The sequence below is a fragment of the Scytonema hofmannii PCC 7110 genome (assembly GCF_000346485.2).
In the GTDB taxonomy this organism is placed as follows: Bacteria; Cyanobacteriota; Cyanobacteriia; order Cyanobacteriales; family Nostocaceae; genus Scytonema; species Scytonema hofmannii.
Map to the genome: position 1 here is coordinate 8,298,039 of NZ_KQ976354.1, position 57,671 is coordinate 8,355,709.

A 57,671-nucleotide genomic window follows, 5' to 3' on the forward strand; every position below is an offset into this window, starting at 1 on the left:
GGAGGGGGGGAGGGGGGGGGGGGGGGGGGGGAGGGAGGGAGGGAGTGAGGGAGTGAGGGAATGAAGGAAGTAATAACTAATGCCCAATGCCCAATGCCCATTCAACCAAAATATGCGTACAGGAGTTTTGTCATGTCTTCTAATTGGCTTAAAGATCGCTTCCTTCAAACACCAGAGCCAGAGCAAGCGCTAGATCGAGCTTATCAAGCTGCATTAAAAATTGAATTTATTGAAGATAGATACTTCAATAGTAACAAAGTTCGTAATAATGGTCACATTGAGTTTCCGCGAGCAGAATTCGAGGAAAATCTGGATATTCTTAAACAAAAAATGAGAGAATTTAATTCCAGCAGATCTGGTCTCGGCAAACTCGGACAAGATCACTTGATGAGGTTGATATTTGTAGAGGGAATCTTGGCCAAATATACGACTCAAACTCCGGAAAACTCTGCATTGGCTTCGGTTTCACCTAGCACGACTTCCAGTCCGATGGTCAATCAAAAGTTATATCCATCGGCTATCAATGTTATTGACGTTAAATCTGTCCCCTCTAGCAAGAAAAAGAAACAAACTTCACAAGATTTAGAATTGCCAGCATACGATAATGAAGAGAAAAGTAAGCCAGGAGGACTCCCAAAGTCAATTAAGAAGACGATTAATAAAGTCAAACATGACCTGAATCCTAAATCTGAAGAAGAAGTTGTGAATGCATTTCGCCGGTCTAGAGCAAAAACAGTTATTTCTCTGAGGCTCATGGTGTTGTTAATTGTCATTCCCATACTGACGCAACAGATATCTAAAAATTTCTTAATTTTTCCGATGGTAGAGAAGTTTAGAGCAGGAGAAGAGACGCAAATCTTCATAAATTCTGAAATGAAGGAGGAAGCTCTCAAAGAACTGCAAACCTTTGAAGAAGAACTAAAATTGGAAAGTCTGATCAATTCTGCTCCTGCGCTCAGTAAAGAAGTTGTGGAGGAGAAAGTTAAACATAAAGCCCTAGAACTGAGAGAAGAATTTCGTCATAAGAGTAATAGCGCTATTAGTAACGTTTTTGCTGATATAATGGCACTTGTAGCTTTCGCTCTAGTCCTGTTGTTTAGGCGACAAGATATTGCTGTGCTCAAATCTTTCATAGACAACATTGTGTATGGTCTCAGCGACAGTGCCAAAGCGTTTGCTATCATTCTGACAACTGACATATTTGTAGGCTTCCACTCTCCTCACGGATGGGAGGTTCTGCTTGAAGGCTTAGCAGGTCATTTGGGAGTTGCAGCCAATCGCAGTGCAATATCTCTGTTCATAGCAACAGTCCCAGTGATCGTTGATACAATGGTTAAGTACTGGCTGTTCCGATCGCTCAGTCGGATGTCTCCTTCAACACTCGCTACCGTGAAGGAGATGAATGAATGAGGAAGGAATCGGGGGCTAGGGTTTAAATATCAACACGTTAAAGCGCTCGATGTACTCAAATTTTCCCTACATAAACGCAAGCAGTCATGGTCGAAGCAAACCTGGTTCAGCAGGAAAATGCACCTAGTTCGGTACAACCTAAGGTAGGGCATTGGGTATTATTATCAACAATTCTTGCCTCAAGCATGGCTTTTATTGATGCCTCCGCGCTCAATGTTGCTCTCCCTGCTTTGCAGAATGACTTTGGAGCAAGCGGACCACAACTCCTGTGGATTATCAACGCATACCTACTCATGCTCGCCGCGCTGATTTTAGTAGGTGGTTCTCTTGGTGATAAGTTAGGGCGCAAAAAAGTATTTGCGATCGGTATCTACCTATTTATGTTGGCTTCGTTGGCGTGTGGTTTTGCCTCAAATATTAAATTTCTGATTGCAGCACGAGTTTTGCAAGGTATTGGGGGTGCAATGATGATTCCTGGAAGCCTTGCAATCATCACCACCTATTTTGAACCAGAACGTCGTGGAGAAGCGATAGGAACGTGGTCGGCAGCAACTACAATGGTAACAGTTGCGGGACCTGTGCTGGGTGGCCTGCTGTCAGATGCTGGATTTTGGCGAGGAGTTTTTCTGATCAACTTACCCATAGGAATGACTACGTTAGCAATTCTTTACTTTAAAGTTCCAGAAAGCCGCAACGAAAAAGCTTCTGTACAAATAGACTATCTTGGTGCAATTCTTGTGACTCTTGGATTGGCGGGTTTGACATATGGTTTCATCTCTCTACACGACCTTGGATTGAGTAACCCGCGTGTTTATCTGACATTAAGCGGCGGTGCGATCGCTTTAATAGCTTATGTCGTAGTTGAAGCTCGTTCTGCTCACCCAATGATGCCGTTGCATCTTTTCAAATCGCGTACTTTCAGTGGTACTAACTTGTTAACTCTGTTCTTATATGGTGCATTAAGTGTTGGTACTTTCTTTTTGTGTCTCAACTTAGTACAAGCGCAGGGTTACAGTCAGTCAATTGCTGGCTTGGCAGATATGCCATTTGCTCTGCTACTCAGTGGATTGTCTCCTTGGGCTAGTCAGTTTGCAGATCGTTATGGTCTGCGTTTGCCATTGATTATTGGCCCTTTTTTAGCTGGGCTTGGATTTCTGTTAATGTCATTTGTTGGGCTTACACGGGGTCCTTCAGAATACTGGACGACATTCTTTCCAGGTATCATGGTTTTTGGGCTAGGCATGGCAATAACAGTTGCACCACTCACAACTGCTGTTATGGGTTCTGTAGCAAAAAACTATGCGGGAACTGCATCGGGAATCAATAATGCAGTCGCACGCACAGCCGGAGTCTTGACGATCGCGATCGTTGGTTCACTAGCTCTGTCTAATTTTTCGCTTTCAGTACAAGCGCACACAACCTGTATTCACCTCTCCCACGCTGCACAAATGCTGTTACAATCCCAGGCAAGACAACTTGGTCAAGTAGCGCCGATTGTTGGGATTGTACCAGAAAATATGAATGCTGTAGAAATAGCATTCAAACTCGCTTTTGTGGATACTTTCCGGTTAGTTATGATAATTTGTGCTGGACTAGCCTGGTTAGGCGCAGTAATGGCAGTGTTGTTCATTAGTGACCGGTGACCAGTAACCAGTGACCAGTGACCAGTGACCAGTGACCAGTGACCAGTACCCTCGTTCCCATGCTGGGAATGCCTTTATTTTGTCGAGCACTTATCCCAATACTCCTCGCTGCTCGGTTAACAATAATTGAGGTGTCAGAACCCCGGTTTCTTAAAGAAACCGGGGTTCTGATTTCCGCTTATTTAATTTAATTTATAAAAAAAAATTGTTTCATGTTTATAACTTTTTTAACTCTAGTTTCTTACCTTTAAACTTATAAACTCATGCATAGATGTTTGGAAGAGATATTTAATGATCTTCTAACCCTAATTAGAAGCGATCGCTTGTCACTCAAAAAAACACATTCTTCCAAATCAAACAGCCCGATCAAAAAAAAGGAGACCGAGATGTACAATATCCATTCCAATATCCTCGCAACCTTTAACCAGAATGAAGTCGTACCAGAAATTGACGTTACAGCTTACATACATCCTCTAGCAGCTGTTATTGGAAATGTTCATTTGGGCAAGGAAGTAATGGTTGCCCCAGCGGCTTCTGTGCGTGGTGATGAAGGGCAGCCTATTTGGATTGCTGATGGTGTGAATGTTCAAGATGGCGTAGTCATTCATGCTTTAGAAACTCATATAAACGGTGAGTTAGTACCTGAAGCTGTTGTCGAAGTGAATGGTAATTTCTACGGTGTTTATATTAGCGAACGTGTTTCTCTTGCCCACCAAAGCCAAGTACATGGCCCAGCAAAAATTGGTACTGACACCTTTGTTGGCATGCAAGCTCTAGTTTTCCGTGCTGAAGTTGGTTGTAACTGTGTTATAGAACCGAAAGCCTTAGTTATGGGGGTTAATATTCCCGATGGAAGATATGTTCCTGCAGGTTCTATAATCAGAAGCCAAGAAGACGCTGATAGTTTGCCTTTGATTACTCCTGGTTACTCACTTAAAGGGCTTAACCATGCAGTTGTGCATGTCAATGTCCAATTAGCTAACGGTTATCGTCATAAAGCCTTGGAAGCTAATCGTGAAAGCAATGCATGGTCAATAGCAGCAGAATCAGTACCAACCCCTACAGTGTAATCTCGTTTACTACCTTGACCTAAATTCAGTGACCTTCGGGTCACTGGTCACTTTTAACTATTTAGGAGCCACTGAACATTATGTTAGGTACAAATCAAATCAAATTTATCCAAAATTGGCTAGATACCAGAGAGATTCACAACCCTACAGTAGCTCGCTTCTTGTGCAAACTTATTCCTGCTCAATGTCCTTTTGAACGAAAGCTCAAACTTTTTAATCGCGTTGTACTCTACATTCCTCCCCTGTGCAATTTCAACCCTTTTTACTACCAATTAATAAATCTTCGCTTTCGTTGTCTTTCTTGTTTGGTAGATGAATATGGTGAAGATGTGACAATTTATCTTTAAAAGTCACAAAAAACCGATTTATCTAAGATTACAAAGCTTGATATCTCGTTAGCGTAGAGACGCGCTGAATGAAAGCGTCTCTACAAAGAACCCGGATTTTTGAGATTACTGTATCGATGCTTTAGTAAAGCTTACTCAATCCAAAATCTCTCAATTCAAAATCGTTCAAGTGCTTAAACATCTGAAGGAGTAGCCAATGTTGTTTAGTAAACTGGCTCAAACAAAAGAACTGAATCAGAAAATTACTGCGTTGAGGTCATTTAAAGGTAAGTTTCACATCTACAGAGGAGAACAATTACACTGGCTTCAAGTAATTTTTAAACTTAAGATCTCAGTTGTACGAGCAATTTTACCTTGGGTGCTCCTGTGTGGTGGATATGGTTTTTTTGTATCACTGCTATCCTATTTTGGATTCCTGACTTCAATTGATGGAAGCAAAGTTTTTCCCCAGGTGATTTTGACTTTCAATATAGTTCTAAGTTTGTTGTTAGCTTTTAGGACTAATTCAGCACATGACCGATTTTGGGAAGGTCGTAAATTGTGGGGAGCTTTAGTCAATACTGTCCGTAACTTAGCTCGTGGAATCTGGATTATAGTTAACGAGCACGAACCGAACGATAAAGCTAACAAAGAGGCAATAATGCGATTGCTGGTTGCTTTTACGGTTGCAATGAAGTTGCATTTGCGAAGAGAAGCTGTAAATTATGAACTAGCAGCGCTAACATCACCAAAGCAATACTCCAAACTGAAAGAAGTCAATCATCCTCCATTAGAAATTGCTTTTTGGATTGGAGATTTTCTACAGAGTCAGTACGAGCAGAACAACATAAATGTTTTCCAGATGAATTCTTTACAAGAATTGCTGGACGACTTGGTAGATATTTTAGGCGGTTGTGAGCGTATACTCAAAACACCGACCCCCTTGATATATACCATTGTTCTCAAGATATTGCTGACAATTTATTTCTTGTTGTTGCCAATGCAAATAGTTGGTGTTTTGCATTGGTGGACCAGTCCAACAATAGCTTTTATAAGCTTGATTTTGCTTGGTATTGATGAGATTGGGGCTGAAATCGAAGAGCCTTTCGGTCACGATCCAAATGACTTACCTCTTGATTTGATCTGTAATACAATACTTTGCAATGTTGAGGACATTATCAGTTGTGAAAGACAAAATACGTCTTGCATAAAAAGTCCTTTATTACGGAATTATAATCCGTACTATAGGAATCCTATTTAAACGTAGGGTGGGTAATGCCAGCCCTGTCAAGGTGACTCATAAAATTTTGATTCAGGCGGCTATTCCTCATCTTCTCTCTCTGCGCTCTCTGTGCCTCTGCGGTTTAAAAGTAATTTATTTAACCGCAGAGACGCAGAGTACACAGAGGTAAGAGGAGAGAGAGAGAGCTATTGATTTCCTGAAGTTTTTATCCACCTTGACATTTATGTAATTCTAGATAAACTCAAGATAATTGATGATATAGTTATAATAATTTATCCCGCTCAATTATATTGAGCGGGGCTTTATTTTATATTTTCCTTAATTCATACTATTTTGTACTAGATAATAACCTAAGTTTTTTCTAATACAATAATAGAATGAAACTCAATCTCTGTTCAGTTGAAAACACTTTTCTCAGTCTTCTTAGAACTATGAGTATGAACCTGCTTACCAGGTTTTCGCCCGTCGTAAACTTGCTGTTCTTGTGAGTACTCTTTAAGATAGTAGCCCATGCCATAAGCTGTGGCGACAAAATCATCAGGCGTTCCAGCTAACTTTAGCTTCTGTCTCAAACGTTTGATAAGAGCCTTAACAGCATCTTCGTCTGGCGGATCGTCAAAAGACCAAAGGTTCTCTAAAATTTCACCCCGATTCAGAACACAACCCCTACGCCTCAGGAGAAGTTCTAATAAACGGTACTCCTTTGGAGTCAAATGCAGAGGCTGATTATTATAACTTGCCTTACAAATACTGGGGTCAAATTGCAAGTTTTGCCACTCTAGTACAGGTGATAAAGCCACATTTCCACGGCGTAACAAAGCACGGATACGAGCCGACAACTCCTGCATTTTATAAGGTTTGACCATATAGTCATCTGCGCCTGCATCTAGTCCCGCAATGATATCAGTCGTGGTATCTCGAGCAGTCAACAGGAGAATTGGCATTTGATAACCGTGAGAGCGCAATTGCTGACAAAGACTTATACCATCAAGCTTTGGTAACATTACGTCCAGCAATAGTAAATCATAAGTAAAAGACCTCACAAATTCCCAGCCCTTTTCACCATTGGTAGCTACATCAATAATATAGTGTTGCTCACCAAGAAAGTTTGCTACTAACCCAGCAATTTGAGTATCATCTTCGGCTAGCAAAATCCTCATAATCTACATTCTCCTTGAGTAACACTACTGCTGAGACGTTGTTGACAAGGTAGATTCTGTTTTTTTCGTTTCAAGGGTATACGTAGCAGATGCAGATTGCACAAACCATCAAGATGCACTTTGTAAGTATATACTGCAACTTTTATACTTACTTAGAACGGAAGAAATGATTAAAAACTTTGAAGACTCTTTATAAAGAATAAATCACAGATTGTGTTCTAAGTATTTTAGTAAAGAGACACTTTACAATGTGGCACATATGATTTCCTGAGCAGAAGATTCTTTTAATTTGTCCCAGAATTGTCACGCTTTATCACTTAGGATATCTATATTGAAAGAACAGCAAAGGTGAAATATAAACTCTGAAGGATGAAATGTATGTCTGGGCGTTGATATCCTCTACTAAATAAATTCAAGATGAAGTCCAAATGTTTTCTTCTTCTTCATCCTTCAGTTGACTGTAACTAACCCAGAAAAAACTCCTCTAATATTGGATAAAGTTTTTTTCCTATAAACTCAAATTCTTTTTCAAAAGTCGAAGGAGGTGTGATATCTCTCCGGTTATTTATACTCCAGAACAAGTAACCGATAGAGTGATAAAACAAACAGTACTTCTTGTCGTGAAATCGTGTTTCTAAGCTTAAACATCTGGAATGAGGATAAAAATCTAAATCAAAAGAGATAGTGCTTTGCTGGTGAAAATCACTGGAATCAGTAACTAAAGTGTTAGTTGGATAATTTCTATGACCTTGAAGCTTTAGAGAAACTTTTTTCTGATTTTGTGGTTGGTAAGCAGTCAAGCTAAATCGAAATTCAGGAAAGGCTTGTGCTGCAATTTCAGTAGATAATATCTCAAATTCTAAAGATAAGGTGTTGTTCATAACTGACTCCAAATTGTAGTTATCTTGGGAACGCTGTCAATTGATGAGAAAGCAAGTTTCAAATGCTTACCTGACAAGGGATACTTAGGTATTGCACTTTATAATTGCCTTTTATTTTCCTATTACCTGGGTAGGTGTAAGCATTGGTGTTATATCCAAATTACTAGTAGAGGTATGGTCTTGTGTGCTGGAAGGTGGGAAGAAAGTGCAAGCAATTACGCTCGCACCACACATCAGAATAAAACTGCCTAGCAAGGTAATAATGGCAGTGTAATTTTCCCTAGAAGCTTTCGTCTCCTCATCATGATCCAATTTCAAGTAGAGAGGCACTTGACTCATAAATCGATGATATTGGTTAGCATTTTTGCTAGTCATAATGTTAACCGCTCTGTTGATGACTTCATTATAACTATAAATCAGAAATTTCAAGAATAACTATTATACATACTATATATAGATAATAATAATTTTCAAACATAAGAAAATTTTATGAAACTCTATAGTAATCTTGTTTGAATTGTGAGAAGATGCTAAATGTCAGAAATCCAGTATCTTGTGAGATACCGAATTTATTTACCTTGTTTAATTACCTGACAATTGATTTAGAAATGCTAGATAATTTTCTTCTTCAGTAAGAAATTTGTGAATCCGGTTTTTCTGCACTTTAGCTATAAGAAATTTGAATGAAAAATGAGTCGGCGATGGCACGATTCATTATTTTATCTGATACTTGAGATATCCCTGATATTTGTCTTTTCCTAAAGTAAAAACCATGCTGTTTGAAGTTATAACCAATTTCCGACTAAGACAAATGGTGCCCAATAAAAAGGATGAGAAAAATCTGCATCGTGCAAAAATGTTAACTGGGCTTGACGCAAAGCTTCCGCTTTATCAATTCCTGGCTGTCTGAGATGTTTATAAAACTCTGACATAAATTTGGCTGTAGATTCATCTTTAACAGCCCAGAGGGTTGCTAAGGTACTACGTGCTCGTGAATGAACTGCTATTCCAGCCAATCCCAAGATAGCGCGATCGTCTCCTTGAGCTGTTTGACAGGCGCTCAGAACTAATAACTCTATTGGTTGAGTTTCGTCTTCATTTCTAGACTTAATTAATTCGCCCAATTCTTTGACTTTAATCTTGCTATCCCAGGTTAGTATAAAAGTGTCATCAGATCTACTACTAAACTGACCGTGAGTCGCTAAATGCAAAATTGAAAAAGGCTTTGATTGAACAGCTTTTTGCAGGTTGGCGCTAGTAAATTTTTCATTCAAAAGAAATTGGCCGGGAACTTCTGAGACAATCTGTTTGACTTCCATATTGACTCCTGGCAAAGCTTTAAACCCTTGACGTGCTGCACTTAATCCTGCTGTCATCATTTTTAAATTGTTTCCTGCGAACGATCGCGCCTGCAATAACTGCATCCCTGGAGAGAGAGCAAGATTATATTTTTCCACTAGAAACTGTTTGCCATCATGTAAAGCAGCCATTGGCAAAGTTCGCAAACGACCATCTAACACAAATGCTAAAGTTTTTACTCCACTCTTGGCTAAGTCAGACTCTACAGGACGAATCAGCCAATCATATAAATATTGATATAGACGCAAGCGTTCTTCATTGGAGTAAGCAAGATTGAGGGACTGTCGCATCTGTTTCAGATTGTTTTCAAGATCGGTTTTAGATAAAGAAGTTTTGTAACTTAAAAGAGGTTTTCCAGGAATCGATAAAATAACTTCCAAGCGATCGCGTAAAATAATTGGATAAATAACTGCTGCTGTGTTGTCGATTTGGTCAATTTGCTGTGGTTTGGCTTCTATACAAGCTTCGCGAAAGAAATTGTCTAGTTCAGCTAGCTGTAGAGCTTCGATTGTTTCTCGCGCCTGGACTAAATTCTCTGGACTGGGCTTGGATGATTGTAACAAAAGATCCACTAACTCCCGATAAATGGGTTCTACACTCTCTTGAAAAGAAAACTGCACGTCTCGATTAATCGACACCAAGTCACTACGCAAAGATTTAAGCATATTGACGGCTAAATCATATGCGACTATTGCAGCTTTAACATCCCCCTGAATTTTGCGAATGCGCCCGATTTGCCAATAAGCTTGATAGGCGATATCAGAAGCATAAATCGCCTCAGCAATCTGTTGAGCTTGTTCCGTAAGTTGTAACGCCAGATCTAACTGTTGTGTCTGGAAATACAATCCTCCTAACTTAACTAAAGCATACGCTTTGGCTCGCGTATCTCCCAAAGTTTCTGCTTGTTGTACCCCACGGGCTAAAACCTGTGCTGCTTCCTGATATTGTGCAGGATAACCTCCACGTTGCTGCGCCAATTGAGAAAGACTGCGAGCAAAGTTAACAGCCGCATAAATCGATGTGCGAGAAGGAGGAAGATTGTTGAGTTGAGTTTTTATTGGTACTAATAAAGATTGAGCTTGTTTCCATTGTGAGGTTTCTGTATAAAGACTGAGTTGGTTCAACTGAGCTTCTACTTGCAAGCGAGGGTTGGTTGTTTTTGCTGCTGCTTGTTGGTAATAATTTAAAGCTACTTGCTTTTGCTCTTGATCTCTTGCCGTATTTCCCAAGCTAAAAAGAATTTGACTGGTATCCTCAGGAGAGTTAATGCGATCGCTAATTGCCAAACTTTGCTTTAAAATATCTTGGGATTTTTGTACATCTCCTACCATTTGTAAAGCCACTCCCAGACTTTGTAGTGTTTGCATTTTTAAGAGAGAATCAGGTTGGCTTTGCAGTTGCTCGGTGATGCTTGCTAAAAGACTTTGCGACCTCCGATAATATCCCAAAGATTGTAACGCTTGAGCTTGGTTAATTTGACTACCTGTTTTTCCTACGAGATCGCCAGCAGCTGCATAGGCGCGTTCAGCTTTTTGCCAGCTTTCCAGAGCAGCTTCCCCTTTTCCTTGTGCAAGTTGGAGAGTGCCCAAAGTGTTTAAAGATACTGCTAGAATCTGTGAATGTTCCTTCTGACGTTTTAAGAGATTGAGGCTGTTGACAATGGCTTTCTCCGCCTTGTTCCACTCTCCCAAATTCTGATAGGCTAAAGAAAGATAAGACAAACTCCAAGCTTGATTAAGAATATCACCTTGCTGCTGAAAACTAACAGCTGCTAATTCCCAGAATTTAGCAGCATCAGCAAACTGTCCTGCTTCAAACAAGTCTCTGCCTTTATCAAGTTGGGATTTAGCATCTTTGACTTGAAGTTTTCCATTTTGACTAGCATCAAAAACTACCAAAGACTGAGCTTTTTCAGTTTTTAACCTCAATTTCAGATTGGCTTTGGCTACATCTGGAAAATTGCTAACCATCAACAAGAATATCAGTATGTTGAGGTAGAAAATATATTTTACTAATGAAATCAACTTGCGATTTTTATACATATTATTGAAAAATAGGAAGTAGGGAGTAGGTGTAAAAAATTTTCATTCCCTCGTTGCGAGCAATTACCCGTGAATGTCTAGAGCGCCAGTACAGTAATCCCAAAAACCCGGTTTCTTCAAATTGAGCATCTAAGATATCAAGCTTGACCACAGAGAGAAATCGGGTTTTTGCCCTCTTTTTGAATACTGTATCGGCGTGCTAGATTTATTCCTTGTCATTTATAGGAAGTTCAATTACAAATTCTGTTCCTTGTCCCAATTTTGAAAAACAGGAAAGTTTACCTTCATGCCTTTGTTCTATAATTTCTTGAGAAATAGATAATCCCAAACCAGTTCCTTTACCTACAGCTTTTGTAGTAAAAAATTGTTCAAATATTCGTTCTTTGATTTCCTGTGGTATTCCCGGTCCATTATCTTTGATGGAGATAATCACAGAAGTGCCTGTGCTATTTACTGATGTAAAAATATCAATAATATATTTAATTTCTTTTTCTGATTTTAAAGCTTTTTTAGCAGCTTCATCAATAGCATCTATAGCATTAGAGATAATATTCATAAAGACTTGGTTGAGTTGTCCGGGGTAGCATCTAATTTTTGGTAAATTTTCATATTTTTTAATAACTTCAATACCAAAACGATTTTTACTATTTTGCAGGCGGTACTTTAATAGTACCAGGGTACTATCAATACCTTCATGAATATCAAAAGAGGTTTTATGGAAAATATCAGAACGAGAAAAAATGCGTAAACTATTACTAATTTTACTAATACGTTCTACACCTTCATTAACAGATGATAGCAAGTTGGGGATATCTAGAATCATTTTGTCTAATTCTATATCGATCGCATCTTCCACAATTTGCTCTACTGGATTAGGATAGTATTTTTGATAAAGTTTTAAATGATAAATGAAATCGGATAGAAAATTTTCAAGATAGTTCAAGCTTCCTTCTATAAAAGTCAGGGGATTATTAATTTCATGGGCAACACCAGCTACTAACTTACCGAGAGAAGAAATCTTTTCATATTGCACTAGCTGAAGTTGAGATTGATGTAGTTCTTGTAGCACTTGAGAAAGTTTTGCTGTCCGTTCTTGCACCCTCTTCTCTAACTCCATATTCTGGATTGCAAGTTCTTGCGTCAACAAACGTAGCTTTAAATGAATGTTAATTCTGGTTATGACTTCTTCTGGTTGAAAAGGTTTGGTAATGTAATCTACGGCTCCTAAAGAAAGACCTCTGACTTTATCAACGGTTTCTGAAAGAGCCGTCATAAAAATTATGGGTATTTCTTGAGTGATAGAATTTCCTTTAAGTATTTGGCAGGTTTCAAATCCATCGATTCCTGGCATCATAATGTCTAATAAAATCAAGTCAGGCTGGGCATATTTTGCTTGCTCAATAGCGCTTTCCCCGTCAGTTGCAACTAAAATCTCCCATCCCATATTCGCAATAGCACTACATAAGACTTTGAGATTTTTGGGATTATCATCAACAGCTAGGATAATGGCATTTTGACAACTAATAGAATTCATAAGATTTCACCCTGAAAAGATTTAATAAATTCCCGAATATTCTTGATTTGGAAGTTGTCAGCTAATTGACGAACTTTGTGAGTAAACGGGAAGAATCGATCATCTAATCGATCTAACTCATCTAATAAAATCTCTATACCTTGAATGTTCCCTCTCATAGCAAAATCCAACAGTTTGTTCAGTTCTGCTGCTGGTGGGGCTATGAATTCAGTTTTGGAAGCAGCAGGGGTTGAATAAGCAGAATAATAATTTTTCCATTGCTCATCTAAATTTTTAGCTTCAATACCCATCTTATTTTTATCTTGGACTACTGGGTCTCTATTGATGGAGCGCTCGACCATTAATAAGTCTATATCTAACCAAAATTTACTGCCAACGCCCAAAATACTTTCAACTTGAATTTTACTTTCCATTAACTCAGCCAATTTACGGCTAATTGCTAACCCCAAACCCGTTCCTTCAGTTTTTTTCTTGTTTTCGCCAACCTGCTCAAAAGGCAAAAAAATCTTTTCTATGTGTTCTGATGTTATCCCCACTCCAGTATCTTCGACTTGGAATCGCACGCGAGCGATAGGGGAACCACTGCATTGTAAAGGTTCTGGTGACTGGGGTAATTGGGAAGAATCTTCAAGAGTCTCCAATCCCCAGTTCTTAATCTCTAGGATTTCTACTTTGAAAGTAACTCCTCCTTTTTCAGTAAACTTAATTGCATTGCCTAGTAAATTAATTAAAATTTGCCGCAACCGTTTTTCGTCAGCGCAAACAACCTCTGGAAGTTGCGGCTCTATTTGGTAAGTAAAAGATATACCTTTTTGGACAGCACTAATACGACACATTTCCGCTACTGCTATTAAAAAAGACAAGAAATGAAAATCACTCTTGTACAGTTCTAGTTTGCGAGATTCGATTTTTGAGAGATCTAAAATATCGTTGATTAGATTTAACAAGTGAGAACCGCACTGATAAATAATGTTGAGACCATCCGTCTGAGGTTTTGTCAGGTTTGGAGAACGTTGCAAAATTTGTGCGTACCCTAGAATACCATTGAGGGGTGTCCGCAGTTCATGACTCATATTTGAGAGAAATTCGCTTTTGGCGTGGTTGGCAATATCAGCAGCGATTTTGGCTGCTTCTAATTCTTTGGTGCGCTCTTTCACTCTTTGCTCAAGAGTGCGAGAATACTCCTGTAATTGCTTGTTGGCTTCTGCTAATTGGAATTTTTTATAAAAGTTGGTTGTAACAATTGCACTACCAATCAGAGCCAGTAAGGGTGAAACTGAAGGAATCCACCAACCTATAAGAAACATCAAATAGGCAGTACTTAAGATAATGGCTATTGCAAATGTCATTCCTATAATCAACAACCCAAAAAATTTTTGTAGACGGTTAGATTTGAGATACAGCAACTGCCAAGTTACACTACTACTCACAAAAGACCAGCAACAAACCCACAACCATTCACTATGGTAAGACCACGTTTTCATCAGAGGTCGTCCATTAAGAGCAGCATTTATCATTTGACTGGTCAAATTAGCGTGAAGCACCACTCCTGGCATTGGAACACCACCATGGAGCAATGCATTTTTCCTGTAACCCACATAAAGCTCGTCACGGATACTCTTAGCTGTCACGCCTATTAAAACAATGCGATCGCGTATTCTTTCGGGAGCGACAGAACCATTCAGGACTTCTCTCAAAGATACTGTATCAAAACGCTCAAGAGCACCTCGGTAATTCAGTAATATTTGGTATCCTCCAATATCTGCTCCTCGGTAATTGAACTCTGTACCTTGAAGAGGTGTAAATACTGCTTTACCTAACTGCAAAGAATCCCCATTCTTGTCTAGAGGTTTCAAGGAGATACCTTTTTTGCGTTCCAAATACATTAGGCTTAAGCGAGCCGCTAACCCCAAAACAATTTCGTCTTTGTCATTGCCAGCAGATAGCAAACCTCGTCTGACTTTACCATCTGTATCTTCAACCCAATCAACAAGAGCAACTTGGTCTTGTTGCGATAAGATGGGAGGTGGCGGTACTTTACGGACTCCAGCCATTTTCATAACACCAATTAGGTTTGGTGTAGATTTCATAACTGCTACCAATTTCTCATGACCTGGTTTGACAGCCAGATTCCGATAAATATCTAAGCCAATAACAGCTGGTTGGTGTGCTTTGATCTCGATCAGCAAATCAGCTAAAACAGTGTCAGGAATCGGCCATGCACGGACTTGGGATATATCTTGTTCTTCAATAGCGACAATGAGAATGCGCTCTTCCCTTGGTTCCAAAGGCCGCAAAGTATAAAATCCCTCTAGGATCTGCCACTCCAGTAGTTGGAACAATCCAGCTATTCCTCCAGCAATGACGCCAACAGCCACACTGGAAGACGCGATCGCTATATAACGACAGCCTCCCCTAAACTCTCCACAGATGGGTTGAGACTTCCAGAATATTGAGACACGTTGAGTAATGGTTTTCCAATTGAACAGCATTGTGTTGACCAGTTACCAGTGACCAGTTACCAGTGACCAGTTACCAGTTATGTATACTGTAGAAGCTCTTGATTTATCTATGAAAAAAATTAATTCATGATTCAAATGCTCTACTTTTAGGTAGGCGATTCATTGGTCACTGGTCACTGGTCACTATTAAGTTATTAATCCCAATAGGTCACATAAGTCGATCGTTTTGCCAAAGGTGCATTGGCGATCGCATTCAAACCTACAGCATTTAACAGTTGTTGCCAAGAAGCCTTTATAATCGGGTTAAGAGGCTCAGCTTGCCTTAATTTAGCAAGTTCAAAAATAGTATCATACCAAACACCATGTTTGGCTAAGTGAGAAGCCAATTCTAGAGAAGGAGACGACCTGCTTTGATTTTTTAAGCCGACAGGGTATTCAATTCGTTGAATCCATCCACTGACCAGTGGGCTATCTGGCTCTAATTCAGATGAGCAAATCATTGCCAAGGACCATTGATAATTTTTACCTGTCTTGATTCCGGGTACGGAGTCAGGGAGTTTGATTGCCATCACTCCCGGTTTTTCAGGTAAATTGATGGTTGTTTGGTAGTGGTTTATGGCTTGCTCATCTTGTACGCCGAACAATGCTTTTTTGGCGGTAGTCGGCGGGATGTAGACCAATATTGCCGGACGCTCTTTTACAGTCAAACCAATTCCGCTTGACGGTAGTAAGGCGGTGACCGAGGCTGTAGACCCTACTTTTTCAGCCATGAGGCAGTTGTTACCAGATCGAGAAGCTCCTCCTGTTGAGTGCCTTGGTGCAGGTAGCCGTGGAGGTCTGAAAGTGACTACTTGAGCAGCCTCTAGCCTATCCCACATAGGAGTAAAAAACAACAACATCAACAGGGCGCTTCCCAAGAGGCAGAATTTGAGCACAGAGTTACGCTGATTTGGCATATACTGTGATGTCCTTTTGGAGTTTTTGAGAGGGTTAGGTATTAATATTTAAGGCTTATGTACCCTGCGATTAATAAGATACACTGAATTTTAACATTTTACTATCATTTAGGTATTAATCTTAACACCATTAGCAGGTATTTTTGCAAAAATTTTCAATCATTTTTTTAAAGGTAAATTTATTTTTTTAAAGAAAAACAGTCATCTTACTTTTTTTAAAGAAAAACAGTCATCTTAAATTATTGCATAAGATAAAAAATCCCTATCTTCCAGATAGCGATTTTCTGAGGTTTAGTCTTTCCTCAAAGCTCGATCCAATAGGATTGCTATAGCAATTTCCTTACCAAGATTTGCTTTGATGCTTGAGTTATATTTAGACGAATTCGGTTATCAAAATCAGTGGGTTCGTCGTCTTTGCTGAGTATTTGTCGTTTGCTATAGTACTTTAGTTCTACATTGGAGTTTTGTATCGGTAACTAGTCTAAAGTGCAGTCAGTATATTTACCAGTAAAATAAAATCCGGTTACATTAATGTTCTAAAGTAAGTGTAACTGTATTTACATTGCATTAATGTAGCAGGATAGTCAGTTAAAAGATTTTCATGACCCGAAAAACAAAACATTTCTGGATTGGTTGCAAACTTAACTATGAAAAGCATTAGGAATCACAAGTCTCTTATCTACGGTCGTAGAAATAGAATAAAGCCAGATACTCATTTTAGAAAGTGGTTTTTGCTACTCCCATTACTTTTCTGCATTGCGGTTATTGGTAACTTAACACTAGCACAGGCAAAAACTACATACACTACTAGATCGACAACAAACACAAACATCCAGGTATATTACGGAGCTGAGATTACTTCAACACAAATGATTGCAACGGAAGTAGCAGCCAAGCTATGGTCAGAATTTTTAGCTGATGATGTTACCATCAAGTTGTTTGTGACAACGACCAGTCAGATGCCTAAAGGTGTTTTGGGAAGCGCAACAGGAGAGATGTTGTTACCCCAAACTTCATACCAAGACTTTCTCTCTAAATTTTCTGTAGATAAAAAATCGCAGAATGATAGAACTGCCTACACCAACTTTCAAAAAGAAGAAAATCAAGATGTTTCTGAGTTAAATGTAATGGTTAACGATCGCTTAGTATCAGGTATTGATGACATCAACCTGGCTAGTGCTAATGCCAAAGCCTTAGGAATACTTTCCAGCAATAATCCCGATTATGACGGTCATATTGTCTTAAATAAGCTCATTGACGCCTCATCAGGTATCCCATTGACATGGAGCTATAACTTTACCAACAACCAGATTCCGTCTAACACATTAGACTTTTTGAGTACGGTTGTACACGAAATGGGTCACACTCTAGGTTTTATCAGTGGAGTGGATAATCCCAACTTAAAATTGGCAATCAAAAACGAGAAAATGCTAGGTATACCCATAACAGAGTCTGATGTAGAAGACAGTATCACTCCACTAGATCTATACCGCTTCTCCAGCCAAAGCAGAAACAATATTGTACCCGGCGATCGTGGCAGCCCCAGTATCAAGGGAATACCAGACTTATCAATAGGGAAAAATTCTTTCTTCACTTTTAATCGAGGCTTTTCAAAGGTTGAGGATATGTCAACAGGAGAAGATACTACACTAGGTGGAGATGGAAACCAAGCCTCTCATTGGAAACAAAACAAAAATGCTATCATGGAGCCTTATCTAGAGGCAGGTAAGAGAGAGGCGATCGCAAGGGCGGATCTCATCGCATTGGATTTAATTGGTTGGGACTTGCGATCGGAAGCTATGTCACTAGACCAATTGGCAGCAATTTTACCAACTCTATACAATCAAGCCAAAGCTACAGCAGAAGACAAAATTGCAAATTCTTCTACTTGGATTCTGACCGAGCCTCCGCGACTTATAAATCCTATAACAATAGATGTCAACAACAGTAATGACAGTATTAACAATAATGACGATGATGACGATGATGATACTCTTCTTTCAGTGTATTCACAAGATTCTGCCATAGCAGAGTTTTGCAATAATTCGCAGAACAATAACACATCTCAATGTATAAGATGGAGGACTTTTGGTTTCGCAAAATGGAGAGAGTATTATAGAGAAATAGGTTTAAAATAAACGTGCCAGCCAAATTGTCACGAGTTTGTTACCAGAGAAGACGTAATCTAGTCAGTAAGTTCAAACGAGATAGGTCTATTTTGGCTTGAACAAGTCTTACTTAAAGCATTGGTCCGTAATCCCAGGAATCCGGTTTCTTTTAATTTAGCCAACGAGATATTAGTCTTTACGGTTCTAGAGAAATCGGATTTTTCCTCTGTATTCAATGCTACACTGGTTCCCTAGACTTAATCTCATTCCGTGCTGTACTAGTCAGGAGCGTCATTAGTCATTGGTAAGGATTTTAGGTGTATTTACATCTTGTAATGTAGTACTTTAGGGTGGGCAATACCCACTACATAAGGCTTTTGGTGAACAATACTTACCCCACGTATATCTTAAAAATCAAGTAAGATTTTTATGTATTAAATGTATTAAGCACAGTACAATGATATGTTTTTTAAGTTAACAACAATTTTACAGAAAGCCTTGTATTTATTTTTTCAAAAAAAATACCTATATCATCTTATTACTATTTCTCTGCTCTGGAATACCCCATTGCCAGCTAGAGCACAAACCGAAATAACTCCAGATGGTAGCCTACCTACCAGCATCAACAATATTGGTGAGGGAGTCTATGAAATTACTGGGGGTGGGCAACCCAACAACGGTACCAATCTTTTCCACAGCTTAAAAGATTTCTCCATAAAAGCGGGAGACACAGCCCGATTCGTTCATCCTCAAGGTATTGAGAACATTATCACCCGGATCACTGGCGGGTTGCCTTCTCAAATTAACGGCACTATTCAAACACTCATAGAAGGTACTACAGATATTGGTCGTGCCAACCTCTTCCTGATCAATCCCAGTGGTATTATCTTTGGAGAAAATGCTCGTTTAGATATAGGTGGTTCTTTTTTTGCTACCACTGCAGATAAAATAAAATTTGCTGACGGTACGGAATTTGTTGCCACCAACTCTACAGCCAATCCACTGCTCACAATTAGTGTTCCCATTGGGTTGCAATATGGGTCAACTCCTAACGGTAGTATTCGTGTCAACGGTAACGGTCACAATTTGGGATTCTCCGTTGATTCTGATTATGTAGATCGGAGTAACCGTCCATTAGGATTGCACTACGGAACCCAAACAGGTAAAAGCATCGCTTTGGTGGGAGCGAATGTGGTCTTGGATGGTGGAAATGTTACCCTTCCACAAGGGAGAGTGGAAGTTTGGTCAGTCAATAATGGTGAAGTTTCTTTAACCAACAAAAACCAACAAATACAACTTGAACCAGGGCAAGGAATTAATTACGGTAATATAGAATTGTTGAATGCCGCATCTATTGATACCAGTGGCAACAGTGCAGGTAGCATACAACTGCGAGGGAAAAACATTAACCTGACCAATGGTTCAGTCATTTTCACAGACACGATCGGGAATGGGACTCCAGGAACGCTTAATGTCTTGGCTTCTGAATCCGTAAAGGTACAAGGGATAGTTAACAATCCCAACAGTCAATATTACAGTGGTATATTTGCTGATGTTGCACCAGACGCAACAGGAAATGGCAGCAACATCACGATCGACACTCAATCCTTGCTCTTGATTGATGGGGGTCAAATACAAAGTGCCACTTATGGGATTGGTTCTGCGGGTGATTTATATGTGAAAGCGAAAGATATTCAACTGATTGGCGATTCTCTACTCGGAGCAAGTGGTCTATTTTCCCCAGTTACACCAGGAGCCACTGGCAATGGAGGTAACGTAAGTATTGAAACTGAAAGTTTAAGAGTTTTAGCAGGTGCTGAGATTACTACAACTACTTTTGGCGCTGGTAATGGTGGAGAATTAACTATCAAAGCGAATGATATAGAAGTCAAAGGTGTCGCAGAACGTACATATATTTTTACAGGTGAAAGTTTAGAAAACCCCAGTGCAATTGCAGCCGCAGTCCAAAAAATCCCAGAATTTGCCAATTCTGGCACTGGTCGGGGTGGAAATGTAAAGATTCAAACCCAAAATTTGCGTCTTGTGGAAGGTGGTCAAATAGCTTCTGCAACTCTTAGCTTGGGGAATGCTGGGAATTTGCAAGTTAATGCTAACAATGTTGAATTGATAGGCGTTAGCAAAACTGTTCGTAGTGGATTATTGGCAAGTGCTATCCAAGAGAGTGGCAATGGGGGTAATATCACGGTTAATGCCAATCAGTTAACTATTCGTGATGGGGCGACTATCAGTGTGAGCAACTTCCAGAGCCAAAACAAAGTGCCTCCTGGTACAGGGGCAGCTGGTAGCATTCAAATTAATGCCCCTTCTCTGCTCATGAAACAAGGCACAATAACTGCTGATACAAACGCTGGCGATTTTGGGAACATTACAATCCAATCGCAAAACACGCTCATGAGTCGAGGAAGTGGGATTAGTACCAACGCCCTCAACAGTTCCCGTGGTGGAAATCTTACCATTTCTACCAATACTTTAGTCGCTATAGAAAATAGTGACATAACTGCAAATGCTCAAAAAGGTTTTGGCGGAAGGGTGGTACTCAATGCCCAAGGTGTTTTTGGGAGTCAGGTTCGCCAACAACAGACTTTAGAGAGTGATATTACCGCTTCTTCCGAACTAGGACTGGAGTTTAATGGTACGGTGCAAGTCAACACACTAGATGCAGACCTTTCTCGCGGGTTAGTGGAACTACCAACAAGTTTAACCGACTCCTCCCAACGAATTGCTACAGGTTGCGCTGCAACAGCAAGAGACAATAGTTTAGTCTTTAGTGGACGAGGTGGGTTACCAGAAAATCCCGATAATACCCTACGGGGTCAGACTTTATGGTATGATGTGCGGAATTTGTCAGACTCCCAACAAGCAGAAAGCAAACCTCAAAAAATTGACAAGCTGTCTGACATAAGGCAAATGCCAGATGAAAGCATTGTGGAAGCGAAAGGATGGGTTAAGAATTCTAAAGGCGAGTTGGAGTTGGTGGCAGTAGTCCCATTAGCTACTGCAGGTTTGCCAACTCTTAGTTGTGATGTAAGGTAGATATTCGGCTAGTTTGCAAGGGTTACAAGATCCCCGACTTCTTTAAAAAGTCGGGGATCTAAACTTACTTTTAGCAAGATAAGAACATTTTCCGCAAGAATATGAAAGACAGCAGCGTAGGTCATTCGGTAATCTTTCTATATTAGGAAGAAGAATACCATTTGTACACAGCTGGGGCATACCGAAAACAATGTTAAATAGAATTTTGAGGCTGTTGTTAAGAAAATAGGACGCTAGCTCATTATGGTTAAGTCTTATACATTACAGCCAGAAAAGACAGAAGAGAGCGATCGCCTTCCTCACGATTTGCTCTTTTATCTGGTCACTTCCATCCTCCTACACGCCATCCTATTATTTGGCGTCGATTATTGGTGGCAAGTTTTTCAGCCCAATCGAGAGAAAGAACTTTCTCAACCCATTCCAATAGAATATCTTGAAGTTGCTCCTGAACCAGCAAAGACACCTCCAGAAACCTCAAAACGAGCTGCCAGAGATTCTGTTAACGGTGGCAAAATTAAACAGAAAAGTTCCATTTCTGTTACAAAATCGGCATCACCAGCAAAATCTACACCAAGCGCACTTCGCCCTCAAACCTTATCCGAACCAGAAGCAGCAACAGGATCGCCACCGCAACAATCGGCGCAACAACCAGCCAGATCGCCAAATTCATCATCTCAACAACTGCAATCTCAACCATCAAAAACAGTAACGTCTCCTGTCACGCAACCAACAGAACCTAACATTGCTCAATCTGAAGTTCCCTTCAATACTTCTCCAGAACCGCAACTTCCACAAACAAAGGAAACTCCGTCTGTTGTACCATTACCAACACCCAAACCACAGCCAATCGAAACTCCAAGCGACACAACCGCATTAACCAACAAACTCAGACAATCAACTATTGCGCGTCGCGTTCGGGCATTACCAACACCCAAACCACAGCCAATCGAAACTCCCCGTGACACAACCGCATTAACCAACAAACTCAGACAATCAACTATTGCGCGTCGCGTTCGGGCATTACCAACACCCAAACCACAGCCAATCGAAACTCCCCGTGACACAACCGCATTAACCAACAAACTCAGGCAATCAACTGTTGCACGTCGCGTTAGGATATTACCAACACCCAAACCACAGCCAAGAGCAACTCCAAGCGACACAACAGCACTGACTCGTCGCATCACAACACCCAAACCACAGCCATCAGCTTACGAAAACCTCACCCCTAAACCTTCCTTGCAAGCGCTTCGGCGTGGTGCAATCAGGGAGAAGTTCCAAGAAAATAGTCAGATCCCAGCACCAACTCCATCTGCGATACCGCTACAATCCAAACCCCAGCAAACAACTATTGCTCGCAGTACTGCTTTTTCAAACTCTAAACCCAATCAAACAAATGTTGCTCCTGCAGCTAAACCAACAAATCGATCGCAAAAACTAGCAGCAAGCCCTTCGTCTGAGCAATTGCAACCTCGGTCAATTCAAAGCACACCATCTAAAGTGAAGCCATCCCAAAAATCAGGAGCAGCAAGTCGTTTGGGCGGTCCAGTCAGTTTATCAAGTCGTAATATTGAGGAGAATTTAGCAGCCCTCACCGATTCCAATCCGAACAACCGAACTTTTGATGGTATTGATGCTCGTAAAGATGACTTGGGTCTTTATCTCGAACAATTGCAGCGACAGGTGAAGCAGCAGTGGATACCCGGACTTACCCAATATTCCCGCCGAACAGTCCTTCACTTTACTATTAGTCGTTCGGGTCGAGTCACCGGTCTCCAAGTTGCACGACAATCTGGATTCAACGCTATTGATGAAGCTGCACTGAGCGCTGTCCAGCGAGCAGCACCTTTTGCTCCTTTACCGACTACATATTCTGAAAACTATCTATCCATTGAATTTACATTTAGTATTAACGTTTATGGGCAACTTGATTTATTTATGGGGCAATAGGGACAGTGAAATAGGAAAATAAACAATGAGATTTAAGCACATGGGGTCACAATGAAAGTTGGTACAGCATACACAAGATTGCTTGTCAAAGACTGGAAAGCTTGCTTTTTGTTCTACAAAGAGGTTATTGAATTTGATGTTGCAGTGGTCGATGAAGAAGCCGGATATGCTGAGTTTAAAGCCGGAGAGATGCGGTTAACTCTATTTCGACGACAGGAAATGGCACAAATGATTCACAATGCCGATCAGCCTGCTCACGCCGAATGCCAAGACACTGTAGCTTTAATTTTTGTCGTACAAGATTTAGAAGAAGAATATCAAAGATTAAGGCATAAAGGCGTGCATTTTACTGCCGCACCTATGAATAATCCTTATTACAACCTCAAAACAGCTTATCTTCGAGATCCAGACGGCACTCTCATTGGTCTGTACCAATATTTAGTGTAAACTACACCAGGAATTTAATAAGGGAGGTTGTCAAAGCGCTATGGCTCCGAAACCTGTAATTATGACGGTGGACGACGATCCAGAAGTTTTACAAGCTGTGGCGCGGGATCTACGCCAAGAATATGGCGATCGCTTCAGAATCATCCGCGCCGAATCTGGTGCTAGTGCGATCGAAGCGTTAGAACAACTCAAACTCCGCAATCAGCCAGTGGCATTATTTTTAGTCGATCAACGGATGCCACAAATGTCTGGAGTGGAATTTTTGGAACAAGCAATGTCAATGTTTCCTGATGCAAAACGGGCATTATTGACTGCTTATGCAGATACTGATGCTGCCATTCGCGCTATCAACACCACCAAAATCGATTACTACTTGATGAAACCGTGGGACCCACCAGAAGAACGTTTGTACCCAGTGCTTGACGATTTGTTGGATTACTGGGTAGCAGATTTCCGTCCACCATTTGAAGGCATTCGTGTCATTGGCAACCGTTGGTCTCCCCATTCCCATCAACTAAAGGACTTTTTAGCACGAAATCAACTGCCTTATCAGTGGTTGGATATTGAGCTATCGGAAGAAGCACAAAAATTAGTTGAATATGCTGAGTGCGATCAATTACAATTACCTCTCGTTCTTTTTGCTGACGGTTCCAATCTCATACAGCCAACCAACCTCCAGGTTGCTGAGAAAATGGGGCTGCGGACTCAAGCAGAAAAGCCATTTTACGATTTAATTATCATTGGTGGCGGACCTGCGGGTTTAGCAGCTGCGGTATATGGAGCATCAGAAGGGTTACGCACCGTGATGATTGAACGAGAAGCTCCTGGAGGTCAAGCAGGCACAAGTTCGCGTATTGAAAATTACCTTGGTTTTCCTGTGGGGTTGAGTGGGGGAGACTTAGCGCGACGTGCTGTCACGCAGGCAAAACGCTTTGGTGTTGAGATTCTAACACCACAAGAAGTTACGGGTATTCGATTACAAGACCAGTATCGAATTGTACAATTAGGAGATGGGAATGAAATCAGTTGCCATGCCATGATTTTGGCATTAGGTGTATCGTGGCGGCGGTTAGATATTCCTGGGCTAGAACGTTTGACAGGCGCAGGGGTTTACTACGGTGCGGCGCAGAGTGAAGCTTTGAGTTGCCAAGGAGAAGAAGTATACATCATTGGAGGCGCAAACTCTGCAGGACAAGCAGCAATGTACTTTTCTCGGTACGCCAAGCACATCACCATGTTAGTACGTGCTGATTCTTTGACAAAGAGTATGTCGCAATACTTAATCGACCAAATTGCAGAAACACCAAATATTACAGTAAAAACACAGACTAGTGTGATAGAAGTAAAAGGCGAGACAAGTTTAGAAGCAATGACTCTTCAAAACTCCTTAACTGGTGAAACACAAACTGTTCGTGCAACTTCTTTGTTTATTTTTATTGGCGCAGTTCCTCGTACCGACTGGTTAGATGGAGCGATCGCAAGAGACGAACGAGGTTACATTTTAACAGGTTCAGACTTGCAAAAAGATGGGAGTCCCATTAAAGGATGGACATTAGAACGCGATCCCTTTTTACTAGAGACAAACATCCCCGGTATTTTTGCAGTAGGAGATGTGCGCCATGGTTCGATAAAGCGAGTTGCTTCCGGAGTCGGAGAGGGGTCAATTTGCGTTCAGTTTGTTCATCGCTACCTCAGCAACGTGTTGTAAGCATACATTACGTAGGTTGGGTTGAGGAACGAAACCCAACATTGAACCCTTATTGTGAGATTTCGTTGCTCAATCAAACCCACGATGTCTTAATGTTTACTTTATAAATCATCTCTTAGAGGTTAGTAGGGGCGCAAGGCATTGCGCCCGTACAGTCGTTAATTGTTAAAATAAAAAAATATAGCAATTCTCATATTGTGAGGTACAGGAAGAAAAAATTAACCGCACCCTGTAGCGGATGGACGCAGATGAATTTGTACTTCCGTAGAGTCAGAAACGTTATTTAGATGGGAGACTTTTATTATGGTCACAACCATAACACCCGCAGAAACCAGAACCATACTTGAAAACATTAGCTGGCAAACGTTCAAAAGTATGCTGGCTGACATGGGATCGGGGCGTAACACCAGACTCGCTTATGACAATGGAATAGTAGAAATTATGTCTCCACATAAGGCACATGAAAACCCCAACCGCTTAATCGAAGCTTTTATTGGGGTGTTATGTGAAGAACTGGGCTTGGAAATTAGCCGCACTGGCTCGCTGACTTTAACAAGAGATGACTTGGAGAAGGGAGGGGAGCCAGACAGTAGCTACTACATTCAAAATGAGTTCTTAGTTAGAGATAAGGAAAAAATAGATTTAAGCGAAGATCCACCACCAGATCTTGTACTTGAAGTGGAGTACTCACGTTCTGCCGTAAATAAATTGAATCTTTACGCAGCAATTGGCATCCCTGAATTCTGGCGGTACAACGGTAGTATCCTGCGGATTTACAGACTCAGTGGCAAGCAATATTCAGAAGTTCAAAGTAGTCCTACCTTTGCCCCTGTACCAGTGAAAGAAATTCCTCAATTTATTGAAGCGGCTAGAAAAAATGGGGAAATGGCAACGACTCGTGCTTTCCGTACTTGGGTTAAGAGCTTAATATGAGCGACTACTTTTTAAGGACTATAGCAGTCCTATTTGATAGGTAAAACTGATTAACCGCCTTCGGATAGCGTATCCGTAAGGACATAGACGAAAAGAGCAAGGGAGAAAAGAGAGAACAGAGAATTTTACAAATGATTTAGGATTGCTATATATGTAATGAGGCTGTACTCTTCGTTTTCACCATCGTGACCTCAATGTTAGAGCCATGTTAAAGAAATTTATACATTTAGATGGCTAGTGAATTTATTTTTTCTCTTTAATTTAAAATATTTTTGGTCAACAAAGTCTTCATAAGGTCAAGAAAAATTTCATGTTTACGAAAAGCTGGCTCAGTTGGTTTTGGCAGTCGGGACTTGTGGGTTTGTTGACTTTAATGGGAGTGGGAGAAGGTGCGTTTGGGGGCGTCGAGTCGAAAACACTGGCTCAGTCTAACCAAACTTCCTCAGTAGGAACTGTAGTTACAGTTAACGGTAACGTCTTTGAAATTACAGGAGGTACGACCGTTGGTGTACAAACTGGAGCAGTTGGCAATGGTGGTCACATTACTCTTCAAACTGGTTCAGTGTCTTTATTTGGAGGTGGGCAGCTCAATGCAAATATGTTTGGACAGGGCAAGGCAGGTAATATTTCTATTCAGGCTACGGATGCTGTCTCCCTAAGAAATGCCTTTGTCTTTAGCAACCTGGGACCAGGCGGTGAAGGTCAGGGGGGAGATATTCGCTTAAGTGCTAGGTCGCTTTCTTTGACTGATGGTACTCAATTAGTTGCTAGTTCTGGCGGACGTGGAAACGCTGGCAATATCTTTTGCCTAATGGAAAACTTGTTTTGAGTCGAGAGTGCTCTCAATAGTATTCCCGATCTTTCGTTTTGGTCGTTGGACAGATAAGATAAGACGTCTGGTTCACAAAAACTTTTTAGAAATGGAGTTGTTTGGCATTTCTGAAAAACTAATGTCAAAATTGATTGATGAGTAAGAGGTAACAGCCATGCAGGAAATAACTCTCGCTGAAGCGTCTAAAAACTTGCCGGAATTAATTGAAGCTGTGAAGAGTGGAGAAGAAATTGTCATCACAGAAGACAATAAGCCCGTTGTCCAACTCACTCTTGTATTGCCTGTTAAGCGTCGTCCTCTATTTGGAAGCGCTAAAGACTTGATTACAGTATCAGATGATTTTGACGAACCATTAGAGGACTTTAAGGAATAGTTTTGAGTGCTGATTCAGCCTTTGATACCTATTCAATTCAGCGACTTTGGTAATTAAAAATATTCTTATAAAGGAATTGCCATGCTGCACGATCCAAATCAAATGATGCTGTTTCCTAAGTTGCCAGATGAAGCTTTGGAGGAAATGAAGCAGCATGGTACGGAAATAGAACTCCATGTAGATGATGTCCTTTTTAATGAAGGTGATTCCGACTATTGCTTTCATGTCGTCCTTGAAGGTGAAATCGAAATTGCAAAGCAAGTTGGTAAAGAGACGAGAGTGCTAACTGTTCACCGATCAGGTGAATTCATGGGTGAAATTTCCATGCTGACTGGTGCAAGTTCTATTGCTACCGCCCGTGCGATCGCACCCAGTCGAGTTTTGCGAATTGAAATAGATATGTTCAGACATATCCTTGCCGAATGTTCGCCTCTAGCTGACACAATTCTAACAGCTATGGCAGGACGCACTCAAGATGTAGAAGCACAACTCAGGCAACAAGAGAAAATGGCAGCATTGGGTAAAATGTCAGCAGGTCTTGCTCATGAATTGAATAATCCAGGGGCTGCGGCGCGACGGGCGGCTTGCCAATTGCGCGAGAACTTTCAAGATTTACAAACTATATCTCTCAAACTTAATTTACTTTCTAGAGAGCAAATTAAAATTATTACCGATATTCAATATCAAGCCACAGATAACGCTACTCGTGCAGCTAAACTCGATCCCCTGACTCAAAGCGACAAAGAAGACGAAATCACAGACTGGTTGGAAGACCATAATATCAACAATGCCTGGAAACTTGCCCCCACATTAGTTAATGGCTTTTTAGATGTTGAAAAGCTGGATTTTCTTGCTGATAATATTCCTAGTGAGTGTCTTGGCAGTGTTCTGAAATGGCTGGAAGCGTCATTGGCATCTTATGGGCTGATCGATGAAATTGAACAAAGCACAACTCGTATTTCCGATTTGGTTAAAGCCATTAAGGGCTATTCCTACATGGATCGAGCACCTTTACAGGAAATAGATTTACACGAGGGAATTGAAAATACTTTACTTATCCTGCACCATCGGCTAAAACATGGAGTCATTGTAAACCGCGATTACGATCGCACTCTACCAAAAATTTGTGTTTATGCAGGTGAACTGAACCAAGTGTGGACAAATTTGATTGACAATGCCATAGATGCAATGAATGGCAAAGGAGATTTGACAATTCGTACTTATAAAGACAGTGATTGTCTGGTGGTAGAAATCATTGATACAGGAGCAGGTATTCCACTAGCAATTCAATCCCGAATTTTTGAACCATTTTTTACAACTAAAGGAGTCGGTAAAGGAACTGGATTGGGTTTAGAAATTGCCTATCGTATTGTTGTTAATAGACATCACGGTAACATTAACTTTAAATCTCAACAGGGTCATACCTGCTTTCAAATTCGTTTACCTTTAACAGTGACCAGTGACCAGTGACCAGTGACCAGTAATCAGTGACCAGTAATCAGTGACCAGTGACCAGTCGCAAATGACAAATGACAAATGACAAATGATAAATCATGTTAGATATCAACACTTTACGCGAAGTTCCACTCTTTGCCAAACTATCAAATAAACAGTTACAATGGTTGCTTGATGAAGGGGTAGAAGTATGGCGGCAACCTGGTGAAGTTCATCGTTCTGAGGGCGAACCTGCTAACCATGTTTTTATATTGCTTGAAGGTCAAATAAAAATTACACAGAAAATTGGCAATCAAGAAATTTTGTTAGCGATTTATGATGCAAAAACTCTGTTTGGAGAATTGCCTGTTTTGATGGGTCAGGAATACTTTTGGGCAAGCGGTCGCGCTGTAACTCGCTGTCATATTTTTCAATTGACCAACAAAACATTTTGGGAAATGCTTTCTAGCTGCACTTGCGTCATGACTTCGATTTTACGGACAATGGCAGAACGTTTGCAAGAAGTACAAACAATATCGCAGCATCGTGACAGGTTAGTATCACTGGGTACTTTAGCGGCTGGTTTAGCACACGAGTTGAACAATCCTGCTTCTGCATGTCGCAGGGCTGCGGGTCAACTGCGTCAAACAAGACAGGTGTTGCAACCACTGACAATTAAGCTCAACCAGCAACAAATGACCTGTACCCAAAAAGTTTTTGTGGCAGATTTGCAAAAAGATGCTATAGCTCGTGCAAGAACAGCAACAAAACTAGATCCGATCGCACAAAGCGATTTAGAGGAAGAATTCGTGCAATGGTTAGAAACATATGCTGTAAACAATCCTTGGAAACTTGCCGCAACTTTTGTGACATCAGGGCTAGATATTGAATGGTTAGAAAATGTTAGGAAAAATATTGATGAGGGGTTGCTTTATAATATTTTGGCTTGGATAGAGGTTACGCTGCAAGAGACTGGTTTGTTAGATGAAATAGACCACTGTACTGCACGAATTTCTACCCTCATTGAAGCAGTCAAAGACTATTCTTACATGGATAAAGCGGCACTTCAAGAAATAGATGTACACGAGGGGATCGAAAGTACTTTAACAATCTTAAATCATAAGCTCAAGCAGACTAATGTGGAAGTCATTCGGGAGTTTGACTGTGAAATACCGCGCATCTATGCTTACGGGAATGAACTCAATCAAGTTTGGACGAATTTGATAGATAATGCGATTGATGCGTTAGTACTGGGGACTAGGGACAAATCATCTCAATCTCCACTTCCAAGTCCCTTATCCCCAATCCCTAAAATTTGGATTCGTACAAGTTGTGAAAATGACTTTTTGTTCGTAGAAATTGCAGACAATGGACTTGGTATTGCTCAAGAGATTCAGTCTCACATTTTTGAGCCATTTTTTACTACTAAAGGTGTAGGTCAGGGAACAGGTTTGGGTTTACATATTGTCTATCGCATTGTTGTAGGACAACATCAAGGCGATATTCGGTTGTTTTCTCAGCCAGGAGATACTCGGTTTCAAATCAGGTTACCAATGTAATGGTAGAACAGTAGCTAAAGAAAGTTAATTTACAGGAGCATAATTGATGCTACGTCCAACACTAGGAGATTTTAGCAGCATTGTTTGTTTTAAGGCAGCAATTGAGGGCATGGAAGAAACTTTGGGCGAAAAGACGACTGCGATCGCATTAATGGCGGCGGGTCGCAATCGCGGTAAAAAGTTAGCACAAGAATTTGGCTTAGCAGGGACACGCATATCCTTAGATGATATTGCTGACAAGCTTAGACTAGCTTTAGGTCAAGATGGTACGCGCCTTTGTGTCATCGATAAAATCCTGTCTGAAGGCAATACTATCAAAGTTTACACTTCAGAAACGTTGTGTTCTGCGAACGAACCCCAAGGTTCAACTCGTCAATGTACCTACACTTTAGGCGCTGTTTGGGGCGCACTAGAGCTGCTTGTTGGTAAACGCTTGCAGGGAAAACACACCGAATCTGTACTGCGCGGCGGGACGCATGATGTATTTGAGTTTACTGAATTTTAAATTTTTACTTGTTTTCTATATGCCTTGGGTGTCGTACCTATTAATTTGCGAAAGACATTTGTAAAGTGGCTTTGGCTTTGAAAACCCACTTGTTGACATATCTGATCTATCGCTTCTTCTGTCTTCACTAATAATCTTTTGGATTTTTCTATTCTGGAATTCAAAACATATTGGTGAGGTGAAAAACCTGTTGATTGTTTAAATAACCTTGAGAAATGATATATGCTCATGCCTGCAACTGCTGCAATTTCAGTCAAAGTTAAATCTTTTTCTAAATTTTGATTTATATATTCAATAGCTTGTCGTAACTTTATATTCGAGAGACCTTCCGATTGTGTAGCAATCTTCGTAGAAGAGACAGCATACTGTTTAAGAATGTGAATGCAAAGAGTCGTTGCTAAGGATTCTATATAAATACGGCTACCTTTGTCTTGTGATTCTAGTTCTGACTTAAGTGCCAATCCTATATGATGAACTAACGGGTCTGGGGTAGCAAAATGAGGTAATATTTCTAGCTTATGCAAATCCACTGAGTCATAGAGAGCACGGGTAAACATGACCTCTTCTAAGCTGAGAACCAAAAATTCAACTTCTGAGTCCCAAGTGAATTTGTGATAGGTGTTTGCTGGAATAACTGCAACATCGCCATAGTTAATGCTTTCATATCGCGTATCACCGTTCAACACCCTTTTGGCGCTGAATGTCTGTTTTTCCAAGCTAATACCGATCGCATACTGTTGGGGACTGTGTTCTGGAGTCTCATGAGCAGGCTGCAAATGATGATCTAAACGAACACATTGCCAATTAGCACGGTAGCTTGAAGCAAGAGGAGATCGCGGTAGTATTTGTGCATATGCGTCTTCTTGAGCAAAATTCACACATATGATTTTCTCCTGTGGCATCGTTTTTTCCCCAGAAACGATTGCTTGAGTGAGCTTTACGCTGCGTTTGCCCTTTTAAACAGCCAAGATTGCTGTGTGGCTCAGCAAATAACTTAATGTTAAAAATATTAACATACTAAGCGTTAAAACACCCATAGACTCCTATGAGTTATTTTGTGATTTACGACGGAAACTGCAATCTCTGTGTCACCCTCGTGCAGATGCTGGAATCCCTTGACAGGGGACAATTGTTCCGCTACATTCCCATGCAGGATGAGCAAATGCGATCGCAATGGGGGATTACCGCGAGTGATTGTGAATTAGGCATGATTCTTCTAGATGCAAATGCCCCAGAAAGACGTTGGCAAGGCAGCGATGCTGCTGAAGAAATTGGAAAACTTCTACCTAATGGTAGTATTTTTGTAGATGCTTATCGTGCATTACCAGGAGTCAAATGGGCAGGCGATCGCATTTACGAACAGGTTCGCGACAACCGTTACACCATTTTTGGCAAGCGTTCTAGCACTTACGTATCATCGTACTGTGCTCATAAAAAATGTAACACCACTAACCACTAACCACTGTACGGGCGCGGCGGTCTTGCGCCCCTACCAATCACTCATGATGATAGGCGAGACGCCTGTCCCACACCACTAACCACTAACAACTAACAACCAACCACTAACCATTAAATATTTCTAAGACTTGGCGACAAAAAAGTTTTAGCTTGTCGCCGATTTCTGGGATAGGTTCAGATGCACCAACAAAATTCCAGTTTTCTACTGTAGAAAGTCGCCACTGTTCGCCAAGATGGTTGAAACCTGAGACTTCTAGCCCAATTGCACGACGTAAATTGCTAATAGGGTCATGATAAAATCGTATTTGAATTAAGATACTGCGGCTTTGCCAGGATTTACTAATACCTGGAAAATGAAAGCCAATGTCTATGGAATCTGGATCTATTAGTTCTCTGGTTTGCGGATCGTTTTTCCAGGGTTTGAGGTCAGATCTGGCGTCTGGAAACTCAAATTTGAATAAGTTAACGACCGTAGCAATCTTGCTGGCGAATTCAAGGTTTGTTGCCATCTCAGATGCATTCACGACATAACTCCTGTGTTGCTTTGACTCCTATGCGAGTGTGAAGACAGATAACCGCCCGTAAAGCTTGTTGTATTGGTGTTACAGATTATCAAGAAGCATTTCGTTTGGGCAACTCTACATGAGATTTTCCTGACAATCGCCGTCGCTGTTGTTCCAAAAACCTTGATTTGATATTTTAGAATTAGACAGCCTATCATATGCAATTTTACTGAAATTTTTCAAAGAAAAAGCAAAAATTGCCCTTTTGGTAGAGATGGTAAAGGAGTGTTGACGGATTTTCAGCAAAATCCCTTGTTGACAAGCACCTCGAAGATACCTTAGCGATATAAAATGACACTGATAGTTGGCAAAAACAGGCAAAATACAACTTTAGGTTATGGCGCGTTATCGCTCAATTCTGTCACTAGTTTTGGTATTGTTGGCAACATTCCTGGTTAGTTGTGGCGGTCCTTCAGTCGCAACAGCACCTCCAACTTACACCCCATCTCAGTTAGAGAAAATTCAAGAATATGTCCCTGAAGTTCTGGCTGTTCGCGATCGCGCGGCTGAACTGCAAAAGCTGATCCAAACACAACAGTGGGTAAAAGTCAGGAATTTTATCCACGGTCCAATGGCGGAAGCACGGTTGTCGATGAATTATATCGCATCCAATCTGCTACCCCAAGACCAAAAATCGGCTCGCGAGAAAGTGAAAAATTTGTTAGACCACCTGGTTAAAGTTGACCAAGCCGCTGAGGTCGCAAATTATCAACAAGCTGTGATTAACTCTCAAACGGCATTTACTGATATTGAGAACTTCCTCAAACTTGTTCCTCAACCCAGTACTCAGGCTGAGGAGAGTTAGCACCTGATAAGGTGAAGGAGTAGACAAGGGGATGAGGAGATGGGGAGATGGGGAAAATTTTACTCCCTCGCTCCCTCGCTCCCTCACTCCCTCACTCCTCAAAAGAGATGAAAGTATTGATTGTCGGTTGTGGTGTGGTTGGAGCAGCAATTGCTTATGAACTCAGCCAAGTTAAAGGGCTAAACATTACTGTTGTTGACCGCCAACCACCTGCTCAAGCCTCTACAGGGGCAGCTTTAGGCGTTTTAATGGGTATTATTAGCCAAAAAGTCAAAGGCAATGCTTGGCGAATGCGTCAAACAAGCCTTGAGCGTTATGAAACCCTCGTTCCTGAATTAGAAGCCCTTACGGGTCGTCAAATTCTTTTTAATCGCCAAGGCATTCTCCGTCTTTGCTTGTTGGGGGATAACACAGCCGAGTGGGAAAAGTTACAAGAAATTCGGCACTCTCAGGGTTTTCCCTTAGAAATTTGGGATGCGGTAAAACTCAAGCAGTTGTGTCCTCAAGTTAACAATGACAAAGCTATTGGTGCTGTTTACTCTCCTCGCGATCGCCAAATCGATCCTACAGCACTGACTTTGGCTTTGGTGGATGCTGCACGCCATCATGGTGTGATGTTTAAATTCGGTGTTGATGTTTTGGGTATAGAATCCTTTGAAAGGCGAGGTGATGAGCGTGACTATCACCTAGAGACAACAGAAGGAACAATTCCTTGCGATTGGTTAGTTATAGCAGCAGGGCTGGGTTCGTCTCCTCTACTGGTACAATTAAAGCAAGCGGTTGATATCCGCCCAGTTTTAGGACAAGCTTTACAAGTTCGCTTGACATCAACTCTTGGAAATCCCAACTTTCAACCAGTTATCACCGGAGATGATGTCCACATCGTTCCCGTTGGTGGTGGCGATTACTGGATAGGCGCAACTGTAGAATTTCCGACCGATAGTCAGGAGATAGCACCTGACAAAGAACTGTTGGAATCAGTCAGACAACAAGCGATCGCATTTTGTCCCGAATTAGCACTAGCCACAGTTACCCGCACGTGGTCGGGATTGCGTCCGCGCCCAGAAGGACGCCCTGCACCAGCGATTGGTCAGTTACCGGGATGCGAACGCGTCCTATACGCAACAGGTCACTACCGTAACGGCGTTTTACTGGCACCAGCAACTGCTTGCGCGATTCGTGAGATGATTGAAAAAACGAAATAACGCCTATCTTGCGATCGCAAGAGCGAATAGAATTCGCATCTACACAAACACAAACTGTCTGTGCGTGCTAACTTTTCATACCTTTTAAACTTTGCGCCTTTGCGCCTTTGCGTGAGGCATTTAAAATCACAATGACAATAACAGAAAACAAAATTCAAGCAGGGTCTTTAGAGTGGTTTTATCGTGAATCTTTACCAGTTGGTAGAACAGATTTGCTTCCCGTGTTGTTATTACATGGCCTAGTATCACAAAGTTATAGTTGGCGCAATATAATGCCAGCTTTAGCAGAACAAGGAACCAAATCCATTGCACCAGATTGGATTGGTTTTGGTTTTTCAGCCAAACCTGAGAAAAGAGATTTTGCTTACACACCTGATACTTTTATTAAGGCGTTAGAAGCATTTATCAAAGCCATAGAACTTGAACGATTTTCCCTGATTGTGCAAGGGTTTTTAGGTTCTGTTGGACTGCAGTATGCTTTGCGGCATCCAGAACAAATTGCCAATATAGTTATACTGAATACACCAGTTTCCAGTCAGGCAAAATTGCCTTGGAAAATTCAACAAATAGGTTTGCCTTTAGCAGGTGAGATGATCGCTCAAGACCCCTTACTTGTCGATCGCACTCTAGAAGGTGGGAGTCGGTATGTCATAAACGATAGCGATTTAGACGTTTACCGCAAACCTTATTTGAAAAGTTCTGCTTCTGGAAGAAGTCTTTTAGCAACGATTCGCAATTTGCAGTTAAACACAGCAATGGCGGAAATCGAATCAGGTTTTAAACAATGGCAACAGCCAATTTTAGTTCAATGGGGTACCACTGACCCTTGGTTATCCGTGGACATAGCACAAAATTTTGTGAATACGCTACCCCAAGGTGAATTAATTAAACTTAATGGCGGTGGACACTATCCACAAGAACACCATTCAGAACCTATTCTTCAAGACCTTTTACCTTTTGTGCGTGTTTGACCAGTGACCAGTGACCAGTGACCAGTGACCAGTGACCAGTGACCAGTGACCAGTGACCAGTGACCAGTGACCAGTGGTCAATGACAAAGGACAAATGACAAAGGACAAATGATAAATGACAAATTCACAAATTTAGATAGGATTGCTATATAGCACCTCGAAATTATTCACTTGTGCCAAAACAATCTTTTGACGGAGATAAAGATTCATGGCTTATTCTTGGTTTAAGGCTTTTCATATTGTTGGAATAGTGGTTTGGTTTGCTGGTTTGTTCTACTTGGTACGTCTTTTTATCTATCATCTGGAAGCTAATGAAGAACCAGAACCCGCACGGACGATACTAAAAAATCAGTATCAAATCATGGAAAAGCGTCTCTACAACATCATCACAAATCCAGGGATGTTCTTGACGGTAGCAATGGCAATCGGTTTATTAACTACGGAACCGGAAGTTCTCAAGCAAGGTTGGTTGCACGTCAAATTAGGATTTGTCGTTTTGTTGTTGGGATACCATCATTACTGCAAGCGCCTGATGAAGCAATTGGCAAAGGATGAATGCAAATGGAGTAGCCAGCAAATGCGGGCGTTGAATGAAGCACCGACAGTAATGTTGGTGGTGATTGTCCTGCTAGCTGTGTTCAAGAATAATCTCCCTACCGATATTACGGCTTGGGTTGTTGTTGGTTTAGTGATTTTTATGGCAGCAACTATCCAGTTATATGCAAGAAAGCGTCGTCTGGATAAGGAAAAGCTAACAGAACAAGTAACACAGTAGCAAACGAGTCGATCGCGCTGTTATCCAATACTACTCGCTTGGACAAATTTGCCTAATAACATCCTTCGTAGAGACGCGCCATGGCGCGTCTTTACATATTTGTAAATTTTTTTTCATTTTATATGCAAGAGGAAACAATATTCCCAGAAGTGGATTTGGATAGATGAGTAAACATATTATTGGATTAACTGGTGGTATAGCCACGGGCAAAACCACTGTTGCTAATTATTTGGCTAGTGCTTACAATTTAACGATTTTAGATGCAGATCTTTATGCTAGAGATGCTGTATCTACGGGTACGCCAATTCTTCAAGCGATCGCTCAACGTTACGGAGAACAAATTTTACTGGTAGATGGTAGCCTCAACCGTCAGAAACTGGGAGAGATAATTTTTCACAATCAAGAGGAACGCAACTGGGTAGAGGGTTTGATTCATCCTTACGTGCGCGATCGCTTTTTGCAAGAAATAGCCATATCAATTGCACAAACATTAGTCTTAGTTGTACCTTTACTATTTGAAGCAAAAATGACAGATTTAGTGACAGAAATTTGGGTAGTTAGTTGTTCTGAAGAACAGCAATTAGAAAGATTGATGCAACGGAACCATTTAACCTTAGAGCAAGCACAAGCTAGGATTCTCAGCCAAATGCCCATTACAGAAAAAGCTGCTCATGCAAATGTGATTTTAGATAACTCTTCCACTTTGGAAATGCTTCTCAAGCAGGTTGATACAGCGTTTATATCGTTACCACATATTAATTAAGTAGCCATCACGAACTGCGTACACCAGAACAGATTTTGCTGTAGTTCACTATCACGATACGCCAGCATCATAAATGCCACCGCCGCCGTCACCCCCCAGTCTAGATTCCGAGTTGTTACTGATAAGATTTCACTCTCAAAATAATATGCCTCTTTTAAAAACAGCGATTGATAGGGTCGCACAAAAAACTGTTAACAGTAGCTCTCATGCTATCGTCATCGGTGGCAGTATTGCTGGATTACTAGCTGCACGGGTGTTAGCAGACCACTTCAATCTAGTTACAATTTGTGAACGCGATCGCTTTTTAGTCAGCCTGATTGGTATAGGTGGAGACTATCCCCCCACAGATGAGGCTGGTTTTCTTAACTTTGCCCAAAGCCTGCGTAGCTCAGAAATTTATGAAGTTATTAAAAATAGCCAACCCCTCTCCCCCATCTATGGTTATCACCGCACAGAAAACTGCTGGCATCACTATGAGCGATTGTCACGTTTCCCTGATAATTTGGTTGTGTTAGGTGATGCTTTTTGTGCTTTCAATCCTATCTACGGTCAGGGCATGACTGTCGCATCTCTCGGTGCTTTAACTCTAGACCAGTGCCTTAAGCAAAAAAACCAATCTAAAGGTTTGGCTCATCGCTTTCAAAAACAGTTAGCCAAAGTTAGTACTCTACCGTGGCTGATGGCAACTGGCGATGATTTTCGGTGGTCAACCACTAAAGGAAAACAACCAGGCTTGATAACCCGATTGATGCACTTGTATCTCGACCAAATTATGTTGGTTGCAGTCCACAATGCGTTTGTCTACAGAGTTCTGCTGGAAGTCACACATTTGCTTAAACCACCCACCGCATTTTTCCACCCTGCGATCGTGACACAAGTTTTAAAACAGACGATGAATCAGCGTGCTCAACCGTTTAAATTTTAATTCTTGCGCCAATCTGTGTAATTGCAGATTCGACTGCTCCTGAACCAATAGAACACAAAGCTTTGCAACTTAGGGCAGATATAGCCTTCACTCACATCTCGTTTTGACATTTTTTTTAAAAAAAACTCTTATATATTGACAATGTCAAAACAAGAAACTATCTTGAGAGTACAAACAAACTCCAACTGCCAGAAATGCTATGGCTACCAACATTCTGGACAATATCGATCTACGCAAACTGGGAGAACTTTTACAACAGGCGCGTAAGAAGTGCGGTATGACTCAGGCGGATGCAGCGAAGGTTATTGATACTGCACGTACTACTATCGTTGCTATTGAAAAAGGAGAACGTCGTCTCAAGCCAAATGAGTTAATTAAACTGGCTCGTGCTTACGGGCGAGATGTGAGTGACTTTGTTCGACAAGGTCTTGTTGTTGAGCCTTTCGAGGTTCAGTTTCGAGCCGCCTATAAGCTTAGCGAGCAAGAGTTCGGGCAAATCAACCCGACCATTCAGCGAATAGAGGAGCTATGTCGCAATTATCTAGAGCTTGAGAAGATTATGGATGCTCCGCTTCCTCGGAACTACCCTCAAGAGTATGACCTAACAAATATGCCCATAGAGGCTGCTGCGGAAAGCATTGCGATCGCAGAACGGCAACGACTTGGACTTGGAGACGGTCCTATTCCGCTCCTGCGAGATATTCTAGAACAGAGTGTAGGTATCCGAATTTTTTACCTAAAAATGCCAACAAAATACTCGGAAATTTATAGCTATGACGAGCAACTTGGTGGCTGTATAGCGATTAATTTAGATTGCACTGAAGAACGGCGGCGTTGGTTGATAGCGCATGGATACCTGCATTTTCTTACTCATCGACGAAAGCCTGTAGTTGATTTCGAGGGGCAATATCAGAGAATCCCGGAGAGTGAGCGACTAGCTAAGGCTTTTCCAAAATATTTTCTAATGCCTACAAGTGGTTTGCTTAGGCGATTTAATGATATGTATCGTACCCATAACAAGTTCACTCCAACTAATTTGTTCACTCTTGCTCACTACTATGGTGTATCCATAGAAGCTCTTGTTTATCGGTTGGAAGAGATGAGGCTTTTGCCATCTGGTACTTGGGATCGGTTGCGCGATCGAGGATTGAAAGTAAGGAAGGTACAACAAGAGCTAGGTTTAGAAGAAATCCAACAGCGAATTGATATAGTGCCCATTCACTATCAGCATCTTGCAATTGAGGCTTTAGATCGGGGACTGATTACTGAAGGGCGGTTTGCAAATTTCCTTGGCGTCGATCGCTTGGAAGCTCGGCGCATTGCAGAAACATTGCGGGAGCATTCGAGCGGGATGATAGAAGAAACTGCTCCTAACGATCTGCGGCAAGCATAGAGATTTTGGGAGACTTAGTTATGCAAATTAGTCACTCCCACTTAGTTCTTGACGCTTGCTGCATTCTGAACTTCTGCGCTTCAGGTTATTTCATCGCAATTTTGAGGTCTATCCCTGCCCAAGTTGTAGTTACTAAAGTTGTAAGAGATAAAGAACTCATAACACTTCAACGTCTCAAAGACGAGGAGAAAGAAGCTAGAATTCAGTTTGAGACAGCTATTACACAGGGTTTACTTTTAGTAGTAGATTTTGAATCAGAATTAGAGGAAGAAACATTTGTAAACTATGCTTTTGAACTAGGAGATGATGGCGAGTCTGCAACCTGTGCCATTGCGATAATTCGAGGATTGGCAATTGCTACTGATGATAAAAAAGCAGTCTCATTCTCTCAAAAAGAAGCACCACATTTACAGGTTTTATCAACACTAGAAATAATTAAGAATTGGTCAGAAGTTGCCAATCTTACTTCAACTGAATTACGCGCCGTACTTGGTGCTATACGAACCAAAGGAAGATACATACCACAGAGAAATCATTCTTTGCTCGGTTGGTGGGAAAACTTGATGCAGTGAAACCGAGGAAAGTTTGCTCAGATCCCCGACTTCTCAAAGAAGTCGTGGATCTTGCAGCCCCTTACTGAGGATGCTGCAGCAACTTTTGAACAAAAGTCAGGTGTTCTGAAGAACTTACCCCTTGCTGTAGTACTGCTAAAACTTGAGTCATATTTCCTGTTAGGATCTCTGACACAGCTAACCACAAACCGGGAAAAACTCGACTTTTGATAATCCCATTTATATCCGCTTCCAAAGGGACATATTCACCGTTTTGTAGGCTAAACCAGTTGAATTTATTGTCCAAAACTTGCCAGACAATATATTCCTGTACGCCATTACGACGGTATACCCACTTTTTATCGTGCATATCAATTGATGCGCTACTCGCTGCAACTTCTGCAACTAACTCTGGTGCGCCTTCAATATAATCATCGTCACTAATGCGTGCTTGTCCCCCTAATTGATTATCAATTAAAAGCACAACATCCGGCTGCGGTTCATTGTCCAAATCTAAGCGTACTGTGGCATTATCCGCTAAGTCCACATTAGGAGTAGAAGCTTGATAAACCCCCAACCAAGTAATCAATTGCCCGTGAGGTTGTCCATGACTTTTAAATCTTAGGGGGGACGCCACGTACACAACTCCTTCGATTAATTCTGCTTTCTTAATGTGCGGCATTGCTGTATAACGGCGCTCAAATTCGGGGCGCGTGAGGCGATCGCCACTTTCTAAAGGTGGTATTTTACCTATAGTTGAACCATGCTTTACAGAAGGTGTCATGTATGGGTTCCTCGTTTTGCAAAGCGTTAGCTTAAATGTAGCATCCTACTTCTTGCTCTCGCTTATTCCTTATTAATGTTTCGCTCAAATTCATCAATTGCTTGAATGGAGTCGGAAATTGAGATGCATTGTTCTAGTAAGGAAATATCTAACTGCGGCAAAAACTCGCTTGATTTTATTTGCTCGTACCCATAGGTGTCAGGGTAAAGAGTGGCTTGAGGAGCTTCTGGATTGTCCCGTAAGTGGTACAGTTTAAATTGATATCTCTCCCAGAACCAAACTTCTGAAACTCCTAGGCGTCGGTAAACCTCTAATTTTCTTATGTTGCCACTAGTCACAACGACTTCTATGGCTATGTCCGGTACTTTTTTTGCTTCTCCTATGCAATAACATATCTGCTGGTGCAGCATTCCACAAAATGTGTTAAACATTAACCCTGTAACAGGTTTTGATATGATGATCGGCAAATTACCCATAATTAAGCAGCCAGTTCAGACCACCAATAAAAATTGGTTAAACCACGAACAAAATCAGCCCGATCAATGATTTGGCGACAACGTTTAATTAAAGCCCTGCTTACTGAGCACCGTTTATTCTAAGCGGTAACTGGCTTTAACACTTTTGGCCCAGTTGGGGGTGCGATGGACCCCGCAACAAGGTCATACCTTCTTCACCAGTCAGCTAAGGTATGCGATGCTTCTTCTGAAAATCCTACTAAAGCAATAGGCTCCGAGTCAGGAAATACAGCAACAATTTGTAAATCGCCTCCCATTGCCTGAATGTACTTTCGCAAGGTAGAAAGCATCAAGTCAGTGCGCTGTTCAATACGAGAAACATTTCCTTGATCGATACGAAGACACTCTGCTATTTGTTTCTGGGTTATTTTTCTCGCTTGTCTAAGTTCTTGTCGTGTCATTTCTGAAGCTATAAGCTCACTCGTGAGCTGCTCAACTTCTTTTCGATCTTCTGGTGATAATTCTGCCAGTTTTTCTCTTAAAGTTTTTCCCATACAGAACCTACTCATCCTCTAATTGAGATAAATGCATCTCAAACCGGGCATCAGCTTTCTTGATGAGTTGTTTATAGAACAAGCGCTTACTAATACCAGATTTATCACCTGCTACCAGTAAAATTGCAGATCGCTTCGGATCAAAAGCAAATGCTATCCGCCAAACACCATCAGCCGCGTTAAACCGCAACTCTTTCATGTTGGAGTACTGTGACCCCTTAAGGGTGTCAACGTGTGGACGCCCTAGCTGTGAACCAAATTGTTCTAGCAAACCTGCCATAGCGAGTACCATTTTTTGTACTTCAAAAGGCAAGGCATTAAACTCTGGCTCAAATTCATCATGAAATTCAACTACCCAGTTCATTCATTTATTATGCTTTAAAAAACATATGCTTTCAAGGGTATATCAGATAGATATAAAATACACTTATTAATAAAATACTGAATACAATCACACTCTTATAGCTCTACCGCTTCTAAAAACCTTTTTATATCAAGTTCGGCTGATTGACCATAAGAAAAATTTCTCCCTTGTCCCCGTGTCTGGTGTGTCTGCCCTAACTATGGGTATGCAACCGGACATGATATAAATCCAACTCCGGCTATAGCCTGTGACTGCTACCACTTCTTCAGTCCCTATACCTTTGGCTAACAACCAAATTATCTGGTAGTGTGTCCGCGATCGAGCGGCTCCTTGGCTTGTCGGTAACCTCTTTCCAGTTCTTCTAGGCTCAGATGTGGCTCGATTGTTACTCGTCTTGGCCGAAGCGATCGCACTCAACTGTATTCTGATTTATATTATGGGTGATTTGGCGGACATCATATGATTTGATATGTGAGCGCTGTATCATCCAACTTTTGTACTATTTGACTGAGCTAATTATTAGCACGTTTTTTTTAAGACACGATACTGTTTAAAGTTTGCTCCCAATCTACTACAAACAACCTTGGTTTCTCAAAACGTGATATATGCTTAACATTGGTTGTTATAATGGTAACTTCATCAAAATTTGGCAATTGAAGAGTGGCTTGAGATGCAAGAATTACATCTATATCCAAACTATCTTTACTCGCAGTTGGTTTCCCTTGGTTTCGCACTTCTGCCCATAGTTCTGCTGCTTGTCGCATCGTTTCATTTGTCAATGGAATAAGAAATTGACTAAGTTTATCAAGGCGCTCAATACTTTTCTGTTTCTTTCCCCTAATCAGTTCACGCCTAAGTTCGTAGTCAACTATTTCTGGTACTCGTATAACAACGCCAGATTCTTGCAAGGAATGTAACCATTGTTTAACTCTCGGATCTCCTTTTGGGTGCGTCACTTCGCTATTCGGGTGCGAATCCAGTAGTACAGATCTTTTCATCTATTTTTCAACCAACCGATTCTGGTTAAGCCCTGCCTTAATCTCAGGAAGTACTGTTTCATCGTACCCAGAGTCATCAGATATCCATTCGTCAACAAGCTCTATAATCTTTTCCAAAGAATCTTCCTCCAAAAAGGACTTTTCTTCGTCTAATATCTGTTCAGACAAGGTTTTTAAAAGCTGGTCTTCTTTATCCCGCAAATTCATTTCCACTGCCACTGCCAACCCACAAGTGTCATGACTGCCGTTGCTGCTAGGACAAATGACGCATGACCCCTATGGGAGTACAAACCGATTGGCTGTTGGTTTTGGAAAATAGTACTGGCTAAGATGTTATCTCTGAGAAGTTGACCTGATGTGGCAGTGTAGTCGATTTTCCAGTTAAGGGCTTGGGAGAAAATGCTGAGCGCCAGGACGACACCGCCAATGACTAAACCAGTGAGTTGAGAACGGGCTAGTTCTGGATGCAGTCTGAGCAGTAGGGTATTGCTGAGGGTGAAGATAGCAATGAGTCCCCAGTAGAGCAACCCATCACCCATCTGTTCTTGACCGAGTAGGGAGTGTAGGGGGAAAGGACTTGTAAGAGTTGAGATGAGTCCAACACCGAGAAATATCTCCCACAACAGCTTGCTAATTTTCCAATTCTGGGGAATCTTGAGTTGAGACCTTTCTGACCACAGAATTAAGAAGTTGAATATGCAGGTGAGCAGGATGACGAGTACTTTTGGTTGAGTCCAGATTTCCCCTCGCGTTACTCCCCAAGGATTGATGAGAATTATGCTGAGGGAAAACAGTAGAGTGTAAAGGTGGTTCACGACTGTTTGTCTTTACGAATTTTCAGAGCTTTCGCTACACCCCATGTTGCGAGTGCCAGCAGCCCTAATGCAGATGCGGATTCAGGGGTAGATTTAGATTTTTGGGAAGTCTTGTCGCTATCAGGGATTGAAGGCCTTTGAGAAGCAGTTCTTGCTGATAGGGTTTGAGCACACCCACCGCCTCCGCTACTACCGTAACTTGAACTGGCGATCGCATTCCCACTGCTATCAAGCAATTGCACATCAGCATTCCCACTTAAACCGTTCATGGCAAGATTTAAGCTCCTAGTAGTGTCGAGGCTGAAACGGTAGTAGTCGTTAGTGTCAGCGCTACCCACCCAATCAGTATAAGTGCTGCTAGTAGAATTGAGAGTTATCTGACGTGCGCTGTTGAGGTTGTTTCCAGCAAAGTCATTGATTGTTGCTGACACGCTCAAATTGTAGTTGGTGTTAGCACCGTTGTATGGATAGACTCGAATATGGTAGGTGCCTGCGTCTAGACTGCGGTTGATAAATTCAGTAACTACTCCACTCTGAGTAGAACTAGCAAGCACATTACCACTGTTATTGAGCAATTGCACATCAACATTCTCAATCAAACCATTTAAGGTAAGATTCACACTGCTGTTACTGCTAAGATTGAAGCGATAGAAATCATCAGTGTCAGATGAACCTACCCAATCGCTATAGCTACTAGCTGTGGAATTTAGGGTAATCTGACGTGCATTGTTGAGGGTGTTTCCAGCATAATCGTTGATTGTTGCTGACACGCTCAAGTTGTAGTTGGTGTTGGCACCACCATAGGGATAGACTTGGATATAGTAAGTGCCTGCATCCAGAGTACGGCTAATAGATTCAGCAGTGGTGCTACCGTTAGTTGAACTAGCAAGTGCGTTGCCACTACTGTCAAGCAACTGCACGTCTGCATCAGTGACAAGACCATTGAGAGCAAGATTAAAGTTGCTAGTTTGACTAAGGTTGAAACGGTAGTAGTCGTTGGTGTCAGCGCTACCCACCCAATCACTGTAGGTGCTAGCTGTAGAATTTAGGGTGATTTGACGTGCATTGTTGAGAGTGTTTCCAGCAAAGTCATTGATTGTTGCTGATGCGCTCAAGTTGTAGTTAGTGTTGGCACCACCATAGGGATAGACTCGGATATAGTAAGTGCCTGCATTTAAAGTAGGGCTGATAGATTCAGCAGTGGTGCCAATGTTACCTGAAAGGGCAACTCTTCAGGCAAAACAAAATTTGCGTTTTAGTAACATTAGAACCGCTACTCAACAACCGATAAGATAATTTGTTGCAGTCGGGAGATCGCTAGTTTTTACAGCCCTTCGCCTCACCTTACCGGGGCAGCAACAACAATATTCTCTCAAATTTTGGGCAGTTTCGCTCAAGAAAAGCTTGTTCAATAGCTATCATAAATCCTTCAATAAATAGCATAATGGGTAGATGCATAAGTATTTAATGCAATGTAATGCTTTGTGCGACTGCGAGCGAAATAAAAGAATACTTTTAACTCGTTCATCAATTATTTTCTATTTTTTATTTTTGGTAAATCCTAAAATTTACTGAATTAATAAAACTAGCATCTACGGAATCAGTCAATGAAGATTTATTGTTACTTTATAAAGTCAATCTAAAGAAAATGATAATGAAAGAAGTTGAATTTTAAAAAAAACATAAAGACACAGAGAGCACCTCTTAGTGTACCGACGCTGCTATCTCTCCTCTTAGATTATCGTCACTTTTGATATCAAACCATCTAAAAGTGGAGTAGTTTTGAGGTACAATGACAAGTCGGGAATTTGACTTTACGATATGCGATCGCTAAGGGATTTCCAAATAAAAGAATATCCCAGAATTCCTTGTGGTGCGGGCGTCCCGCCCGCCACCAGTAGAGGACGGGCGGGGACGCCCGTCCCACAAGAGGGATAATTTATTTCTTGGAAATCCTTAAAAGTGGAGGATTTTTGAGGTATAGTGACGGGCCGGGAATTTGACTTCACGATATGCCTTAAATCACCCAACTTCACCCCCAACCACCACATCACGAATCCGTAAACTGGGTCCCCCACAACCCACAGCCAAACCATTTTGTCCGCCTTTACCACAACCCCCAGATTCATCCCAGTAAAAATCATCACCGATCACTTCAATATCTGCCAGAGTTTGGAAAACATTCCCTGAAAGCGTCACATCTTTAACAGGTTCAGCAATTTTACCGTTTCTAATCATCCACGCTTCCCCTGCACTAAAGGTGAACATCTCCCCATTCGTCATCCCACCCAACCAGTTACGCGCATAAACTCCTTCTTTAATCTCACTAAATAAATCCTCCACGGGCGTCTTACCCCTTTCAATCCAGGTATTGGTCATCCGTACAATGGGAGGGAAGTGATAGTTGAGACACCGCGCATTACCCGTAGGCTCTTCATCCAATTTGCCTGCTGTTTCGCGGGAATGCAAGCGCCCCACCAATACGCCATCTTGAATCAACTGTGTTGTGGTTGCTGGTGTGCCTTCATCGTCGTAAAAATAGCTACCGCGATGCCCATCTGGCGCAGCACCATCAAAAATGTGCAACTCTTTTGGACCAAACCGCCGCCCAATGGTCATCACTTCTAATAAATCTGGGTTTTCGTAAGCCATGTCTGCTTCGGAAAGATGCCCAAAGGCTTCATGGACAAATAACCCGGTGAGAATGGGGTCAATCACTACAGTGTAAGTATTTCCTTTGACTGATGGCAAAGATAACGCTGCAACTGCTCTTTGTGCTGCAAGTTTTACTTGTTCATCTAGAGTCATTAAATCTTCAAAGGCTTTGCGCGAACCTGAGGTTTCCCTTCCCGTTTGTACCGTCTCTCCATTTCTGGCTGTTGCAGCAAAACGGATTTCCATATCTACCCAAGATTGCTCAATATAGGTTTTTTCACTGGTGGCAATGATGACTCTTTGAGTGCTGTCAGCATAACGCACTGAGGTGGTGGTAATGCGTGAGTCAACACCTCTGAGCAAGTCCATGTAGCGATCGCACAATTCTTTTTTCTGTTTGAGCGGAATTTGCCGGGGATCGGTTCCCCTTAGAGGCAACACGCATATTTCTTGTATTATGTCAATAGAAGCTAATACAGTCTCCTCATCGCCGACAATTCTAGCCGCAGCAATGGCTTCTTCTATGCGATCGCGAATTGTGGAAAGCTGGTTAAAGCTACTAAACCCCCATCCCCCTTTATAACAAGCACGAATCTGTCCGCCAATTGAGATCCCTTCGCTAAGAGTTTCTACCTTGTCGCCACGCAACAAGATATCAGTTCCTTCAGCTTCTTCAAGGCGAATCATCAGATAATCTACGCTTGGTGAGTAGCGGGCGATGAGGTCAGAAAGCAAATTTTGAGCGTCAGCGAGTAAGGTCTGCATTTGTAACTAGGGAACAATAACCAACTCCATTTATTGTCCATTGATAGGGGTATTGTGTACCACTTATTATGGGAGTGAGAAACATCTCTCAGATTAAATGCATCATGAGAAAAAATCGGCAACTCTTGTTGTTAGAGTTTCAGAGTCATAACGCTTTACAATAATTGATTGCCCCGTTTCTTACAGTCAGGGTAAACGAGTGATGCTCTCAAGATTGCGAAAAAAGCTGCAAACCGCCTCAGAATTGAAACCAGTGGTTCCAACTGATGTTAAAACAATACTTCCCTTGGTGGGAATCTTCTTTGTCCTCTGTCTCTTTGTTACCCTAAATCGTTACTACAGTTTTTACGCCTCTTTTGACCAAGGCATTTTTAACCAAGTTTTCTGGAATAACCTTCACGGACGCTTCTTCCAAAGTTCCCTTTCCTCAAGTCTTTCAACTAATGTTGTTCACGCTGGAGAAGTTGCCACTGTTTATTATCATCGCCTGGGTCAACACTTTACTCCAGCGTTGTTACTTTGGCTACCAATATATGCTTTATTTCCCTCCCCGGCAACTTTAGTCGTTTTCCAGGTAATTTTTATTACTGCTGCGGGTCTGGTGTTGTACTTGTTGGCGCGACATTACTTAGAACCACCCCTGGCAGTAATGATAACTGCTAGTTTCTACGGGGCTAACGCTGTTATCGGTCCCACCTTAAGCAATTTTCACGACATCAGCCAAATTCCATTGTTTGTCTTCGGGTTGCTTCTAGCAATGGAAAAGCGCTGGTGGCAACCATTTTGGTTACTCGCTGTTTTGATTTTGGCGGTTCGTGAAGATGCTGGTATCGGCTTATTTGGCGTTGGCGTTTACATGATTTTAAGCAAACGCTTTCCCCGTGCTGGGCTTGCTGTCTGTACCTTGAGTTTCAGTTATATCTTGGTTCTTACTAATACAATCATGCCCCTGTTTTCCAAGGATATTTCCCAGCGTTTTATGTTGGAACGGTTTGGGCAATATGCGGATGGGAATGAAGCTTCCACTTTAGAAATTATCTGGGGTATGATTAGTAACCCTTGGCGCTTATTGGTAGAACTAGTTACACCTGTAGACCGTACTATCAAGTATCTACTGGGTCACTGGTTGCCTTTAGCGTTTATACCTATTGTTGCTCCGGCGGCTTGGATGATAGCAAGCTTTCCCCTGCTAAAACTATTTTTAGGTCAAGGTGATACAGTCCTAGCGATTAACGTTCGCTATGCTTTAACTGTGGTTCCTGGGCTATTTTACGGGGCAATCCTTTGGTGGTATAAGCATCCAAAAGCATTTAAACCGTCATTTCGCCGTTTTTGGATTGGCTGTATTTGTGTTTCTCTACTGTTTTCTTTCACTTCAAGTAGTTCTGCTTTAAACAGAGCATTTTATTTTTTACTACCAGATTCGTTTCAACCTTGGGTATATGTATCCTTACCTCAACAATGGTATCATGTGGCGCAGATACATCCATTGTTGGCACAAGTTCCACCCCAAGCAAGCGTGTCTGCTACTACCTATCTTGTCCCCCATCTTTCCAGTCGCCGTGAAATTATTCGCTTGCCTGCTTTAGAATTGCGAAATGATGAGCGTCAAGTGATAAAAGTAGATTATGCGATCGCAGACCTGTGGCAATTGCAACAGTATCAAGCAGCATTTAAGAGCGATCGCGGTTTCCTGCGAGAACTTGTCACGCTGATTGACCAACTGACCAACAATCGGGAATATGGAATTGTTGATTTTAGAGATGGGGTGATTTTACTTAAGAAAGCGGCTACTTCTGACCAACAAGCAACAAAAGCGTGGTTGGCTTTTCGCCAAAAATTAGGGAGTAGGGAGTAGGGAATAGGGAGTGGAAAATAATGCTACAACAAAAAATAAATTCTTGTAGTTTGCAGCATTAGCCAAATTTGGATTTTGGAGTCAAGATAAAAAGTTATAGATTTGTAATAAGATAGGGTGTAGGAGATGAAAATACTAGTGCTGAGTTGGGAGTTTCCGCCTCGCATAGTTGGGGGAATTTCTCGTCACGTAGCAGAGTTATACCCGGAACTAGTAACGTTAGGACATGAAATTCACTTAATTACACCAGAATTTGGGAATGCTCCTTTGTATGAGGTGGTGGAAGGAGTTCGAGTACATCGTATACCAATCGCACCCAGTCATGATTTTTTTCATTGGGTTGTGAATTTAAACGAGAGTATGGGTCATCATGGTGGTAAGCTAATACTCGAAGAAGGTTCTTTTGATCTCATCCACGCTCATGACTGGTTGGTTGGAGATGCGGCGATCGCTCTCAAACATAATTTTAAAATTCCCCTAATCGCTACGATGCACGCTACCGAGTACGGACGCTATAACGGTATTTACACGGATACACAAAGGTATATAAGTGGCAAAGAAAAACTACTCGTTTATAATGCTTGGCGAGTCATCGTTTGTACCGACTATATGCAGCGGGAAGTAGAACACGCTTTACACAGCCCTGGGAATAAAATTGACGTTATTTATAATGGTATTCGACCAGAAAAGAAAAAGCTCCAGCAAGATTTTCCCGCTCTGGATTTCCGCCGTCAATTTGCTGAAGATGGTGAGAAAATTGTCTACTATGTAGGTCGCATGACCTATGAAAAAGGTGTACCCTTGCTTCTCAGTGCTGCGCCTAAAGTACTTTGGGAAATGGGAGGATATGTTAAGTTTGTGATTATTGGTGGTGGTAATACAGACCATCTGAAAAAGCAAGCTTGGGATACAGGGATTTGGCATAAATGCTATTTCACGGGCTTTATCTCTGATGACTACTTAGATAAATTCCAAACAATTGCTGATTGTGCTGTTTTCCCAAGTCTCTACGAACCCTTTGGTATTGTTGCTCTAGAAAGCTTTGCCTCACGCGTTCCAGTTGTTGTTTCCGATACAGGCGGTTTTCCAGAAGTTGTGCAACATACCAAAACAGGGATTGTGACTTATACTAACGATCCAGATTCCTTGGCTTGGGGAATTTTAGAAGTGTTAAAGAACCCAGGCTACCGCCAATGGCTGATTGATAATGCTTATGAAGACTTGGAACGTCGTTTCTGTTGGCCTAAATTAGCAAAACAAACAGAGGATGTTTACAAACGAGTCTTGCAAGAGCGATCGCAAGTACTTTGGTTATAAGTAGTTCAAACATCTAGAAACCCGGTTTCGCACTTATTTATCGGGTTTTTGGGATTACTGTACCTATGACTAAGATGGCATGACTTCCTTGTGCGGAGTGGCTCAATTAGTTAACTCTTCCTGATAGTTGAGTGAACCGTTTGGGCGATTACAGGCGTTGCTTCATTTTGATTAGTTGTGGAAAACTCATCGAAGAGTTCAAAAAATTGTTCCAGGGCTTTATGTTCATCCTGTGAAAAAAACAGGATGATTTTGTCCCAAGACTGACTAGATGTAACCTTAAACTTTTCCTGAATCCAGTTTTGAAAATTGACAAAGTGCTTTTCCTGATTGGTTTCTGGTTCCCCCAGTTGATGACGAGCAAAGAAGTAACCAGCCAGAAATGTTCGCAGATGAGAAATAGAGGGTTGACCCAAATACATTGCAGGGCGCTTTTGAATGTTTCGGATCAGATCGTATAAGTCAAGCATGAGTCTTATCCTCAAAATGAACACTGCGCCGCTTCCATTGTCTTCTCGTCTGAAACGCATATCAATTCATGGTAAGATCTCCTTCTTAAATAAGGAGTTTTATGGCGCAAACTGAAGATATCGAACAATCACTAAACTCATCTGTTGCTGCGAATGCCACAACAACGCTCACTCCATCTTCGTTGCATATCAGTGTTTGTGCGGTGTTTATTAGCAGAAGCTTGCAACATTAGATTGGAACCCTTTAGCAAAAGAGTGGCAAATGACGAGTACAGACACAAATATCACTCAGAACACTAGGTTAGTAGAGATAGGCTGGAAAGACGAATTAATCGAAAGTTTAAAGTTATCTAACCAAGCAGAAGACTGGTTGCCTTTATCACCAGAAGAACGCGATCGCGTGACTGAGGCAAAGCAGAACTTTCCCATGATGGTTCCCCAAGGTTATGCAGATCTCATCAATTGGCAAAACCCGGACGATCCCCTGCGGTTGCTGCTGTTACCTTCGGAAGGTGAGAAGGATGAATCTGGAAACTTTGATACCAGTGGTGAAGAACTTTCCACAATTATACAGGGTTTGCAGCACAAATACGACCAAACAGCAGTGTTAATTGTGACTCAAGCTTGTGCCGGACATTGCCGCTACTGTTTTCGTCGGCGGCTGATGAGTCGTGATGTATTGACACAAGAGACAATAGAGGATTTACAAGAAGCACTGGCTTATATTGCCCAACACCCAGAAATAGACAACGTGCTTCTTTCTGGTGGCGATCCTATGATTTCCAGCACTCGCCGCCTAGCCAATCTTTTAAGTGCGATCGCACAAATTCCCCATATTTGGCAAATTCGCATCAGTACCAAACTCCCTGCTTTCTTACCCAGTCGTTTCACCACTGATCCAGAACTATTAGACGTTCTGCATCAATATAAATCTCGATTTCAAATCATCATTCAATGCCATTTTGACCATCCCCGCGAAATCTCCACAGCAACAATTTGCGCCTTAGAAAACCTGCAAAAAGCTGGTTGTTTGCTAACTTCTCAAATCGCTTTGATGAAAGGTATTAACGACTCTCCAGATACTTTAACTGAACTCTTCAAAAAACTCCATCGTTATAGCGTTATTCCGCAATATATCTTTCACCCACGTCCCGTTAAGCATGCAACTCACTTTCAACTGCCAATTGTAGAAGGAATGCAGTTAATAGAAACAGTTCGTCAACAGTGCAGTGGACCCGTCAAACGCTTTCGCTATATCCTAACTCATGAAGACGGCAAACTAGAACTTGTAGGTATTCTTCCCGGTTCACCCATACAGTTAGTAGCCAAATGGCAGCAGGTGCGGCGAGGATTAGATAACTCTGGAGTGATACTATTGCCAGTTGACGAGCAAACTTGTTGGCTTAATCAGTGACCAGTGACCAGTGACCAGTGACCAGTGACCAGTGACCAGTGACTAGTGACCAGTGACCAGTGACCAGTGACCAGTGACCAATAACAAATGACCAGTGACCAGTGACCAATAACAAATGACAAATGACATAGGATTATTATTTGAGCTTGAGGCTGACATCATGTCAGACTTAACAGCAAAAGAACAAACGCACTATCACTGGCGAGAACCAGAAGAAGTGGAAGCCGTCGCAGAAAGTTTAACAGCTTTAGGTTACACAGTAGATAAAATTGGCGCTTTAAATAATTTGTTAGAAAGGTGGCGTTTTCATCAACTCCCAGATTTTGTTTGGAACCTTTCAGTCAGAACTCTTTCCCGCAATCGTACCGCTCTAGCACCCGCAATTTTAGAGCAATTAAATATTCCTTATACTGGTGGTGACGCTACAGTCAAAAGTCTGACTTTAAATAAAGATCTCCTCAAACCCGTGTTACAGTGGCGTGGAATTTCGACACCTTCTTGGTATCGATATGAAACAGGAGAGGATATTCAATCTTTACCTCCTTGGTCAAGCTCAATTTTGAAACCTAGTTGTGAAGGTTACTCGTTAGGATTGCGAAGATTTGATAACCAAGAGGGATTGGCTGTACTCCGTCAACAAGTGGAGGAAATAGGTAAGTTATTTCATGTACCAGTACTGTGTGAAGAATTTATTGCAGGTCGTGAGATTACAGTGGGTATTGTTGGCAATTCTTCACCATTGTTAATCGGTGCAGTAGAAACAGTCAACGCCATGGGTGAATCACTGAATGAGCAAGTTTTAGATTTGTCAGCTAAGCGTCAGGGAAAGTTTCAGAAAATTGGAGTCGATCTTGATGATTCAAAGCTACAGGGGTTGCGTGATGTCACCTTGGAATTGATGAAGTTTTTTAGACCGCTAGATTATGCAACTTTTGATTTTCGTATAGCACTAGATGGACGGGCGTATCTATTAGATATCAATGCAGACGCTACTTTGCATCCACAGCGTTCGTTTGCTCAAATTGCTCGTGCGGCTGGTCTATCTTATCAACAATTGATCGAGGTGATTTTGAGGACTTCTTTGGAAAGATGGGAAAAGGGTTGACTTGGGAATTGCAAGTACATAAGTTAATTTGATTTGCACCTATTGAGAAGTAACTGGTATCTTTCCAATGTACCAGCCTATTTCCAGAAAACACTTCGTTGAAAAAAATGAAATTCATCAAATTGCTACTGGTTAGCATTTCTCTCATATTTTTTGTATGGATGAGTCCAGTACAAGCCAGCCCCTTGGCTCAAGTACCAACTCCTCCACCTGAAGTTCAAGAAAGTGAAACATCATCGGCGGCTTTAATTCAGGAACTCGCTCAAGAGTATAAGCCCAGTCGAGACTTGAACTACGATCGGTCAAGAGACCAGATGTTTGGTATTATTGATAATCGAGACGGAATTGTGACAGACATTTATGCTGGTTTCTCAATTCGTTTAACAGGCGACGGCGATACCAGCCAGGAAGCTGACAGGCTGGGACAGAATACCGAACACGTTTGGCCTCAAAGTAAAGGGGCTGATAAGGGTAATGCCCGCAGTGACCTTCACCATTTGTTTCCCTCGCGAAAAGATGTGAATAGCGATCGCGGTAACAAACCTTTCAGTGAAATTGAGGATCGAAGTACTGAGAAGTGGTATCGAGATGATGTTCGTTTAAGGACGATTCCTAATAGTGAAATTGATGAATTTAGCGAATCAGCATTTTCTAGATTTGAACCTAGAGAAGAGGTGAAAGGAAATATTGCTAGAGCAATGTTTTACTTCAATACTATATATAGCGATCGCGCTAACGCAGTAGACCCAAACTACTTTGAAAGACAGCGTCAAACCCTGTGTCAATGGAACCAGCAAGATCCTCCTGACACTACTGAAATTGAACGCAGTCGTGCGATCGCTGAATTTCAAGGAAATGAAAATCCTTTCGTGCTAGATGCTACATTAGCACAAAAGACCTACTGTAATTCTTAAATGAAGCGCTCACTAGCTGGAATTGCGGGAATTGTTGCGATCGCCACTCTCATCAGCAAACTCTTTGGGTTAGTGCGATCGGCTTGTGTTGCAGCAGTTTTTGGAGTTGGTCCGGTTGCTGATGCATACAATTACGCCTATATTATCCCCGGCTTTTTGTTAGTTTTGCTTGGTGGTATTAATGGTCCAGTGCATAGTACTCTGGTGAGCGTTTTAGCAAAGCGAGAAAAATCAACAGCTGCTCCTTTGGTAGAAACAATCACCACTCTTACTGGCTGCATCTTACTTTTGGTCACTATTAGTTTGATTGTTTGTGCAGATTTTTTCACTCATTTAATAGCCCCTGGTTTGGAACCACAAGTTAGAACCCTAGCTGCACAACAATTGCAGATAATGGCTCCCATCGCTATGTTATCGGGGTTTATCGGTATTGGCTTTGGGACTCTAAATGCAGCACAACATTACTGGCTTCCTTCCATTAGCCCAATGCTATCTAGTCTAACAGTCATCATTGGCTTGGGTGTTTTCGTCCTACAACAGGGAACCCCAGCCAATACATCTGACTACCCCCTACTCCCTACTCCCCACTCCCCACTCCCTATTTTCCAAGGAGGCTTGGTATTAGCTGGTGGAACTCTTGCAGGTGCTATTTTGCAATGGGTAGTTCAATTGATAGTGCAGTGGCGGGAGGGTATGGGGAGACTACGCCTGCGCTTTGACTTTTATTCTCCAGGGGTGAAAGAGGCGATCGCAGTCATGGCTCCTGCTATTTTATCTTCCAGCATGACCCAAATTAACATTTACGTTGACTTATTCTTCGCTTCTTATATTCCTCATGCGGCGGCGGCATTAAATTATGCTGGGCTACTTGCTCAAACGCCCAAAGGTATTCTTACGAGTGCCTTATTAATACCATTCATAACAGTATTTTCCCAATTAACAAAGCCAGAAGATTGGTTTGCATTAAAGCTGCGGATTCGTCAAAGCATCATTATTACAGCTCTTACTATGTTACCCTTGGGAGCTTTGATGATAACTTTAGCTGTGCCAATTGTAAGAATAGTGTACGAGCGCCAAGCATTTGACTCCCATGCATCCAAACTTGTGGCAACTCTTTTCATGGCTTATGGTTTAGGCGCTTTCACCAGTGTTCTTGTCAGCGTATTAGTGCGGGTATTCTATGCTTTGGAAGATGGGCAAACACCTTTTCGCATAACTTTAATAAATATTTCACTGAATATAGTACTTGATTATTTTCTAGTAAAAGCCTTTGGCGCACCCGGTTTAGTTCTTGCTTCTATGGGAGTGAATTTAACAGCAACTATCATGTTGTTATGGTGCTTGCATCGCCGACTCAACGGTTTAGCTTTGCGAGAATGGAGTCTACCCATACTGGGTTTAATTGGCATAAGTGGAATAACAGGGCTTGCTTGTTGGCTCACAAGTTGGGGTTTTGAAGTTCTTTGGGGTAGCGAAGGAATACTGAGACAGTTGTTACAATTAAGTCTTGCTAGTAGTATCGGATTAGGAGTTTTTGCAGCTTTAGTGAGTATCATGAAACTGCCAGAGGTTGAGTTGTTGGTGAATCGCTTGAGAAAGAAACGACTGGAATAGAATGGAACTAATTAGTCATCAAGATGGTCGTGCTACAAGTTGCTACGCATCTACTTTTAATTTAGATGGAAAACTTGAGAACCAACGCGATCGTAAGACTCAGACTGACTCAGTTAAACAGGTTAGCTGTAGCAATATTAATGAGTGTTGCAGTTTTACTCCTCTTGTGGTTTGCTTCTCCCTTGCCTAAAATGCTTGCACAACCACAAGTAAAGATTTTTGAAAAAGTTTGGCAAACTGTAAACGAAAACTTTTACGACCCCAACTTTAATGGAGTTGACTGGAAGGCAATGCGGAAAAAGTATGAATCATCCGCAGCAAGCACCAAGTCCAGCCAGGAACTTGCTGTCGTTATCAATCAAATGCTTGCTGAGTTGCAGACATCTCACACTCGCTTCTACACAAAAGATGAACCTGCTTATTATCAGCTTTTGGGTATTTTTCAAGAAGGGAATCCTGATTTTCAAAAGCAGTTAAGAAAGTTTTTTAAAAAAGGTAAGATTGAATACAGTGGTATTGGTATAACTACTAAAGACATCAACGACAAAACTTTTATCAAAACTATACTTGATGGCAGCCCTGCTTTAGCAGCAGAGTTAAAAGTGGGCGACCAATTGCTCAGTGTAGGCGATCGCCCTTACAAACCCCTTGAGTCTTTTGCTGGTAAAGCGGGTCAAAAAGTCACATTGTTAATTCAAAGAAACAGTAATGCGAACAGCCGCCAAAAAATTACTGTAATTCCCAAGATGCTAGACGCAACCACGATGTTTAGGTCAGCACAGCAAGCCAGTACCCAAGTCATTGAGCGAGATGGTAAAAAAATTGGTTACGTTCACATCTGGTCAAATGCAGCCGATCCAGATCAGGAACAGCTACGAGAAGATCTGATTTACGGTCGTCTCCGAGAAGCAGATGGTTTAGTTTTAGATTTAAGAGATGGTTGGGGTGGAGGAGACATTAGCTATCTCAACATATTCACTGCAAAAGCCGGACCGAGTGTTACCAATGTTGCTCGTGACGGTAGAAAATATACGTTTATTCCTCAATGGAAAAAGCCTGCTGTCATGATCATCAATGAAGGCAGCAGAAGTAGTAAGGAAATTCTGGCATATGGTTTTCAGCAACATAAAATAGGACCTGTTGTTGGTTCTAAAACAACGGGTGCAGTCGTTGCTGGTCGTCTTTTTCTGA

Annotated in this window: 53 protein-coding genes and 1 pseudogene (1 of these 54 only partly in view); 34 read left to right on the plus strand and 20 right to left on the minus strand. The window is 41.5% G+C overall.

Annotated features, from left to right (window positions below; translation table 11 throughout):
- Positions 1–132: 132 nt before the first annotated feature.
- The 6 genes from WA1_RS35105 (at position 133) to WA1_RS35125 (ending at position 5,710) form a co-directional block, all read left to right on the plus strand.
- Positions 133–1,410, plus strand: coding sequence for a hypothetical protein (locus WA1_RS35105; RefSeq protein ID WP_017745965.1), 1,278 nt, complete (start codon positions 133–135; stop codon positions 1,408–1,410).
- A gap of 86 nt (positions 1,411–1,496) precedes the next feature.
- Positions 1,497–3,053 carry an MFS transporter gene (locus tag WA1_RS35110; RefSeq protein ID WP_017745964.1) on the plus strand — a complete coding sequence of 519 codons (1,557 nt, stop codon included), beginning with the start codon at positions 1,497–1,499 and terminating at the stop codon, positions 3,051–3,053.
- Between the two features lie 38 nt (positions 3,054–3,091).
- Positions 3,092–3,244 carry a hypothetical protein gene (locus WA1_RS57480; RefSeq protein ID WP_158516730.1) on the plus strand — a complete coding sequence of 51 codons (153 nt, stop codon included), beginning with the start codon at positions 3,092–3,094 and terminating at the stop codon, positions 3,242–3,244.
- 195 nt (positions 3,245–3,439) lie between these two features.
- A complete protein-coding gene (locus WA1_RS35115) occupies positions 3,440–4,123 on the plus strand; it encodes an LbetaH domain-containing protein (RefSeq protein ID WP_017745963.1) in 684 nt (227 codons plus the stop codon).
- An 80-nt stretch (positions 4,124–4,203) separates the two neighbouring features.
- Positions 4,204–4,470, plus strand: a complete 267-nt coding sequence (locus tag WA1_RS35120) for a Mo-dependent nitrogenase C-terminal domain-containing protein (protein ID WP_017745962.1) — start codon at positions 4,204–4,206, stop codon at positions 4,468–4,470.
- Positions 4,471–4,666: 196 nt separating this feature from the next.
- Complete coding sequence (locus WA1_RS35125) at positions 4,667–5,710, plus strand: bestrophin family protein (RefSeq protein ID WP_017745961.1); 1,044 nt, start codon at positions 4,667–4,669, stop codon at positions 5,708–5,710.
- Between the two features lie 377 nt (positions 5,711–6,087).
- Here the strand turns inward: WA1_RS35125 and WA1_RS35130 are convergent, their stop codons facing one another.
- The 7 genes from WA1_RS35130 to WA1_RS35160 form a co-directional block, all read right to left on the minus strand.
- On the minus strand, positions 6,088–6,852 hold the full coding sequence (locus WA1_RS35130; protein WP_017745960.1) for a response regulator transcription factor: 765 nt from the start codon (positions 6,850–6,852) through the stop codon (positions 6,088–6,090).
- Between the two features lie 464 nt (positions 6,853–7,316).
- Positions 7,317–7,733, minus strand: a complete 417-nt coding sequence (locus WA1_RS35135) for a hypothetical protein (RefSeq protein ID WP_017745959.1) — start codon at positions 7,731–7,733, stop codon at positions 7,317–7,319.
- A gap of 111 nt (positions 7,734–7,844) precedes the next feature.
- A complete protein-coding gene (locus tag WA1_RS35140) occupies positions 7,845–8,108 on the minus strand; it encodes a hypothetical protein (RefSeq protein ID WP_017745958.1) in 264 nt (87 codons plus the stop codon).
- A 410-nt stretch (positions 8,109–8,518) separates the two neighbouring features.
- A complete protein-coding gene (locus WA1_RS35145) occupies positions 8,519–11,062 on the minus strand; it encodes a CHAT domain-containing protein (RefSeq protein ID WP_017745957.1) in 2,544 nt (847 codons plus the stop codon).
- Positions 11,063–11,339: 277 nt separating this feature from the next.
- On the minus strand, positions 11,340–12,668 hold the full coding sequence (locus WA1_RS35150; RefSeq protein ID WP_017745955.1) for a hybrid sensor histidine kinase/response regulator: 1,329 nt from the start codon (positions 12,666–12,668) through the stop codon (positions 11,340–11,342).
- Positions 12,665–15,160, minus strand: coding sequence for a CHASE2 domain-containing protein (locus WA1_RS35155; RefSeq protein ID WP_081403004.1), 2,496 nt, complete (start codon positions 15,158–15,160; stop codon positions 12,665–12,667). The genes WA1_RS35150 and WA1_RS35155 overlap by 4 nt, the downstream gene beginning before the upstream one ends.
- 164 nt (positions 15,161–15,324) lie before the next feature.
- Positions 15,325–16,086, minus strand: coding sequence for a DUF928 domain-containing protein (locus tag WA1_RS35160; protein WP_148662835.1), 762 nt, complete (start codon positions 16,084–16,086; stop codon positions 15,325–15,327).
- A gap of 869 nt (positions 16,087–16,955) precedes the next feature.
- Between WA1_RS35160 and WA1_RS35165 the strand changes: the two genes are divergently transcribed.
- The 11 genes from WA1_RS35165 to WA1_RS35215 all read left to right on the plus strand — a co-directional run bounded on the left by WA1_RS35165 (position 16,956) and on the right by WA1_RS35215 (position 30,989).
- On the plus strand, positions 16,956–18,224 hold the full coding sequence (locus WA1_RS35165) for an NF038122 family metalloprotease (protein ID WP_272819303.1): 1,269 nt from the start codon (positions 16,956–16,958) through the stop codon (positions 18,222–18,224).
- A gap of 537 nt (positions 18,225–18,761) precedes the next feature.
- Entirely contained in the window at positions 18,762–21,248 is a 2,487-nt protein-coding gene (locus tag WA1_RS35170) for a two-partner secretion domain-containing protein (RefSeq protein ID WP_272819304.1), read from the plus strand.
- A gap of 243 nt (positions 21,249–21,491) precedes the next feature.
- Complete coding sequence (locus WA1_RS35175) at positions 21,492–23,198, plus strand: TonB family protein (RefSeq protein WP_017745949.1); 1,707 nt, start codon at positions 21,492–21,494, stop codon at positions 23,196–23,198.
- A gap of 51 nt (positions 23,199–23,249) precedes the next feature.
- On the plus strand, positions 23,250–23,645 hold the full coding sequence (locus tag WA1_RS35180) for a VOC family protein (protein ID WP_017745948.1): 396 nt from the start codon (positions 23,250–23,252) through the stop codon (positions 23,643–23,645).
- Positions 23,646–23,685: 40 nt separating this feature from the next.
- Complete coding sequence (locus WA1_RS35185; protein WP_017745947.1) at positions 23,686–25,353, plus strand: response regulator; 1,668 nt, start codon at positions 23,686–23,688, stop codon at positions 25,351–25,353.
- 303 nt (positions 25,354–25,656) lie between these two features.
- Complete coding sequence (locus WA1_RS35190; protein WP_017745946.1) at positions 25,657–26,286, plus strand: Uma2 family endonuclease; 630 nt, start codon at positions 25,657–25,659, stop codon at positions 26,284–26,286.
- Positions 26,287–26,596: 310 nt separating this feature from the next.
- A complete protein-coding gene (locus WA1_RS35195; protein WP_017745945.1) occupies positions 26,597–27,115 on the plus strand; it encodes a hypothetical protein in 519 nt (172 codons plus the stop codon).
- 157 nt (positions 27,116–27,272) lie between these two features.
- The gene (locus tag WA1_RS35200) at positions 27,273–27,491 is read left to right on the plus strand and encodes a type II toxin-antitoxin system Phd/YefM family antitoxin (protein WP_017745944.1); all 219 of its coding nucleotides are present in this window, start codon (positions 27,273–27,275) and stop codon (positions 27,489–27,491) included.
- 81 nt (positions 27,492–27,572) lie between these two features.
- Complete coding sequence (locus WA1_RS35205) at positions 27,573–28,961, plus strand: ATP-binding protein (protein ID WP_017745943.1); 1,389 nt, start codon at positions 27,573–27,575, stop codon at positions 28,959–28,961.
- Between the two features lie 83 nt (positions 28,962–29,044).
- Positions 29,045–30,484, plus strand: a complete 1,440-nt coding sequence (locus WA1_RS35210) for an ATP-binding protein (RefSeq protein WP_017745942.1) — start codon at positions 29,045–29,047, stop codon at positions 30,482–30,484.
- Positions 30,485–30,530: 46 nt separating this feature from the next.
- Positions 30,531–30,989: a hypothetical protein gene (locus tag WA1_RS35215; RefSeq protein WP_017745941.1), complete on the plus strand. Its 459-nt coding sequence runs from the start codon at positions 30,531–30,533 to the stop codon at positions 30,987–30,989.
- On the opposite strand, the gene WA1_RS35220 is transcribed toward WA1_RS35215, so the two are convergent.
- Positions 30,986–31,891 (minus strand): AraC family transcriptional regulator, encoded by a 906-nt coding sequence (locus WA1_RS35220; RefSeq protein WP_026134944.1) that lies wholly within the window; start codon positions 31,889–31,891, stop codon positions 30,986–30,988. The genes WA1_RS35215 and WA1_RS35220 overlap by 4 nt on opposite strands.
- Positions 31,892–32,034: 143 nt before the next feature.
- On the opposite strand from WA1_RS35220, the gene WA1_RS35225 reads away from it, so the two are divergent.
- Positions 32,035–32,448, plus strand: a complete 414-nt coding sequence (locus WA1_RS35225) for a thiol-disulfide oxidoreductase DCC family protein (protein WP_026134943.1) — start codon at positions 32,035–32,037, stop codon at positions 32,446–32,448.
- Positions 32,449–32,551: 103 nt separating this feature from the next.
- On the opposite strand, the gene WA1_RS35230 is transcribed toward WA1_RS35225, so the two are convergent.
- The gene (locus WA1_RS35230; protein WP_026134942.1) at positions 32,552–32,971 is read right to left on the minus strand and encodes a hypothetical protein; all 420 of its coding nucleotides are present in this window, start codon (positions 32,969–32,971) and stop codon (positions 32,552–32,554) included.
- A gap of 376 nt (positions 32,972–33,347) precedes the next feature.
- Here WA1_RS35230 and psbQ point away from each other — a divergent pair, with 376 nt between their 5' ends.
- The 8 genes from psbQ (at position 33,348) to WA1_RS35270 (ending at position 40,419) form a co-directional block, all read left to right on the plus strand.
- Positions 33,348–33,815 (plus strand): photosystem II protein PsbQ, encoded by a 468-nt coding sequence (gene psbQ / locus WA1_RS35235; RefSeq protein ID WP_017745937.1) that lies wholly within the window; start codon positions 33,348–33,350, stop codon positions 33,813–33,815.
- Between the two features lie 107 nt (positions 33,816–33,922).
- Complete coding sequence (locus WA1_RS35240) at positions 33,923–35,020, plus strand: NAD(P)/FAD-dependent oxidoreductase (RefSeq protein ID WP_026134941.1); 1,098 nt, start codon at positions 33,923–33,925, stop codon at positions 35,018–35,020.
- Between the two features lie 131 nt (positions 35,021–35,151).
- Complete coding sequence (locus WA1_RS35245; RefSeq protein ID WP_066613122.1) at positions 35,152–35,991, plus strand: alpha/beta fold hydrolase; 840 nt, start codon at positions 35,152–35,154, stop codon at positions 35,989–35,991.
- Between the two features lie 208 nt (positions 35,992–36,199).
- Positions 36,200–36,766 carry a protoporphyrinogen oxidase HemJ gene (hemJ, locus tag WA1_RS35250; RefSeq protein WP_017745933.1) on the plus strand — a complete coding sequence of 189 codons (567 nt, stop codon included), beginning with the start codon at positions 36,200–36,202 and terminating at the stop codon, positions 36,764–36,766.
- A 163-nt stretch (positions 36,767–36,929) separates the two neighbouring features.
- Positions 36,930–37,529 (plus strand): dephospho-CoA kinase, encoded by a 600-nt coding sequence (gene coaE / locus WA1_RS35255; protein WP_017745932.1) that lies wholly within the window; start codon positions 36,930–36,932, stop codon positions 37,527–37,529.
- A gap of 145 nt (positions 37,530–37,674) precedes the next feature.
- Entirely contained in the window at positions 37,675–38,454 is a 780-nt protein-coding gene (locus tag WA1_RS35260; RefSeq protein ID WP_017745931.1) for an NAD(P)/FAD-dependent oxidoreductase, read from the plus strand.
- 199 nt (positions 38,455–38,653) lie between these two features.
- Positions 38,654–39,847, plus strand: a complete 1,194-nt coding sequence (locus WA1_RS35265) for an XRE family transcriptional regulator (protein WP_017745930.1) — start codon at positions 38,654–38,656, stop codon at positions 39,845–39,847.
- Between the two features lie 20 nt (positions 39,848–39,867).
- A complete protein-coding gene (locus WA1_RS35270) occupies positions 39,868–40,419 on the plus strand; it encodes a hypothetical protein (protein WP_017745929.1) in 552 nt (183 codons plus the stop codon).
- Positions 40,420–40,480: 61 nt separating this feature from the next.
- Here the strand turns inward: WA1_RS35270 and WA1_RS35275 are convergent, their stop codons facing one another.
- From WA1_RS35275 to WA1_RS35315, 10 genes and pseudogenes are all read right to left on the minus strand, one after another.
- Positions 40,481–41,182, minus strand: a complete 702-nt coding sequence (locus tag WA1_RS35275) for a Uma2 family endonuclease (protein WP_017745928.1) — start codon at positions 41,180–41,182, stop codon at positions 40,481–40,483.
- A gap of 62 nt (positions 41,183–41,244) precedes the next feature.
- Entirely contained in the window at positions 41,245–41,658 is a 414-nt protein-coding gene (locus WA1_RS35280) for a Uma2 family endonuclease (RefSeq protein WP_017745927.1), read from the minus strand.
- Between the two features lie 194 nt (positions 41,659–41,852).
- Positions 41,853–42,191, minus strand: coding sequence for a helix-turn-helix domain-containing protein (locus tag WA1_RS35285; RefSeq protein WP_017745926.1), 339 nt, complete (start codon positions 42,189–42,191; stop codon positions 41,853–41,855).
- Positions 42,192–42,198: 7 nt separating this feature from the next.
- Complete coding sequence (locus tag WA1_RS35290) at positions 42,199–42,555, minus strand: type II toxin-antitoxin system RelE/ParE family toxin (RefSeq protein WP_017745925.1); 357 nt, start codon at positions 42,553–42,555, stop codon at positions 42,199–42,201.
- A gap of 222 nt (positions 42,556–42,777) precedes the next feature.
- Positions 42,778–42,968, minus strand: a pseudogene (locus WA1_RS55835) (IS630 family transposase); the annotation flags it as partial.
- 120 nt (positions 42,969–43,088) lie between these two features.
- Positions 43,089–43,553, minus strand: a complete 465-nt coding sequence (locus tag WA1_RS35295; protein ID WP_017745924.1) for a type II toxin-antitoxin system VapC family toxin — start codon at positions 43,551–43,553, stop codon at positions 43,089–43,091.
- A complete protein-coding gene (locus WA1_RS35300) occupies positions 43,554–43,760 on the minus strand; it encodes a hypothetical protein (RefSeq protein ID WP_017745923.1) in 207 nt (68 codons plus the stop codon).
- The gene (locus WA1_RS35305; RefSeq protein ID WP_017745922.1) at positions 43,757–44,368 is read right to left on the minus strand and encodes a hypothetical protein; all 612 of its coding nucleotides are present in this window, start codon (positions 44,366–44,368) and stop codon (positions 43,757–43,759) included. Before WA1_RS35305 ends, WA1_RS35300 begins: the two co-directional genes overlap by 4 nt.
- On the minus strand, positions 44,365–45,483 hold the full coding sequence (locus tag WA1_RS35310; RefSeq protein ID WP_017745921.1) for a PPC domain-containing protein: 1,119 nt from the start codon (positions 45,481–45,483) through the stop codon (positions 44,365–44,367). The genes WA1_RS35305 and WA1_RS35310 overlap by 4 nt, the downstream gene beginning before the upstream one ends.
- A gap of 907 nt (positions 45,484–46,390) precedes the next feature.
- A complete protein-coding gene (locus WA1_RS35315) occupies positions 46,391–47,788 on the minus strand; it encodes a TldD/PmbA family protein (protein ID WP_017745920.1) in 1,398 nt (465 codons plus the stop codon).
- Between the two features lie 202 nt (positions 47,789–47,990).
- Between WA1_RS35315 and WA1_RS35320 the strand changes: the two genes are divergently transcribed.
- Together WA1_RS35320 and WA1_RS35325 are read left to right on the plus strand one after the other, a co-directional pair.
- Positions 47,991–49,646, plus strand: a complete 1,656-nt coding sequence (locus WA1_RS35320) for a DUF2079 domain-containing protein (protein ID WP_017745919.1) — start codon at positions 47,991–47,993, stop codon at positions 49,644–49,646.
- A gap of 126 nt (positions 49,647–49,772) precedes the next feature.
- Entirely contained in the window at positions 49,773–50,963 is a 1,191-nt protein-coding gene (locus WA1_RS35325) for a glycosyltransferase family 4 protein (protein ID WP_026134940.1), read from the plus strand.
- A gap of 110 nt (positions 50,964–51,073) precedes the next feature.
- Here the strand turns inward: WA1_RS35325 and WA1_RS35330 are convergent, their stop codons facing one another.
- The gene (locus WA1_RS35330) at positions 51,074–51,433 is read right to left on the minus strand and encodes a hypothetical protein (protein ID WP_201789141.1); all 360 of its coding nucleotides are present in this window, start codon (positions 51,431–51,433) and stop codon (positions 51,074–51,076) included.
- Between the two features lie 101 nt (positions 51,434–51,534).
- On the opposite strand from WA1_RS35330, the gene WA1_RS60605 reads away from it, so the two are divergent.
- The 6 genes from WA1_RS60605 to WA1_RS35355 all read left to right on the plus strand — a co-directional run.
- Positions 51,535–51,666 (plus strand): hypothetical protein, encoded by a 132-nt coding sequence (locus WA1_RS60605; RefSeq protein ID WP_272819305.1) that lies wholly within the window; start codon positions 51,535–51,537, stop codon positions 51,664–51,666.
- 29 nt (positions 51,667–51,695) lie between these two features.
- Positions 51,696–52,847 carry a KamA family radical SAM protein gene (locus WA1_RS35335; RefSeq protein ID WP_017745916.1) on the plus strand — a complete coding sequence of 384 codons (1,152 nt, stop codon included), beginning with the start codon at positions 51,696–51,698 and terminating at the stop codon, positions 52,845–52,847.
- A 115-nt stretch (positions 52,848–52,962) separates the two neighbouring features.
- Complete coding sequence (locus WA1_RS35340) at positions 52,963–53,952, plus strand: D-alanine--D-alanine ligase family protein (protein WP_017745915.1); 990 nt, start codon at positions 52,963–52,965, stop codon at positions 53,950–53,952.
- A 107-nt stretch (positions 53,953–54,059) separates the two neighbouring features.
- A complete protein-coding gene (locus tag WA1_RS35345) occupies positions 54,060–54,866 on the plus strand; it encodes an endonuclease I family protein (RefSeq protein ID WP_017745914.1) in 807 nt (268 codons plus the stop codon).
- Complete coding sequence (murJ, locus tag WA1_RS35350; protein WP_017745913.1) at positions 54,867–56,480, plus strand: murein biosynthesis integral membrane protein MurJ; 1,614 nt, start codon at positions 54,867–54,869, stop codon at positions 56,478–56,480.
- A gap of 140 nt (positions 56,481–56,620) precedes the next feature.
- Positions 56,621–57,671, plus strand: partial view of a S41 family peptidase gene (locus tag WA1_RS35355; protein WP_017745912.1) — the 5' portion only. The gene runs 209 nt beyond the window's last position; 1,051 of the gene's 1,260 nt are visible here — the first part of the coding sequence; it begins with the start codon at positions 56,621–56,623; the stop codon falls past the right edge of the window.

Excerpts from the sequence above, each read along its gene's own strand:
- WA1_RS35285 (WP_017745926.1), bottom strand. The coding sequence starts at position 42,191 with ATGGGAAAAACTTTAAGAGAAAAACTGGCAGAATTATCACCAGAAGAT.
- murJ (WP_017745913.1), top strand. The coding sequence starts at position 54,867 with ATGAAGCGCTCACTAGCTGGAATTGCGGGAATTGTTGCGATCGCCACT.
- WA1_RS35225 (WP_026134943.1), top strand. The coding sequence starts at position 32,035 with ATGAGTTATTTTGTGATTTACGACGGAAACTGCAATCTCTGTGTCACC.
- WA1_RS35195 (WP_017745945.1), top strand. The coding sequence starts at position 26,597 with ATGTTTACGAAAAGCTGGCTCAGTTGGTTTTGGCAGTCGGGACTTGTG.
- WA1_RS35155 (WP_081403004.1), bottom strand. The coding sequence starts at position 15,160 with ATGCTGTTCAATTGGAAAACCATTACTCAACGTGTCTCAATATTCTGG.
- WA1_RS35125 (WP_017745961.1), top strand. The coding sequence starts at position 4,667 with ATGTTGTTTAGTAAACTGGCTCAAACAAAAGAACTGAATCAGAAAATT.
- WA1_RS35210 (WP_017745942.1), top strand. The coding sequence starts at position 29,045 with ATGTTAGATATCAACACTTTACGCGAAGTTCCACTCTTTGCCAAACTA.
- hemJ (WP_017745933.1), top strand. The coding sequence starts at position 36,200 with ATGGCTTATTCTTGGTTTAAGGCTTTTCATATTGTTGGAATAGTGGTT.
- WA1_RS35185 (WP_017745947.1), top strand. The coding sequence starts at position 23,686 with ATGGCTCCGAAACCTGTAATTATGACGGTGGACGACGATCCAGAAGTT.
- WA1_RS35145 (WP_017745957.1), bottom strand. The coding sequence starts at position 11,062 with ATGGTTAGCAATTTTCCAGATGTAGCCAAAGCCAATCTGAAATTGAGG.
- WA1_RS35150 (WP_017745955.1), bottom strand. The coding sequence starts at position 12,668 with ATGAATTCTATTAGTTGTCAAAATGCCATTATCCTAGCTGTTGATGAT.
- WA1_RS35105 (WP_017745965.1), top strand. The coding sequence starts at position 133 with ATGTCTTCTAATTGGCTTAAAGATCGCTTCCTTCAAACACCAGAGCCA.
- WA1_RS35115 (WP_017745963.1), top strand. The coding sequence starts at position 3,440 with ATGTACAATATCCATTCCAATATCCTCGCAACCTTTAACCAGAATGAA.
- WA1_RS35205 (WP_017745943.1), top strand. The coding sequence starts at position 27,573 with ATGCTGCACGATCCAAATCAAATGATGCTGTTTCCTAAGTTGCCAGAT.
- WA1_RS35120 (WP_017745962.1), top strand. The coding sequence starts at position 4,204 with ATGTTAGGTACAAATCAAATCAAATTTATCCAAAATTGGCTAGATACC.
- WA1_RS35140 (WP_017745958.1), bottom strand. The coding sequence starts at position 8,108 with ATGACTAGCAAAAATGCTAACCAATATCATCGATTTATGAGTCAAGTG.
- WA1_RS35260 (WP_017745931.1), top strand. The coding sequence starts at position 37,675 with ATGCCTCTTTTAAAAACAGCGATTGATAGGGTCGCACAAAAAACTGTT.
- WA1_RS35180 (WP_017745948.1), top strand. The coding sequence starts at position 23,250 with ATGAAAGTTGGTACAGCATACACAAGATTGCTTGTCAAAGACTGGAAA.
- WA1_RS35220 (WP_026134944.1), bottom strand. The coding sequence starts at position 31,891 with ATGCCACAGGAGAAAATCATATGTGTGAATTTTGCTCAAGAAGACGCA.
- WA1_RS35270 (WP_017745929.1), top strand. The coding sequence starts at position 39,868 with ATGCAAATTAGTCACTCCCACTTAGTTCTTGACGCTTGCTGCATTCTG.
- WA1_RS35240 (WP_026134941.1), top strand. The coding sequence starts at position 33,923 with ATGAAAGTATTGATTGTCGGTTGTGGTGTGGTTGGAGCAGCAATTGCT.
- WA1_RS35330 (WP_201789141.1), bottom strand. The coding sequence starts at position 51,433 with ATGCTTGACTTATACGATCTGATCCGAAACATTCAAAAGCGCCCTGCA.
- psbQ (WP_017745937.1), top strand. The coding sequence starts at position 33,348 with ATGGCGCGTTATCGCTCAATTCTGTCACTAGTTTTGGTATTGTTGGCA.
- WA1_RS35175 (WP_017745949.1), top strand. The coding sequence starts at position 21,492 with ATGGTTAAGTCTTATACATTACAGCCAGAAAAGACAGAAGAGAGCGAT.
- WA1_RS35295 (WP_017745924.1), bottom strand. The coding sequence starts at position 43,553 with ATGAAAAGATCTGTACTACTGGATTCGCACCCGAATAGCGAAGTGACG.
- WA1_RS35320 (WP_017745919.1), top strand. The coding sequence starts at position 47,991 with ATGCTCTCAAGATTGCGAAAAAAGCTGCAAACCGCCTCAGAATTGAAA.
- WA1_RS35135 (WP_017745959.1), bottom strand. The coding sequence starts at position 7,733 with ATGAACAACACCTTATCTTTAGAATTTGAGATATTATCTACTGAAATT.
- WA1_RS35215 (WP_017745941.1), top strand. The coding sequence starts at position 30,531 with ATGCTACGTCCAACACTAGGAGATTTTAGCAGCATTGTTTGTTTTAAG.
- WA1_RS60605 (WP_272819305.1), top strand. The coding sequence starts at position 51,535 with ATGGCGCAAACTGAAGATATCGAACAATCACTAAACTCATCTGTTGCT.
- WA1_RS35340 (WP_017745915.1), top strand. The coding sequence starts at position 52,963 with ATGACAAATGACATAGGATTATTATTTGAGCTTGAGGCTGACATCATG.
- WA1_RS35160 (WP_148662835.1), bottom strand. The coding sequence starts at position 16,086 with ATGCCAAATCAGCGTAACTCTGTGCTCAAATTCTGCCTCTTGGGAAGC.
- WA1_RS35200 (WP_017745944.1), top strand. The coding sequence starts at position 27,273 with ATGCAGGAAATAACTCTCGCTGAAGCGTCTAAAAACTTGCCGGAATTA.
- coaE (WP_017745932.1), top strand. The coding sequence starts at position 36,930 with ATGAGTAAACATATTATTGGATTAACTGGTGGTATAGCCACGGGCAAA.
- WA1_RS35130 (WP_017745960.1), bottom strand. The coding sequence starts at position 6,852 with ATGAGGATTTTGCTAGCCGAAGATGATACTCAAATTGCTGGGTTAGTA.
- WA1_RS35265 (WP_017745930.1), top strand. The coding sequence starts at position 38,654 with ATGGCTACCAACATTCTGGACAATATCGATCTACGCAAACTGGGAGAA.
- WA1_RS35345 (WP_017745914.1), top strand. The coding sequence starts at position 54,060 with ATGAAATTCATCAAATTGCTACTGGTTAGCATTTCTCTCATATTTTTT.
- WA1_RS35315 (WP_017745920.1), bottom strand. The coding sequence starts at position 47,788 with ATGCAGACCTTACTCGCTGACGCTCAAAATTTGCTTTCTGACCTCATC.
- WA1_RS35325 (WP_026134940.1), top strand. The coding sequence starts at position 49,773 with ATGAAAATACTAGTGCTGAGTTGGGAGTTTCCGCCTCGCATAGTTGGG.
- WA1_RS35300 (WP_017745923.1), bottom strand. The coding sequence starts at position 43,760 with ATGAATTTGCGGGATAAAGAAGACCAGCTTTTAAAAACCTTGTCTGAA.
- WA1_RS35290 (WP_017745925.1), bottom strand. The coding sequence starts at position 42,555 with ATGAACTGGGTAGTTGAATTTCATGATGAATTTGAGCCAGAGTTTAAT.
- WA1_RS35280 (WP_017745927.1), bottom strand. The coding sequence starts at position 41,658 with ATGGGTAATTTGCCGATCATCATATCAAAACCTGTTACAGGGTTAATG.
- WA1_RS35190 (WP_017745946.1), top strand. The coding sequence starts at position 25,657 with ATGGTCACAACCATAACACCCGCAGAAACCAGAACCATACTTGAAAAC.
- WA1_RS35245 (WP_066613122.1), top strand. The coding sequence starts at position 35,152 with ATGACAATAACAGAAAACAAAATTCAAGCAGGGTCTTTAGAGTGGTTT.
- WA1_RS35165 (WP_272819303.1), top strand. The coding sequence starts at position 16,956 with ATGATTGCAACGGAAGTAGCAGCCAAGCTATGGTCAGAATTTTTAGCT.
- WA1_RS35335 (WP_017745916.1), top strand. The coding sequence starts at position 51,696 with ATGACGAGTACAGACACAAATATCACTCAGAACACTAGGTTAGTAGAG.
- WA1_RS35110 (WP_017745964.1), top strand. The coding sequence starts at position 1,497 with ATGGTCGAAGCAAACCTGGTTCAGCAGGAAAATGCACCTAGTTCGGTA.
- WA1_RS35275 (WP_017745928.1), bottom strand. The coding sequence starts at position 41,182 with ATGACACCTTCTGTAAAGCATGGTTCAACTATAGGTAAAATACCACCT.